Genomic DNA, 51443 nt, shown 5'->3' with positions numbered 1-51443 from the left:
CATCTCCCGGATGTTTCCGGTCGACGGGGTATCAACATATCTGGCGTTGACTTTTGGCACGCTGTTGAGTTCTCAAGGAACGGACGCTTCCTTTGGATTCCCTCTCGGGTTTCCTCCGGGCGCTTCCCTTCGGTGTTTCACACTCTATCAGGCCTTTTCCGGCTTTCGAACCGCTTCCTTTCTGCAGGCATGCAGAAAGCGCAATTCTTGAGTCGCAATCAAGACGCTAGGAGTGCCGCCCACCTCAACCGGACGCAGTTGATTGCGTCCTGGCTGTCCGGGGCAGGTGTCAGACAGTACAGCTCCGGTGTGGGCGAGGCAAATCGATTCAGCGGGACTCGCGGACGGCAACCGGTGTCTCTCATGCGGAACCGTCAGTTCTTATGACTTACGCTTCTGAACGGTGCGCCGTCCAGGACAGGTAGTGACGGCGGCCTGATGAATCTCCACCCCTGGGAGGCTTCCCATGACCACCGTGACGTCCCCTCTTGCCGGACGCGCCATCGGACTCGCGGCCGTGCCCGACCCGGTGTTCTCCGGAGCGATGGTGGGTCCCGGTACCGCCATCGACCCCGTCCGCGAGCCGTCCGCCGCGGTTTCTCCCGTGGACGGTGTCCTCGTGTCGCTGCACCCGCACGCGTTCGTCGTCGTCGACTCCGAGGGGCACGGTGTGCTCACCCATCTCGGGATCGACACCGTTCAGCTCAATGGCGAGGGTTTCGAGCTGCTCGTCAACAAGGGCGACACCGTGACCCGCGGTCAGGAGATCGTGCGCTGGAACCCGGCGGCCGTGGAGCAGGCCGGGAAGTCGCCGGTGTGTCCGGTCGTCGCGCTGGAGGCCACCGCGGACTCGCTCGGCGAGGTGCGTGAGGACGGCGACGTCAAGGCGGGCGACCAGCTCTTCTCCTGGCAGTAGCCGGGCCTCCCCCACAGCAGGTACGACATCCATCGCGGCGGCCCCGGCCGTCGCATCAAGCGGAGACGGGTGCAATGGAGACAACGCTGCGAGGCGTCGGCGTCAGCCACGGAGTGGCGATCGGCGAGGTGCGGCACATGGGCACGGCGGTTCTCGAGCCGCCGGCCAAGCAGATTCCGGCGGACGAGGCGGAGCGCGAGCAGGGGCGTGCCCGTCAGGCCGTGGAGGCCGTGGCTGCCGACCTGATGGCGCGGGGCAACCTGGCGGGTGGTGAGGCGCAGGCCGTGCTGGAGGCACAGGCACTGATGGCGCAGGACCCCGAGCTGATGGCGGACGTCGAGCGGCGGATCGCCGTGGGCAGCACCGCGGAGCGCGGTGTGTACGACGCGTTCGCCGCCTACCGGGCGCTGCTGGCCGGAGCCGGTGAGTACCTCGCGGGCCGGGTGGCCGACCTCGATGACGTGCGGAACCGGATCGTCGCCCGGCTGCTGGGGGTGCCGATGCCGGGTGTGCCGGACAGTGATGAGCCGTATGTGCTGATCGCGCGGGATCTTGCGCCGGCCGACACGGCGCTGCTCGACCCGACGCTGGTGCTCGGGTTCGTGACCGAGGAGGGCGGGCCGACCAGCCACAGCGCGATTCTCGCGCGGGCGCTGGGGGTGCCGGCCATCGTGGCGCTGCCCGGTGCCGGGGAACTCGTCGAGGGCACGGTCATCGCCGTGGACGGCAGCACCGGTGAGGTGTTCGTGGAGCCGAGCTCCGAGAAGCGGACTGCGCTGGAGCGGGCCGCGGCGGAGCGGAAGGCGGCGCTGGCGGCGTCGTCCGGTCCGGGTGCCACGTCCGACGGGCACAAGGTGCCGCTGCTGGCGAATGTCGGCGGGCCCGGTGATGTGGACGCGGCGGTCGAGGCCGGGGCGGAGGGGGTCGGTCTCTTCCGTACGGAGTTCCTCTTCCTGGACGACAGCAAGAACGCACCGTCCGAGGAGAAGCAGGTCGATGCGTACCGCAAGGTGCTGGAGGCCTTTCCCGAGGGGCGGGTCGTGGTGCGGGTGCTCGACGCCGGTGCCGACAAGCCGCTGGACTTCCTGACTCCGGCCGATGAGCCGAACCCCGCGCTGGGTGTGCGGGGACTGCGGACGCTGCTCGACCACCCCGAGGTGCTGCGTACGCAGCTGACGGCGCTGGCGAAGGCGGCCGAGGGGCTGCCGGTCTACCTTGAGGTCATGGCACCGATGGTGGCGGACCGGATCGACGCCAAGGCGTTCGCGGACGCCTGCCGGGAGGCGGGGCTGCAGGCGAAGTTCGGGGCGATGGTGGAGATTCCGTCGGCGGCGCTGCGGGCGCGGTCGATTCTGCAGGAGGTGGAGTTCCTTTCGCTGGGGACCAATGACCTGGCGCAGTACACCTTCGCGGCGGACCGTCAGGTCGGTGCCGTCTCGCGGCTGCAGGATCCCTGGCAGCCGGCGCTGCTGGATCTCGTGGCGGCGTCGGCCGAGGCCGCGAAGGCCGAGGGCAAGAGCTGTGGCGTTTGCGGTGAGGCGGCCTCCGATCCGCTGTTGGCGTGTGTGCTGACGGGGCTCGGTGTCACCAGCCTGTCGATGGGTGCGGCATCGATTCCGTATGTGCGGTCGACGCTGTCCAAGCACACGCTGGCGCAGTGTGAGCGGGCGGCGGCTGCGGCCCGTGCCGCGGACACCGCGGACGATGCGCGGGCCGCCGCGCAGGCGGTGCTCTCCGGGGAGTGATCGCGCGCGGCGCGGTGCGTCGCAGGAGGCTTGATGGCCGTCCCGCCCTTCGTGGCGGGGCGGCCTTGTCGTTTGTCGCGGTGTGGTCAGTCGTGCCGATGCGGGTCGGGTGGGGGCGTGAGGGGGAGGCCGGGGGCGTAGTCGACGCCGTGCTCGGGTGGGATCGGCTCGCCGGTTTCGGCGTCGGTGCAGTAGGCGGTGAAGACCTCGGCGGCGCTGAGGGCGTGGGGCCAGGAGTCGCGGAGGGACCAGCCGCGGACCGTGTCGTGGGCGGTGTCAGGGGTGGGGTCGCCGGTGGTGTCGTGGTCGGCGGGGCCGGTGGTGGTGCGGGAGACGATGCCGCCGGGGGTGCGCAGGGCGAAGCCGGCGGCGAGGACCGTGCAGAAGACGAGGGTGTCCGATTCGGCGAGTTGGAGGCGGGCGCCCTCTGGAGCGGTGGCGTGCAGCACCGCCAGGAGGGACGGGTCGCCGGCCGCGACGGAGCAGACGAGGTGGTGGGTGCCGCTGCCGAGGGCGGTGAGGAGTTGCTGGAGAGCTCGGGTGGCGCGGGCGAAGGCGGCGTGGGCGAGGTCTTCGCCGCACTCGGCGCAGTTACCGGCGCGGGCCAGGACGGCGGAGGCGTGGTCCCAGGTGGCCTGACGGCCCGCTTCTTCGACGAGCAGGGGGAGCAGCCGGCTGAGGGATTCGCCCTGGTAGGTCAACGTCGCGCCGGTGCGGGCGACTTCGGCGGTGTAGCGGCTGCGGCTGTCGGGGCGGTCGGGGTCCAGTGAGAGGTCGCCGCAGTATTTCTCGTAGGCGGCCGGGTCGAAGAGGCTGAGGGTGGTGAGGACGCCTTCTGAGGCGAGGGTACGCAGCAGGTGCTCCATTTGCCGGAGGTAGCTGCGGTGGTCGTCGAACGGGAAGGTGCGATAGCGGCTCATGGCGCGGAAGTCCTGCTCGTCGGCCAGGACGGCGGCGGCGCTGGGGACTTCGCGGCGGAGTTTGCGGCGGGCGGCGGACTGGTCGGTGTACCTGGATGTGGATGTCATGGCTCCCCCTGGTGCGATGTGTCCGGTGCGGAGTGCGGGCCGGACATCACTTGTCACTGAGAGTAATCGGGGGGTCTGACAATGCGGCCGGGCGCCGGACCGGAGGCCGTGCGGGCCTTCGGCGGTCCGGCGCCGGAGACGCCCTACTCCGTACGGTCGGTGGCGCGGTCGCGGGCCACTTGCTCGTAGAAGCTGAGGAGTTCGAGGTTGTCGACGGAGCCCGGGTTGACGGCCTTGTCGAGGGGGGTGCCCTGGAGGAGTCGCTTGACGGGGACCTCGATGCGCTTGCCGGTGAGGGTGTGCGGGACTCCGGGGGCTTCGATGATGTCGTCGGGGACGTGGCGCGGGGAGAGCTGTTCGCGGATGGTGCGCTTGATGCGGTCGCGGAGGGTGTCGTCGAGGGTGGCGCCCGGGGCCAGGTGGACGAAGAGCGGCATCCAGTACCCGCCGTCGGGGAGTTCCAGGCCGATGACGAGGGATTCGCGGATCTCGGGGAGCCGTTCGACGGCTTCGTAGATGTCGGCGGAGCCCATCCGGACGCCCTGGCGGTTGAGGGTGGAGTCGGAGCGGCCGTGGATGACGACGCTGCCGCGGGGGGTGACGGTGATCCAGTCGCCGTGCCGCCAGACGCCGGGGTACATGTCGAAGTAGCTGTCGTGGTAGCGGGTGCCGTCGGGATCGTTCCAGAAGCGGGTGGGCATGGACGGCATGGGGTTGGTGACGACGAGTTCGCCGACCTCGTCGATGACCGGTTGGCCCTGGGGGTCCCAGGCCTGGAGGTCGGTTCCCAGACAGGCGGCCTGGAGTTCGCCGATGTGGACGGGGAGGGTGGGGACGGCGCCGGCGAAGCAGCTGCAGACGTCGGTGCCGCCACTGACGGAGGCGGTCCACAGGTCGGTGCCGCCCTCCGTGAAGCTGTCGTGCAGCCAGCGGAAGCCGTCCGGCGGGAGCGGGGAGCCGGTGGTGGCGACGCAGGTGATGGCGGAGAGGTCGAGGTCGCGGGCCGGGTGGATGCCGGCCTTGCGGCAGGCCATGACGTAGGCGGCCGAGGTGCCGAAGACGGTGGCGCGGGTGGCTTCGGCGACCCGCCACTGGGCGGAGATGTCGGGGTGGCCGGGGCTGCCGTCGTAGAGCACGATCGTGGAGCCCACAAGGAGGCCGGCGACGAGGAAGTTCCACATCATCCAGCCGGTGGAGGTGTACCAGAAGAACCGGTCGTCCGGGCCGAGGTCGCAGTGCAGGCCGGTCTGCTTGAGGTGTTCGAGCAGGATGCCGCCCTGGGACTGGACGATGGCCTTGGGCAGGCCGGTGGTGCCGGAGGAGTACAGGACCCACAGCGGATGGCCGAACGGGACCTGGTCGAAGACCGGTTCGGTGTCATTCGAGGTCAGGTCCGACCAGTTCACCGCGCCTTCGGGGGCAGGGGTGCCGAGCAACGGGATGTGGACGACGGCGCGCAGAGTGGGAAGTTCGTTGCGGAGTTCGGCGACGGTGTCGCGGCGGTCGTGTTCCTTGCCGCCGTAGCGGTAGCCGTCGACGGTGAACAGGAGGACGGGTTCGATCTGCTGGAAGCGGTCCAGCACGCTGCGGGCGCCGAAGTCGGGGGCGCAGGAGGTCCAGACGGCGCCGACCGCGGCGGTGGCGAGGAGCGCGACGACGGCCTGCGGGATGTTGGGGACATAGGCGCTGACGCGGTCGCCGGGGCGGACGCCGAGGCGACGGAGTTCGGCGGCCAGCGAGCCGACCTGGGCGCGCAGCTCCGTCCAGGTGACCGGGGTGGGCTCATGGGTCTCGTCGACGTACAGCAGCGCGGGCGCGCCGGCGCGGGCCGGGTCCTCCGCGGCGCGCAGGGCGTGCTCGGCGTAGTTGAGGGTGGCGCCGGGGAACCAGCGGGCGCCGGGCATCGTCCGGTCCGCGAGGACGGTCTCGTACGGGGTGGTGAAGCGGACGTCGAACCATTCCGCGGTGGCCTGCCAGAAGGCGGGCAGGTCGCGGACGGACCAGTCGTGCAGGGCGGCGTAGCTGGTCGCGGGGTCGCCGGGGGTCGGGTCGGGTGCGCCGTGGTGGGCGGCGGCCCAGGTGTGGAAGCGAGTGACCTGTGCGCCGGCGATGCGGTCCGGACCGGGCTGCCAGAGTGGTTCCGGCTGGTGGGCGGACTGCGGTGCGGTGGTCATCATGCGGCTCCCGGGCGATACGCGTCGTGGGCGTCGGGCGCGCACGGTGGTGGGGGTCCCCCGGCCCAGTGGGTGGGCGTGTGCGCGCGACACGGCTTTCCTGGACGATGCCATGTGATCGACTTGTGCACCAGGGTCGGCTGCCCACATTCGGGGGGGATGTGGTGCCGCCCTGTGGCGCGGTGTGGGGGGCCGGGGCCCGTGGCGGGATTCGGCCCATGCGGGGTGGCCCTCGGGCCTGAAGGTGGCCGAGCGTGACCCCGCGCAGGTGAACGGCAGTTGAACGGTGCCCGCGCAGCCGCCCGTCAATGGGAGGCTGACCGGCATGGACGGGCGGGATCTGGTGCGGTCGGTACGGGTGATCAGGGCGGTCGGGCCGGCGCAGGGGCTGCGGTCCGTGCGCGCTGCGTGGCGGGCGTGGAGAGCGGATGCGCGGGCGCTGCCGCGGCCCGGCGCGGAACGGGCGCGGGTGCCGGGGCCGGCGCGGCGTGCGGAGCCGCAGCCGGGCGGCGGGCTGATCCATTTCGCCCGGTCCTCGCTGCGGGTGCGGGTGGCCGCGGGCGGTGCGGTGTTCTGCGGCTGGGACGGTGCCGAGCCGGAGCCGTCGTACGCGCTGGCCGGGGCGTGTCCCGAAGTGGATGCGCGGGCGGTGCTGGAGCCCGATACGGAGGGCGGCTGGCGGGTGGTCTCCGAACGAGTGCTCGTGGTGGTGTCCCGGCACGGCGCGGTGGAGGTGCGGACGCCCGGCGGGGCGGTGCTGCGGCGGGAGTTGCCGCCGCGCTGGTGGGACCGGGCGGGTGACGAGCGCGCCGGGCGGCCGGAGGGCGCTGGGGTCTCGCGCTGGGTGCAGCGCTCGGAGGTGGCGGCCGACGGCCGGTTCTTCGGGCTGGGCGGCCGGGCGCACGGGCCACGGCTGCGGGAGGGCACGTACCGGCTGTGGAACACCGATCCGGGCGGGGCCTTCGGGCCGGGCGACGATCCGCTGTCGGTGACGATGCCGGTGCAGCTGGTGGTGGCGGACGCCGGTACGCATCTGGTCTTCCACGACAATTCCTGGGACGGCCGGGTCACGCTGCGCGAGGGCGCCGAGGGCGCCGGCTCGGGGCATGACCGGCCGGGCGCCTGTGAGCTGCGGATGGACGGCGGGCCGCTGCGCTACTGGGTGCTGGCCGGGACCCCGGCCCGGGTGCTGCAGGTCTGGACGGCCCTGACCGGTGCGCCCGCGCTGCCGCCGCAGTGGGCGCTGGGGTATCAGCACGCCCGTTGGGGCTTCGGCGGGGAGGCCGAGGTGCGCCGGGTGGTGGCCGGCTACCAGGAGCGGGACCTTCCGCTGTCCGCCGTCCACTTGGACATCGACCACTACGACCGGAACCGCGTGTTCACGGTCGACCGGCAGCGCTATCCGGATCTTCCCGGGCTGGCACGGGAGTTGCGCGCGGACGGGGTGCGGCTGGTGTCGATCGTGGACCCGGCGGTGAGGGCCGACCCGGGGAACCCGGTGTACGAGGGCGGAGCGGCGGCGGACGCCTTCGTACGGGACGCGCGGGGGCGCGAGGTGCGCGGGGTGGTGTGGCCGGGCGAGTCGGTGTACCCGGATTTCACCGATGCGCGGGCGCGCAAGTGGTGGGGTGCGCTGTACGCGGAGCGGCTGGCGCAGGGCTTCTCGGGGGTCTGGCACGACATGAACGAGCCGGTGTCCTTCGCCGCGTTCGGGGAGCGGACCCTGCCGCGCTCGGCCCGGCACGCGCTGGAGGGGCGGGGCGGCGACCACCGGGAGGCGCACAACGTCTACGGCCTGGCCATGGCGCGGGCCGGTTTCGAGGGGCTCTGCGAACTGCGGCCGGGCGAGCGGCCGTTCCTCTTCTCGCGTTCGGGCTGGGCCGGGATGCAGCGCTACGGCGGCAGCTGGTCGGGCGACGTGACGACGGGCTGGCCGGGGTTGCGGGCGTCGCTGTCGCTGGTACTGGGGCTGGGGCTGTGCGGGGTCCCGTACAGCGGTCCCGATATCGGCGGGTTCAACGGGGTGCCGTGTCCGGAGCTGTATCTGCGGTGGTTCCAACTGGGCTCCCTCATGCCGCTGTTCCGTACCCATTCGGCCCTTGGGGCGGGACGGCGGGAGCCCTGGGAATACGGGAGCGAGGTGCTCGGCCATGCCCGTACGGCGCTGTGTGAGCGGCAGCGGCTGCTGCCGTACTTCGGGACGCTGGGGCAGTTGGCACGGCTGACCGGGGCTCCGTATGTCCGGCCGCTGTGGTGGAGCACCCCACGGGACCGGGCGCTGCGGGACTGCGAGGACGCCTTTCTGCTGGGGGACGCGCTGCTGGTGGCGCCGGCGCTGGCGGCGGGGGTGACCCGGCGGCCGGTGCGGCTGCCGCGCGGCCGGTGGTACGACACCGCGACCGGGCAGGCATACGACGGTCCCGGGCAGGTGTGGGTGGAGGCGCCGCTGTCGCGGATTCCGGTGCTGGCGCGGGCCGGTGCCGTGCTGCCGGTGGCGGGCGCGGACGGCGGCACGGAGCTGGAGGTGTGGGAGCCGGCCGCCGGGCGCGGGGGCAGCGGGCTGGTGGTGCCGGACACCGGGGACGGCTGGCAGCGGCCGACGGTGGAGCGCTTCACCTCGCGGTGGTCGGGCGGCCGGGTGGTCGTGGAGCGGCGGGACGGGGGCGCGGTGGGGTATCCGGTGCGGGTGCGGGGGACGGACGGCGTGGTGGAGGGGTGAGTTTGGGCGGGGCGCGGGGCGGGCGTGGCGCCCCGCGACCGGGGCAGCGGGAGGCCATGCGGGGCCGGAAGGGACCGGCGGGCCCCGGTGGCCGGACACCCGGCGGTGGCAGGGCGGCTTGGCCCGCAGCTGTCCGGCAGGCCTTCCGCTCCGGCTGCCCGGCCTGGTAGACGAGGGCCATGCCGAGACTTGCTGCCGCGCTGCGCGGCCTTGCCACCGCTGCCGCCGCGTTGATCGCCGTCCCCGCACTCGCTCCGGGCGCCGCGGCGGACACCGCCGTCCGTCCGGCGCCGTCGTCGCCGTCCGCCCATGGCCCAGGGATGCCGAGGGAGTTCGTCGCGCTCCGCAGCGTGGACCCCACCATCATCCAGGAGATGCGCTATGTCACCCCGCACAACTTCATGGGGGTGCCGGTGACCGGCTACCGGGCCCCGAGGTGCCTGCTGACCCGGGACGCGGCGCGGGCGCTGCACCGGGCGCAGCGCTCGTTCCTGCGCCGCGGCTACTCCCTCAAGGTCTATGACTGCTACCGCCCGCAGCGCGCCGTGAACCACTTCGTGTCCTGGGCCAAGGACCTCGGCGACCAGCGGATGAAGGGCGAGTTCTATCCGCGGGCCGACAAGTCGACGCTCTTCCGGGACGGCTACATCGCGGAGAAGTCCGGTCACAGCCGGGGCAGCACCGTCGATCTGACGCTGGTGCGGCTGCCCGCGCTGCCGACCCGGCCGTACGTCCCCGGGGAGCCGCCGGCGCCCTGTTACGGCCCGAAGGCGGACCGCTTCCCGGACAACTCACTGGACATGGGGACCGGTTTCGACTGCTTCGACACCCTCGCGCACACCCTTGACCCACGGATCACGGGCCGTCAGCGGGCCCACCGTCTGCTGCTGAAGGACGGCCTGGAGCGCGCCGGATTCGTCAACTACCCGAGCGAATGGTGGCACTACACCTTCACACCGGAGACGTTCCCGGACACCTACTTCGACTTCCCGATAGAGCGGTGGTCGCCCGGCCGGTACTGAGGGGCGAGGCCGCCGGGTCGCCCAACGGGCCGGCCTTGTCCGCCGCGGTCGGCCCGCAGGAGGTCAGGAGCACCGGCGCGGACAGGGCGGCGGAGAGGGCGTCGGTCCAGACGTGCGGGTCGCGGCCGGGGCTCTGCCAACGGTCCGGGCGGGCGGTCAACATCCGTCCGGTGAGCGCCTGTTGGTGGTGGAGATTGCCGGGTTCCGCGAGCGGGATGCGGTCCAGGGGGCCGTCGGGGGTGCGGTAGCCGTGGGCGAGGCGCAGGGCGCCGTGGCGGACCGGGGCGTCGAGGTGGGTGACGGCGAGGGCGTCCACTCCCCCGCAGGCCGCCACGGCGTAGGCGTGCGCCGGGACGTCGAAGTGGCCGGCCCGGAAGGCGCCTTGCCAGCGGCCGTGGCCGTTGTGCGGCTCGGGCAGGGCGGCGGTCAGGACCGGGTCCTCGGTGACGAGCGGGCCGCGACCGTGCCGGGTCGTGTAGGTGCGGACGACACCCAGACGCAGCGCGGAGCGGGGCCGGCCGGCCTCGGCGAGGAGGCCTTCGGCGCCCTCGAAGGTGGTGGTGGACCAGGTGGTGTACGGGTGGAAGCCGTGCCCTTCGTCGAGCAGGACGCCCTGAGCGCCCTCGAAGACGGCCGGGCCGCGGCGCAGCAGACGGGGCAGATGGTCCTCGCCGACGAGGGTGACCCGGTCGGCGAAGGCGGTGAAGGCGTCCAGGCAGGCGTCGACGGGTGGTGCGTCGAGCGGGCCCAGCTCGGCGGTGAGGCGGTCGCGGAGCAGGGTGAGTCTGCGGCGCAGCACGGGCCGTGCGGTGCAGTCGCCGGCCGTGGGGGCATCGGCGGGGTGGGCGAGGGCATAGGCGGCGGTTTCGCCGATGCCCATACCGCAGGAGCCGTGCCGGGCGGTTCCGCGAGCCCGTTCGCGGGCGCGGTTGGCGGCCGCGTGGTAAGGCGTGGTGAGCCGGGCGCGACGGTCCACGGTCAGCAGCGCGAGCGGGTCGGGGACGCCGAGCGCGGCGAGGTGGCGGGCCTCGGTGGCGAGCGCCAGAGGGTCCACCATCATCAGCCGGGAGAGATGGGTCGGGACGCCGCTGAAGGTGCCGGAGCCGAACTGGGCGAAGGTGTGGTGGCGGCCGTCGGTGGTGACGACGTTGTGGGCGGCCTGGGCACCGCCGTTGAAGCGGATCACCGCCGTGACCGGCGCCGCGCCCGGACGAGGCGCGCAGAGCCGGTCGACGACGGTGCCCTTGCCGGCGTCGCCGTAGCCGAGATCGACCACGAGGGTGTGCACGGGGGATCGTCTTCCTCTGGGGTTCCTGAGGGATGGGGTGCCGCTCCTACGGGTCAGAGCCGGGTGGTGCCTGTAGCGCCGCTCGTCCCGATGCCGCCGGTGGTGTCGAGCAGCGGTGCCGAGGAGTGTGCGACGGTGCCGCGCCCGCGTCCGAGGGGGGCCAGGGCCTTGCCGACGGCGCCGCCCGCTTCGGAGCCGATGTCGGCGAGGTCGTCGAGTCCGGCGGCGAGGTCGATGGCCTCCTCGCCGAGGCCCACGGTCAGGGCGAGGGTTTCGCAGACCGCGCCGAGGTCGTCGAGCTCGATGACGTTCTGGCCGAGCAGCTTGCGCCAGGTGGCCAGGACGGAGCGGTTGCCGACGTGGGCGGCGCCGGCCGGGACGATGAAGTAGACGTCGAACTTCCGCTGCACTTCGGCCAGGACCGTGGGGAGGGGGATGTCCTCGGCGAGGTCGTCGCCGAAGACCGCGCGGACCTCGCGGGCCTTGACCTTGCCGTACGGCAGCTCGTCGCCGATGAGGAAGAGGTAGCCGCGGCGGCCGCGCTTCTCGTGGCAGTCGAGGGCGGTGTGCCGGGCCATGGCGTAGAGGGCGAGTTCGTAGGACTCGGTCATCTGACCGCCTCCGCCGCCCTCCAGAAGGATGTTGCCGAGGTCGTCGTCCATGCGGTTGTCGGACTCGAACTGGCCCAGCTGGAGCGGCACCCGGTCGCAGGTGGCGTCGCCGACGGCGCCGAAGAGGATCTGCGGGTGCGCCACATACCCCTTGCGCAGCAGCAGCCCGAACAGCTCGGGCAGCTTGGTCTGCAGGGTCCGGGGCACCGCGCGCATCGATCCGGTCACGTCGAAGAGGACGGATATCGCCAGCGAGGCGGGGTGTTCGTCGGAGTCGCGGCTCTCGCGGGTGGTCAGGCCCTTCGGGTCGAGCGACGGGTGCGCCGTCCAGGTGTGGCGCGGGGACGCGGTGGTGACGCGGTCGCTGTAGTCGAAGGCGCTGGTGCCGGAGGCGGCGCGGTAGTGCGCCGCGGCGCCGTAGACGTCGGTGGACCAGGTTCCGGAGCCCATGGTGAATCCCCCTGAGGTGATGGGTGGCTGAGTGGTGGCGAGGTGGGCGGGGCGGGCCGCGTACGGGCGGGTGCCCCGCCGGTTCACGGTCGTTGCCGGGGCATCGTGAACGGGCGGAAGGTGCGGGGCCCGTAGAGGCGGTCGAGGAGTGCGTCGAGCTCGGCCAGCAGCTGCCAGGCGTCGTGCGGGCGGCGGGACTCGGACGGCAGCGTGCAGCCGCGCAGGAACGCCCTCATCGGCCTCGGGGCGCGCTCCCCCATGAGGGCGGCGATGGTGTGGGAGGCGAGGTGGATGTCGGTGGCCTCGGTCGCCGGGCGGCGGCCGGTGACCTCGGGCGGATAGGCGGCACGGTGGCGTTCGACGAGCGCCGGGACGCGGTCGCCGACGGCGGTGCTGTAGCACCAGTCGACGAGGACCAGGCCGTGCAGACCGGGGTGGATGAGGACGTGTTCGGGCAGTACGGCGCCGTGCACCCGGCCGGCCCGGTGCGCCCAGCCGAGGGCGACCAGGAGCCTGCGCCACATCCAGGCGGCGTCGCGCGGGTCGAGGCCGTCCGGGTGGGCGTCGCGGACCTCGGCGAGGGTGTGGAAGGCGCCCGTGGGCACCCGGTCGTCGAGCGGGACCAGGGCGTTGACGCGGCGTTCGGCGCCGGTGTCCGGATCGCGGTGGCGGAAGGACTCCAGCAGGCGCGGCGCATAGGCACGGTGCCGCCGCTCGCCGTGTCGCGCCAGCCGCTCCAGCGACCGGGCCTCCCGCTCCATGAGGTCGTTGTCGGTGACCGTACGCGGGATCTTCAGCAGTGCCCGGTGCCGGCTGCCGTTCTGCTCGTACGAGGCTTCGCGGAGCACCGCGAGGTCACCGGCGGCCAGGGTCGCGCCGAGGGTGTACGTACGGCGGCGGGTGGTCAGGGTCGGGCGGGCGGCGGCGGTGTACTGCTGCCAGAGGGCGCCCAGACGGGCGAACTCGGCCTCGGCGCGCCGCCGTTCGGCGAGGGGCGCGGTGTCGGGGTGCAGCAGCCGGGCGAAGGTGCGGTGGGTCCGGGCGGCTTCGGTGGCGTCGGCGGGGAAGAGGTCGGTGGGCCGGCGGGCCGCGGCCAGCGCGGTGCGGGCGGCGGCGCGGGTGCCCGGGGCGTCCACTGCCGTGGCGGTCATCGCACGCTCTCCTCCCGGTCGGGGCGCAGCAGCGCCGGGTGCAGCAGCCGGGCGTCGCCGGCGCGGTAGAGCCGGGCGCGCGGGCCGCCCCGGGCGCCGCCGCGGGCCGCCGTCGTGCCGGTGGATTCGACGAATCCGGGGACGGAGAGCACCTTGCGGTGGAAGTTCCCGGCGTGCAGCGGGCTGCCCCAGATGGATTCGTAGACGCCGCGGAGTTCGGCGATGGTGAATTCCTCATCGAGGAACGCGGTGGCCAGCGGGGTGTACTCGATCTTCGCGCGGGCCCGGTCGAGTCCGTCCGCGACGATCCGGGCGTGGTCGAAGGCGAGCGGCAGGAGGGCTCGCGGACCGGGCTGCGCCTCCCGCGCCGGGTCGTCCGCGGGCCGGGGCACGGCATCACCCCCGTCGATCCCGTGCCCCGGACCCTGTTCTGGGGGACGCCGCTCAGCCGCGTCCGGTTCGACGAAATCCTGCCCGGTCCTCCGTCCGGGCGGCATTTCCGCCCCGCGGGCGCCGTCCCGGCCGCCGAGATCCAGGTCGGCGACCGGGACCCAGGCCGCGGACGAGGCGTCGCCGCCGCCCCGGGCCTCGGGGAGGTCGGGGGCGAAGGCGAGGTAGGCGACGGTGACGACGGGCATCCGCGGGTCGCGCCCGGGATCGCCGTACGAACCGAGCTGTTCGAGGTGGACCCGCTCCAGCTGGCCGGCCTCCAGGCCGGTCTCCTCGGCGAGTTCGCGGGCGGCGGCCGCGTCGAGCGACTCCCGGCCGGCCCGGACGAAGCCGCCGGGCAGCGCCCAGGCGCCCTGGAAGGGCCGGCCGCCGCGCTCGACGAGCAGGGCGTGCAGGACGCCAGCGCGCAGCGTCAGGGCGACGATGTCGACGGTCACGGCGATGGCGGGGAACTCCCGCGGGTCGTAGGCCGCGAGGAACTCGCGCTCGCCGCCGTCCTGCGCGGCACTGCTCGCGTCGCCCTGCCGGTCCGTGTGCACGACCCGCCACCCCCACCATCATTCTCACTTTGAGTCTTTCTCGGAACGAGAAGAACATAGCACCGGGTATGGACGGCGTCCAGACGAAAGGGGATGCGGGTCAGGCAGGCGGGGACATGGGGCGCGACGGGCGGGAATGCGGTCGGCGTGGGCCGGGTGCGGGTTGATCGCCCGGCGGCCGTACCGGGGTTCCGCCCTCGGCGGCCGCGTGCCACACTCCTGACGTTCCGTCAGTTCTGTGATGTGGCTGTGGCGTGGCTGTTGGTGGGTCTGCGGTGGAGGAGGGGCTGTGGCACGTACGCGGAAGCCGGTGGTGCCGGGGTGGTTCGACCAGGACGCGACGGATTTCCGGCTGCTGGGGACCCGCTGCCGGGCCTGCGGGGCGGTGTTCTTCCCCCGTGAGGACACCTTCTGCCGCAACCCGGCGTGCGGGAGCGGGGAACTGGCGGAGGTGCCGCTGTCCCGGCGCGGCACGGTCTGGTCGTACACCGACGCCCGCTATCGCCCGCCCGCCCCCTACGTCTCCGACCCGGACGCCGCGTGGCAGCCGTACCTCCTGGTCGCGGTGGAACTGGCGGAGGAACGGATGGTGGTCCTCGGTCAGGCCGCGCCCGGCGTCCGCGCCGCGGATCTCACCGTGGGCGCGGAGGTCGAGCTGGTGCCGGGTGTGCTCCACGAGGACGAGGAGCACACCTGGACGACGTGGCAGTGGGCATTGGCGGCGGCGAGTGGGAGCGGGGGCGGGGGCAGGGATGGGGGCAGGGGTGGCGGCGGGGGTGAGAGCGGGGGGCGGGTGGAAACCTCGTCACTACACCCGCCCACCCCCCGAAGGGGGGTGGGCGGCGGGGAAAAAAATAGGGCCACGGATGGACGGCAGCTACACAGGAGCCCCAAAACCCCCGCACACGGCGACGTGGCGGTCCTCGGCGCCGGCATGCACCCCTGGGGCAAATGGGGGCGCAGCTTCGTCGAGTACGGGACGAAGGCGGCCAGGGCGGCGCTCGCAGACGCCGGGCTCGACTGGCGCGCCGTGCAGAGTGTGGTCGGCGCGGACACGGTGCGCGGGGGCTACCCCGGCTATGTGGCGGGCGCGACCTTCGCCAAGGCGCTGGGCTGGCAGGGCGCCCGGGTGACCAGCGTCTACGCAGCCTGTGCGTCGGGCGCCCAGGCCATCGGGACCGCGCGGGCGCAGATCCTTTCGGGGCTGGCGGATGTGGCCCTGGTGGTGGGCGCCGACGCCGCGCCCAAGGGGTTCTTCGCCCCGGCGGGCGGTGAGCGGCCCGATGACCCGGACTGGCTGCGGTTCCGGGTGCTGGGGGCCACCAACCCGGCGTACTTCGGGCTGTACGCGCGCCGCCGGATGGCCCGGTACGGCGACACGGCCGACGACTTCGCACGGGTCAAGGTCAAGAACTCGGCGGCGGGCGCGGCCAATCCGTACGCCCGCTACCGCAAACAGGTCACCGCGCAGGAGGTCGCGGCGTCCGCCGTTGTTGCCGATCCGTTGCGGCTGCTGGACATCTGCGCCACCTCGGACGGCGCCGCCGCCCTCGTCCTGACCAGCATGGACTTCGCGCGCCGGCACGGCGCCACGGACCCGGTCCGGATCCGCGCGGTCTCCACGGCCACGCCGCACTATCCGCGCACGGTCCTGGACCTGCCGGACATCGCCACCGACTCGGCCGCGGCCGTGCCGGAACCGGAGACCGGCTTCCGGGCGTCGATCGCGCACACCGCCTACGAGGAGGCCGGGGTCGGCCCCGAGGACCTCTCGCTGGCCGAGGTCTACGACCTGTCCACCGCCCTGGAGTTGGAGTGGTACGAGGATCTGGGGCTGTGCGGCGCCGGTGAGGGGGCGAAGCTGCTGCGGGACGGTGCGACGGCGCTGGGCGGGCGGCTGCCGGTGAACGCCAGCGGCGGTCTGGCCTCCTTCGGCGAGGCGGTGCCGGCCCAGGCCATCGCTCAGGTCTGCGAACTGACCTGGCAGTTGCGGGGCCAGGCGGGCACGCGTCAGGTGCCGGGCGCCCGGGTCGGGGTGACCGCCAACCAGGGGCTGTTCGGGCACGGATCGGCCGTGATCGCGGTGCGGTGAGGACGGGAGCCTGCCGGGAAGGCGCGGCGGCGGCTCGACCCAGGACACCCGTCCAAGCCTCCGCCGACGGCCTCTCCCTCGAAACCCCTCCGGCAGATGGCGGCCCGCCCCCCCAACACCCTCTCCCGCACGCGACCTTGACGCCCCCTCACCACCGGTGAACACTTCCGGATGCCAGTCGGCATCGCCGTACTCAGGCACCCCGGCCGGGTGGCAGCGGCTGTCCGCTGCCCGCCGGTGGCACGCACCCTGCACGGAGGACCGGGGGACGTCCCCGGGCGAGGGCCAAGGAGCCGCCATGTATTCCAATGGGGACATCGTCGTCGGTGAAGTGATAGGCACCGCGATACTCATTCTCTTCGGTGCCGGCGTGTGCGCCGCCGTCACCCTGCACCACTCCAAGGCGAAGGGCGCCGGCTGGGTCGTGATCGCCTTCGGCTGGGGCATGGCTGTACTGGCCGGTGCCTACACCGCGGCGCCACTGTCCGGCGGGCATCTCAACCCCGCGGTGACGCTGGGCTCGGCGGTCGCGGGCGGCACCGAGTGGGCGAAGGTGCCGGTGTACGTCCTGGCGCAGATGGCCGGCGCGGTGATCGGGGCCGTGCTGGCCTGGGCGCTGTATTACGCGCAGTTCGCCGCCAACGCCGAACAGGGCAAGGCCCAGCCGACGCTGGGGATCTTCGCCACCGGTCCGGAGATCCGCAAACCGGCCGCCAACCTGGTGACCGAGATCATCGCCACCGTCGGGCTGGTGCTGCCGCTGCTGTTCTTCGGCCAGAACAAGGGAATCGGCATCGGCCAGGTCCCCGGCGCGCACGCGGGGATCTACGGCTCCGGGATCAATGTGCTGCTCGTCGCGCTGCTGGTGGTCGGCATCGGGCTGTCGCTGGGCGGGCCCACCGGCTACGCCATCAACCCCGCCCGTGACCTCGGGCCGCGACTGGCGCACGCCGTGCTGCCGATCCCCAACAAGGGTTCGTCCGACTGGGGTTACTCCTGGATTCCGGTGGCCGGTCCGCTGATCGGCGCGGTGCTGTCGGGGCTGGTCCACAACGCGGCGTTCTGACCCGGCCGGACCGCCGGGGCGAGGGCCACCGGGCTCACCCCGCGCCCCCACCCCGCACCCACTCACCAGGACTTCAGGAGGCGTGACGGCATGACGGAGCGAACCGGGAAGACCGAGAAGTACGTCGCCGCGATCGACCAGGGCACCACGTCGAGCCGCTGCATCATCTTCGACCACGGCGGCGCGATCGTCGCCGTCGACCAGCGCGAGCACCGGCAGATCTTCCCCAAGCCGGGCTGGGTGGAGCACGACGCCACCGAGATCTGGTCGAAGGTGCAGGCGGTGGTGGCGGGCGCGCTGACGAAGGCGGGGCTGCGCGCGGACCAGCTCAGTGCGCTGGGCATCACCAACCAGCGGGAGACCACGGTCCTGTGGGACCGGGCCACCGGCCGGCCGGTGCACCATGCGATCGTCTGGCAGGACACCCGTACCTCCCAGCTGTGCGCGGAGTTGGGCGGCGCGGACGGCCAGGACCGCTTCCGGGAGGCCACCGGACTGCCGCTGGCCAGCTACTTCTCCGGGCCCAAGGCTGCCTGGCTGCTGGACGAGGTGCCGGGACTGCGGGCCCGTGCCGAGCGCGGTGAGATCGCCTTCGGCACCATCGACTCCTGGCTGATCTGGAATCTGACCGGCGGCATCGACGGCGGGGTGCATGTCACGGACGTGACCAACGCGGGCCGCACGATGCTGATGAACCTCTCCACACTCCAGTGGGATCCGGCCATCCTGGCGGCGATGAGTGTGCCGGCCGCGATCCTGCCGGAGATCAAGTCGTCGGCCGAGGTGTACGGCACGGCCGTGGGGCAGCTGCACGGCGTGCCGGTGGCGTCCGCGCTCGGCGACCAGCAGGCGGCCGTCTTCGGCCAGACCTGCTACGGCGTCGGCGAGGCCAAGAACACCTACGGCACCGGCTCGTTCCTGCTGCTGAACACCGGCAACCGCCCGGTCCCGTCCAAGAGCGGGCTGCTGACGACGATGGGCTACCAGCTCGGCGGGGAGGCGCCGGTCTACTGCCTGGAGGGGTCGATCGCCATCACCGGCGCCCTGGTGCAGTGGTTCCGCGACCAGCTGGGGATCATCTCCTCGGCCGACGAGATCGAGGCGCTGGCGGCGAGCGTCCCGGACAACGGCGGGGCGTATGTCGTGCCGGCCTTCTCCGGTCTGTTCGCGCCGTATTGGCGCTCCGACGCCCGCGGTGTCATCACGGGGCTGACCGGCTTCGTCACCAAGGCGCATCTGGCCCGCGCCGTACTGGAGGCGACCAGCTGGCAGACCCGGGAGGTGGTGGACGCCATGTACCAGGACTCGGGGGTGCGGATCACCCAGCTGAAGGTCGACGGCGGAATGACCGCCAACCGGCTGCTGATGCAGCATCAGGCCGATGTGCTGGGGGTGCCGGTGATCCGCCCGGTGATCTCGGAGACCACCTGCCTGGGGGCGGCGTACGCGGCCGGTCTGGCGACCGGTGTCTGGGATGACCTGGACGAGCTGCGCGGCCACTGGCAGCGTGACACGGAGTGGACACCGCGGATGGACGGGCCGACCCGCGACCGCGAGTTCGCCAACTGGCGCAAGGCGGTGGAGCGGAGCTTCGGCTGGCTGGCCGAGGACGGTTCGGCGGGCGCGTAGCGCAGCGGCCGCGCGGACCGGCGGCCTCGTGGCTCAGCGGGGCGCGGACCGGGCGGCCGGTACCCCGGACGGCGGGGTACCGGCCGCCCTCCCCCACCCCGTCAGGGCAGCGCGGGCTCCCGCCGGCGGGCACCGGTCCGCATCGCGTGCTCGACCACCGAGATCAGTACATCCCGCGCGGAGTCCTTGACGCGGGCGTCGCACAGCACCACCGGCACCTGGGGGTCCAGGTCCAGGGCGTCCCGTACGGCCTGCGGCGGATAGCGGTCGGCGCCGTCGAAGCAGTTGACGGCGACGGTGAAGGGCAGTCCGCGGCGCTCGAAGTAGTCGATCGCGGAGAAGCTGTCCGCGAGCCGGCGGGTGTCGGCCAGCACCACCGCGCCGAGCGCTCCGCGCGCCAGCTCGTCCCACAGGAACCAGAAGCGGTCCTGCCCCGGGGTGCCGAAGAGATAGAGGACCAGCCCCTCGTTGACGGTGATCCGTCCGAAGTCCATCGCGACGGTGGTGGTCGTCTTGGCCTCCACCCCATCGAGGTGGTCGACCGGACGGCCCGCCTCGGTGAGCCGTTCCTCGGTACGCAGCGGTTTGATCTCACTGACGGCCCCGACCAGGGTGGTCTTGCCTACCCCGAAGCCGCCCGCGACCAGGATCTTGAGCGTCACCGGTTCGACGGCGGCGGACCGTCGGCGGCGATCGGAACGCCCGAAGGCCATGGGATTCTTCTCCTGAATTGCCGTGTATGCGGGTGGAGCTCACGCTTGGTACCCGAGCCTCGCGGCGCACGGGGCAGCAGGTGCAAGGGAACGGTACAACGTGCTCAGCACGGCGCCCACTTGAGATGTGTCACGCCGGGGAGCCGCCGCGGGGCAGAGGTCGCCAACCGGCCCAAATGGGCCGCGGGGGCGGCCGTTGACGGCGCTGCACCGGCTCCTCGTACGGTCCCGGTCCGGCTCGCCCGAGCGGTCAGCGCGGGTTGAGGACCCCCGGCCGGTCCAGCAGCCCCAGCAGGCTCACGAAGCTGGATTCGACGAAGGCGCAGAGTTCGTCGCGGGCGCCGGGCTCCTCGGCGGGCCAGTTGATGACCGCTTCCTCGGCGAACGCCATCCAGGCGCGGGAGGCCAGTTCGAGCCGTGGGGCGTCCGGCATGCCGAGCCGCCGCTGGCCGTCGCGCACCCGGCGGGCGAGGGTCTCGCGGGTCGCGCCGACGATCTCGGTGACGGCGGGGTGGCTGCCGGCGGCGCCCCGTACCAGGGCGAGATAGGCCTGACGGTGTTCCAGGACGTAGGCCACGAACCCGGCGATGAAGGCCCGCATCCAGGCGACCGGCTCCAGCGAGCCGTCCGGTTCCGTCGCGGCGGCGAAGCGGTCGCACGCGGCGCGGACCACCGCGCGGTAGAAGTCGCGCTTGGAGTCGAAGTAGTGGAAGAGCAGCCCGCGGGAGATGCCGGCCCGGCGGGCGACCTCGTCGGTGGACAGCTCGTCCAGGGAGCGGTCGGCGAGCATCTCCAGACCGATCCCGACCAGTTGCTCCCTGCGCTGGTCGGGGGTGAGGCGGGTGGTTCGCTTGCCGGACATGCCCGCAGTTTACGGTGGCGGCGGCCGGGACGGCCGCGGTGTCCCCGCCCGGCCCGCCGCGGTGTCAGACGTACTGTCCGAGGTGCTCCAGGACCGGCGGGGTGACGAGGGCGGGGACCTCTTCGGGAAGCCAGTGGCTGGCCCCTTCGAGCGCTTCGAAGCGGTACGGGCCGTCCACCCACTCGCCGGTCGACTCGGCCGCGCCGCGGCCCAGGGCGACGTCCTCGCTGCCCCACAGGAAGAGGGTGGGGACGGCGATCCGGCCGGCCGGTACGGAGATGACCGACTCGGGGGCGCGGTACCAGTTCAGCGTGGCGGTGAGCGCGCCCGGCGCGGAGAGCCGGCGGACGTTGTCGTCCGCCAGGGCCGCGGGGACCTTGCCGCCGTACGCGGCGCGCAGCCGGGCGGCGCCGTCGGCGAGCAGGGCGGCCTCCGCGGCACCGTCGTCGCGGCGGAAGAAGCGGACGTAGTCGAGCATGTGGTGCTGGACGGTGTCCTCGGCGGCGGCGCGGTTGAGTGCGTCCGGGTGCGGAGTGGCCAGTACGGTCAGGGACTTCAGCCGCTCGGGGTGGGCGCCGGCCACCGCCCAGGCGACCATGCCGCCCCAGTCGTGCGAGACCAGGTGGAAGCGGTCCGCGCCCTGGGAGTCGGCGAAGGCGAGGGCGTCGGCGACGAGTTCGGGCACCGCGTAGTCGGCGATCCGGGGCGGGCGGGCGCGCGGCGAGTAGCCTCGCTGGTCGACGGCGACGGCGCGGTAGCCGGCCGCGCCCAGGGCGGTGAGCACCGCGCTCCAGGAGTCGGCGAATTCGGGCCAGCCGTGCAGCAGCAGCACGAACTCCCCGTCGGCGGGCCCGCAGGCCAGGGCGTCGTAGGTGTGCGGGCCGACCTGGATCTCCAGGCGGTCGAAGGGTGCCGGGGTCGTGTCCGGGGCCATGGCGGCGGATCTCCTTCCGTTGACAAATGCTCAGCAGGCACCGTAGCGCGCCTGTTAAGCGTCGCTCAACAAGTCCGTTCCCCCATGGCCGGAGGCCGGGCGCCGCTCCCCCCGGCCCGCGGCCCGACCGCCAAGACCCCACCCGTCGGCGGTAATCTGAAACCCAGCAGGGAGTCGCCGTACCCGGGGGGCCGATCCGGAGCGGAAGTGCTGGATGGATCAACGCCACACCACCCCGACCCCGCCACCTGACGAGCTGCTGCGCCGCCTGGGCCACCTCACCGGCCAGGTGATGGCACGGATCAAGCTGCAGCAGGCACGGGTGGCGCTGGCCGTCGAACTGCAGCGGCACATGCTCCCGCCCGAGCTGCCGGGGTTGCCCGGACTGCAGACCGCGGCCCGCTACGTACCGGCCCAGACAGGCCTGGACATCGGGGGCGACTGGTACGACGCCTTTCCGCTGCCGGACGGCTCGCTCGGCTTCGCCATCGGGGACGTCCAGGGGCATGACGTCGAGGCCGCCGCCTTCATGGGCATGGTCCGCACCGGACTGCGCGCCATCGCGGGCGCCACCACGGACCCCGGCGACGTGCTGAGCAGGGTCAACGACCTGCTGGTGTCGATGAGCTCCGATCTGCTGACGACCTGCACCTTTCTGCGCTTCGACCCGGCCGCCGGGGAGCTGGCCGACGCCCGCGCCGGGCACGTCCCGGCGATCTGGGGCACCGCCGAGGGCGCGCAGGTGCTCCAGGACCCGGGAGGACTGCCGCTGGGCCTGTTTCCTGACGGGCTGTACCCGGTCACCCGCCGCCGGCTGTCCCGGGCGGGCGCCTTCGTCCTGATCACCGACGGGGTGGTGGAAGGGCCGACGTATCCGATCGAGAAGGGGCTGGCGCGGGTGGCCGCACTGGTCGGCGCGGCGTACGACGCGGACGCCGACGAGCTGGCCGCCGAGGTGATCGGGGTGGCCGATCTGACCGGGCACCGCGATGACGCCGCCGTGCTCGTCCTCCGCCACAGCGGCGGCCCCTACACCTAGGAACCTGCCGCCGGACGGAGCCGGCCCGGCGGCACGGCAACGAGTGGAGGCTCTGGTGAGGCGCACGGAGTGGCTCAGGCGCCATGGGCCCACCGCCGGGTGGATTTTCGGCGTCGCCGCCGTCTACTACGGCAGCGCCGAGCTCGGGCTGCTCCAGGAACTGGTCCGCGGACAGGTCACCCCGCTGTGGCCGCCGACCGGTATCGCACTGACCGCGCTGCTGCTGTTGGGGCCGCGCATCTGGCCGGGGATCACCCTGGGCGCGTTCCTGGTCAATGTGTCGCTGGGGCCGTCGGCGGCCGTGGTGCTCGCGATCGTCGCGGGCAACACCCTCGGTCCGCTGCTCTCCTACCGGCTGCTCCGCCGTGCCGGGTTCCGCGTGGAATTGGACCGGCTGCGGGACGCCGTCGCGCTGGTGTTCCTCGGCGCGCTGACCGGGATGCTGGTGAGCGCGACCATCGGCAGCGGCGCCCTGGTGCTCTCGGGGGCGCTGCCGGCGGGAGAGTTCTGGCCGACGTGGGCGGTGTGGTGGACCGGCGACGCGATGGGCGTGCTGGTGATCACGCCGGTGCTGCTGCTCCTCAGCGCGGCCCGTCGGCCGGAGCGGGCCCGGATCCGTCCGCTCCGGTGGCTGGAGGCGACGCTGCTGGTGGCCTGTACCTGCGCGATCACGCTGCTGGCCGTGAGCAGCCCGGTGAACCTGCTCTACCTCGTCTCACCGTGTCTGATCTGGGCCGCTTTCCGCTTCCAGCGGGCGGGCGCCGCTCCGTGTGCGCTGCTCGTCTCCACCATCGCGATCATCGCGACCGCCGAGGGATGGGGACCGTTCGCCGGGCACGAACTGCTCACGAACATGGCCACCCTGCAGGCCTTCAACGGGATCACCGCGCTGACCGCGCTGCTGCTCGCGGCGGTCGTCACCGAGCGGCGCAACACCCATGAGGAGATCCGCCGGGTCTGCGCACAGCTGGCGGAGGCGATCTCCCGGCTGGATCCGGGCGCCGCCGTCGAGCAGTGGCCGCCGCCGCGGAAGCAGAAACCGGACGGCGGCGGCTGAGCGCGGCGGATCACAGCGCGCGCAGGCCGTCGATCACCTCACGCAGCACCTTCTCGTCGGGCAGCTCGGCCGGCGGCACCGGCCTGCTGACATGGACCAGTCCGGCGTCGAGCAGATCCCCGATCAGGACCCGTACGACGCCGACCGGCAGGTCGAGTTCGGTCGCCAGCTCGGCGACGGACAGCGGCTCCTCCCGGCACAGCGCGACGATGTCGACATGTTCCGGCGAGAGCATCTGGTCGTCGACCGAGTCGTCCGCGCGGCTCTCGGCGATCACCAGCGCGATCAGGTCGAGGCGCCCCTCCGCCGCCGTACGGGTGCGCCCGCGCGTCATCGCGTACGGCCGGACGACCGGGCCCGCGTCGTCGTCGTACCAGCGGCCCGCTTCCCGTCGCCGCGCCGGCCGGCCGTCCTGCTCGCTCATGCCGCGACCTCGCTGCGCCCGGCCCCGCACGCGCGGGGCGCGCACCGCTGCACCACGCGCTCGCCGCCCTCGCTCATGGCATCACCCTCGTCGTGCTCAGGGGGTCAGGCCGGACCGGGGCGCGGTGCCCAGGTGCGCGCCCACGCGCTTGACCAGCAGCGTCATCTCGTAGGCGATCAGCCCGACATCGGAGTCCGCATCGGCCAGCACCGCCAGGCAGCTGCCGTCGCCGGCCGCGCTGACGAAGAGGAACGCGTCGTCCAGCTCGACCATGGTCTGCCGGACCTGGCCCGCGTCGAAGTGCCGGCCGACGCCCTTGGCCAGGCTGTGGAAGCCGGAGGCGACCGCGGCCAGGTGCTCGCCGTCCTCGCGGGTCAGGTCCTTCGAGGCGCCGGTGGCCAGCCCGTCGCTGGAGAGGACGAGTGCCTTGCGGATGGAGCCGACCCGCTCGACCAGTTCGTCCAGGAGCCAGTTCAGCTCACCGGATCCCTTCGCCGAGACCGATGCGGTGGAAGCTGCTGCCTGCGGTGCGGTCATGGACCGTCCCCTCCCGATGTGGTTCCTGGTGCTGTGCTGCCCGTGGCGTTGCCGTCCTGTGCGGCGCTGTCACGGGTGTCCGGGCCTGTGGCGTCCGGGCCTGTGGGGTCCGCGGCCGGGTCCTCGCCCCGCGGTGGCGCGCCGTTCTCGCGCGGGTCCTCGCCGTTGTCGCGCCGGCCGCGCTGCCAGCCGCGCTGGAGCGAGGCCATCCGGGCGCGTACCGCCTCGGCGTCCCGGTCGTCCGCGGCCGGCGCCGAGGGGGTCCGCCGCGCCTCGGCCGGCTCGGCGGGGTCGGGCCTGAGCTGCGGCGCCAGGCTGGCCTGCCGCACCCGGCGGGGCAGTCCGGTGGCCGTGGTCGCCGCGGGCGGGTCCGTCGTGCCGGCGGGCTGCGGAGCGTCCGGCGCCCGGTCCTGCGGTGCGTCGGACGAGGACGGACGGTCGGCGGGACGGCCGGAGCCGGAGCCCCCGGAGCCGGCCTCCGCGGAGCCGGAACCCTCGGCGGCGGAGCCCTCGGTGCCGGGACGCCCGGTGCTGCGCTTGCGCGGTGCCTCGCGGTCGTCGACCGTCCGGCCGTGGTCGGAGACCAGCACCGGCGGGCGGCGGCGGCGCGGCAGCGGTGCCGGCCCGCCGGGCGCCTGGTCCCGGGTCTGCTGGTGCTGCTCGTCCGCCGGCACGGGGGCGATGCTGCGCGGCGCGGAGGCCGGACCGGCGGGCCCGCTCGCGTCGCGGCCGCGTTCCCGCTTGCGGAAGAGCGCGTCCTCGTCGTCGGTGCCCAGCTCGTCCGGGCCGAGCGGCGCCTCCAGTTCGACCGGGCCGTCGATGACGGCCGGCTCCCGCTCCCGCTCGGGCCGCGGCACCGGCAGCTGCGCCAGCGCGGCCAACTTGCCCGCCGCGTGCTCCAGTTCGTTGCCCACGGAGGCGCCGGGGCCCGGTTCGTCGTCCTCCCGGGCGCCGTCGGCGGTCTCGGTGAGGAGCGTGCCGGGGACGAAGACCACGGCGGTGGTGCCGCCGTACGGCGAGGGCTGGAGGGAGACCCGTACGTCCTGCCGCTGGGCGAGCCGGCTGACCACGAACAGGCCGAGCCGGTCGGTGTCGGACAGCTCGAACTCGGGGGTCTCGGCGAGCCGGAGGTTGGCCTCCAGCAGCAGGTCCGGCGCCATGCCCAGACCGCGGTCGTGGATCTCCAGGGTGTAGCCGTTGGCGACCCGCTCGCCGAGCACCTGGACGGCGGTGTGCGGCGGGGAGAAGACCGTGGCGTTCTCCAGGAGTTCGGCGATCAGATGGGTGAGGTCGGACACCGCGGGTCCGTCCACCGCGAGCCGCGGCATCCGGCGTACCTCGATCCGCTCGTAGTCCTCGACCTCGGCGACCGCCGCGCGCACCACGTCCATCAGCTGGATCGGTTTGCGCCACTGCCGGGAGGGGGCCGCGCCGGAGAGGATGACCAGGCCCTCGGCGTGCCGCCGCATACGGGTGGTCAGATGGTCGATGCGGAAGAGGTCGGCGAGTTCGTCGGTGTTCTCGGTGCGCCGTTCCATGGCGTCCAGCAGGGTCAGCTGACGGTGCAGCAGGACCTGGCTGCGACGGGCGAGGTTGACGAACACATCGGCGACGCCACGGCGCATTTCGGCCTGCTTGACGGCGGCCTCGATCGCGGCCCGCTGAAGGGTGTTGAGCGCCTGGCCGACCTGGCCGGTCTCGTCCTGGCCGAAGACCAGCCGGGGCGCCTCGGTCTCCACGTCGATCTGCTCGCCCGCCGCCAGCCGGCGCATGACGCTCGGCAGCCGGACGCCGGAGACGTCATGGGCGGCCTTGCGCAGCCGGACCAGGTCGCGCACATGGCGGCGGCCGATCCGGAACGAGACGATGATCGAGACCAGCAGCGCGATGAAGCCGAGGACACCGGCGATGGCGGCCTTGAGCAGGATGTTCGTGGCGACCGGGGCGACCCGCTCCTGGTAGCGGTCGGCGGCGGCCTTGCCCATCCGCTGGAGGTCGCCGAGGACCTTCTTCGCCGCGGTGTTCCAGCGCTCGGCGTTGACCCTCCGCGGCCCGTCCTCGGCGCCGGCGGCGATCACCCGGTCCTCGTAGGAGGTCAGTTCGCGGGCCTTCGCGGAGTGCCAGTAGTCCTGGTAGAGGGCACGGTCCTTGGCGGGCAGCGCGGACAGGCCGGTTTCGTAGAGGACCCGGCGCTCGGCGACGTGGTCGGACAGCGTCCGCAGATCGCGTTTGCTCATGGTGCCGGAGACCAGCACCGCGGACATCAGCGCGTCCTCGCGGGCGACGGCCTCCCGGGCGCGGGTGATGATGACCAGCGCCCGGCCCTGCTTGTCCATCTCCACGTTCTCCAGGGCGTGGAGCGCGGACAGGAAGTCATAACTGGGATCGACCAGGGAGTTGTAGCCCTCCATGGCCTCGTCACGGGAGAGGGTGTTGTCCTCGACCTGGGTGCGCAGCGAACCGAGTCCGGACAGGCCCTTGAGGATGCCGCGCATCCGGGTGCCGGCATCGCCGGCCAGGCCCTCGCGGATGTCGCGGGTGCCGGCGTCGCTGCGGAGCCGGGTGACGGCCTCGTCGGTGTCCCGGGTCCGGGCGCGCAGCTCGCCGAGCGCGTCGGCGCCGCGCCGGTCGGCGAGGTAGAGCAGGCTCTGCCGGCGCTCGGCCTGCAGGGCCTGGACGACGCCCTCGACCGGATACCCCAGTTTCTGGACGACGTTGCCGACGTCCAGCAGCTGGTTGGCCTCGCGCCCGGTGAGGTAGGTCATGAACGCCCACATGGACGTCAGGGACACCAACGGTACGAGCAGCAACGCCACGATCTTCCGGCGGACCGACTTCCCGCGAAAGCGCATGGCCTCCCCAACGTCAACCCCGGCGCACGGGGGTGGTGTTCCGTCAACAAACGGCGCGAGCCTACTACTGTCGGGGGACCGAGCCGAAGGCCCGCCCGCAGGTCGGGGCAGGCGGCCGGGGAGGGATCGTCACGAGTTGTCCGTCGATTCCCGGACAACCCACCCGTGTTTCCCGGACCCTCACCTGCCCTCGGTGTCCGGAGGTAAGCCGGTCGGTTGGCCGGTTTTTGCTCTACCCCGGGTAACCCGGTGCGCGTCCGGTACGTGACCATGGGAAGGGACGGGGTGCGGCCCAGGGCGGGTACCGGTGAATTCCGGGCAGCCGCCGGGGAACCGGACACGTGGGGCGAGTGCGGGGAGAGTGACGCGGTCATGGACACCGGCAGAAGGCCGTTGTGGCGGGAGGAGCCGGCGGGCCGGCGCCGGATGGCGGAGCCGGTGCGCACCGCCGCCGTGCGCGCCGTGATCATCGTGGCGCTCACCCTGATCCAGGCGATGGTGGCGTTCCTGTGCACCCTGGCGGGCTCCTGGATGGCGTTTCCCGCGGTGCTGAGCACGGTCGCCAGCACGGTGGTCGCCACCTGGGGAGTGCTGGACGTCTGGGTGACCCGGCAGGTATGGGTGCAGCGCAACGGGGTGCAGTCGCAGCCGAGCAGTACGGCCCGGGAGCTGCGCCGCGAGCGGCGGCAGGCGCGGCGGCAGCAGCGCCGCGAGGAACGGGGCACGTCGGGGGCCGATCGCGCGGCCGCGTGACCGACCGGCCTTTTTACGCCACGGCCTCTTCCCGTACGGCGGGCCGCACATGAATGATGCCGTCCAGGACGTCGACCTGGTGTGCGCGCACCGGCCGGCGGGCGGGCAGACAGGCCGGGGCTCCGGTGCGCAGGTCGAACAGGGCCGCATGCAGCGGGCATTCGACGAAACAGCCCTCGACCCAGCCCTCGGAGAGCGAGGCGTCCTGGTGACTGCAGGTGTCGTCGACGGCGTAGTAGCCGCCCTCGGCATGGAAGACCGCGATGGCCGGCGTGGCGTCGTCGATCTCGATCCGGAGGGCCTCACCCTCGGGCAGGTCCTCGATACGGCAGACGGGAATCATCTGGTCCCCCTCGCGACTGATCGGTATCGTGTGTTCTGAATAACGCATCGGAAAGCGCGATGCGCAACAGAATCCAAGCCGGGGCAGCGGGCCGTCAAGGGCTTCCCGGCGGTTGTCCTCAGACGCGCCCCGCGGGGCCACCGGGTGGTGAGACGAAGACCCATGTCGAACACGAGCGATGCGGCGGACGACCGGTCCGAGGAACGGCGCGGCGGCGCGGGGTCCGTCCAGTCCGTGGACCGCGCGGTGAGCGTGCTGGAGATCCTGGCCAAGCTGGGCGAGGCCGGGGTGACCGAGATCTCCGAGGAGCTGGGCGTCCACAAGTCGACCGCGTTCCGCATCCTCGGGGTGCTGGAGAACCGCGGGCTGGTGGAGCAGGAGCGGGAGCGCGGGAAGTACTACCTGGGCGCCGGGGTGCTGCGGCTGGCGGGTGCCGCGGCGATCCGGCTGGACATCTCGCAGGAGGGCCAGCCGGTGTGCCGGGCGCTCGCCGAGGACACCGGGGAGACCGCCAACATCGCGGTACTGGACGGCGATGCGGCGGTCAACATCATGCAGGCCAGGGGCTCGGCCGCGGTCACCGCGTACAACTGGCTGGGCCGCCGGACCCCGCTGCACGCCACCGCCAGCGGCAAGGTCCTGCTGGCGCATCTGCCGGCCCCGCGCCGGGAGACCCTGGTGACCCGCAAGCTGCCGCGGTTCACCGAGCACACCCTGACCACGGCGGCCGGTCTGCGCGAGCAGCTTGCCGCCGCGCTGGACGACGGGTTCGCCTGCACCAGCGAGGAGTTGGAGATCGGGCTGAACGCGGTGGCGGCGCCGGTACGGGCCCATGACGGCGCGGTGATCGGCGCGATCGGCGTCTCCGGTCCGGCATACCGGATGGAGCGTCAGCTGCTGCCGGAGCTCGCGGAGCGGGCGGCGAAGGCGGCCGCCGATCTCTCCCGTCTGATGGGGTACGCGGGGTGAGCGGGGTAGCGAAAAATCCCCCCTTGACGTACGCCTGACGGACTTCCAGCATGTCTCCTATAGCGCAACCAAGCGCACTATAGGCAACACGGCGACAGCGGTGGCCCCTTCCTCCGCCGCTGCGCCTTCCCCGCACAGCGCACCACTCCACCCCCCACGGCATCCGTGCCACCTCACGCGTGCTACCCGCCCTGCCGCCGCCGCAGGCGCTGTTTTAGGAGTGAGACATGCCGCACGAAGCCCGCGCCGTCGTCGCCCTCAAGAAGGGCGCCCCCGTCGAGGTGCTGCCGATCCTCGTGCCCGATCCCGGTCCGGGCGAGGTGCTCGTGGCCGTCCAGGCCTGCGGGGTGTGCCACACCGACCTGCACTATCGCGACGGCGCGATCGGCGATGCCTACCCCTATCTGCTCGGCCACGAGGCCGCCGGTGTCATCGAGGCCGTCGGCCCCGGCGTCACCGAACTGGCGCCCGGCGACTACGTGGTGCTCGCCTGGCGTGCGCCCTGCGGACAGTGCCGCGCCTGCCGTCGCGCCCGGCCCTGGTACTGCTTCGACTCCCGCAACGCCGTCCAGCCGATGACCCTGGCTGGGGGCACCCGGACGGAGTCTGGGGGAGGAACCGAGCTGACCGCTGCCCTCGGTATCGGCGCCTTCGCCGAGAAGACACTGGTCGCCGCCGGACAGGCGGTCAAGGTCGATCCGTCGGCGCGCCCGGAGGCCGCGGGGCTGATCGGCTGCGGGGTGATGGCCGGGTACGGCGCGGCGGTGCACACCGGCGGGGTGGGCAGCGGGGACACCGTCGCCGTCATCGGCTGCGGCGGGGTCGGCAACGCCGCCATCGCGGGCGCCTCCCGGGCCGGCGCGCGGCGCGTCATCGCGGTGGATCTGGACGACGGCAAGCTCGACGCCGCCGAGCGGTTCGGCGCCACCGACACCGTCAACTCCCGTGGTACGGACCCCGTCGAGGCGGTCCGGGCGCTGACCGGCGGGCACGGCGCGGATGTCGTGATCGACGCGGTGGGCCGCCCCGAGACCTACCGGCAGGCCTTCTACATGCGGGACCTGGCCGGCACGCTCGTCCAGGTCGGCGTCCCCGACCCCGACATGCGCATCGAGCTGCCGCTCCTCGACCTCTTCGCGCGCGGCGGCGCCCTGAAGTCCTCCTGGTACGGCGACTGCCTGCCCAGCCGCGACTTCCCCGTCCTGATCGATCTGTTCCTGAGCGGCAAGCTCGACCTGGAGCGGTTCATCAGCGAGACCATCGCGCTCGACGACATCGAACCGGCCTTCGCCAAGATGCAGCGCGGGGAGGTCCTGCGGTCGGTGGTGGTGGTCTGACCGCCCACAGCCCTCCCACGCCGCCGGTCAGCCGCCGGCCGGGTCCGCCGGCTCCTCAAGGGCCGACTCCTCAGGAGCCGGCTCCTCCGGGCGGCGGTACATCCGCGTCGCCGTGATCTGCCCGTGCACCGCCTCGCCGGACGGGTCCGGCTGCGGCAGCCCCGGCCGCAGATGCTCCTCGACGCTGATGTACTTCAGCCCGGCCCGCAGGTCCGCGTCATTGCGCAGCCGGATGACCAGCGGGAACTCCGCGAGCGCGGTGGTGTCGAACAGGCCGGTGGTGTACAGCAGCTGGACGCCCAGCGCATCGGCGACGGCGCGCTGCAGCTCCAGCAGATAGGTGGCGTTGGCGCGGCCGATGGGGTTGTCCAGGAAGAGCGTGCCCGCGTGCCGCTGCTTGTCGCGGCCCCGGTCGTTGCTGCGCAGCGCGGCCATCGTGCAGTACAGCGCGATGGCCGCGGTCAGCAGCTGGCCGCCGGAGAACACATCGCCCATCTGCCCGACCGGCACCCGCTCGGCGCGCAGCACCGCGTCCGGCTTGAGGATCTCCACGGCCACGCCGCGCGGCAGCAGCGCCGCGCTGACCCCGCGCAGCAGCAGGGACATCCCGTCCCGCCGCAGATCGCTGTTCTTCTTCACGGCCGCGCGGGTCGCCTCGTCGATCACCTCGCCCAGCCGCTCGGTGAGCGTGGCCTGGTCGGGGTCCTCGAAGCGGATCCGCAGGAACTCCTGGCCGGACCACTCCCCCAGCCCCTCGGGCAGCCGCGACAGCCGCTGGGCGGAGCGCAGCGTGGTCAACGAGGACTCGACCAGGCCGCGGAGCCGGTCGACGATGGAGTCGCGGTTGCGCTCCAGCTGCTCCAGCTCGTCGGTGAGCACCCGCAGCCGGGGGGCGAAGGCCTCCGCCCACTTGGCGGCGTGGTCCGGGAGGGCCGCCGCGGGCAGTTCGCGGATCTGCTGCCGGGCGGGGGTGCGGACCTGTTCGTAGCGGGTGGAGTTGGCGTGCCGTACGAGGATGTCGCTCGCCTCGCGCACCGCGGACTCGGCGGTGGACAGATCGGCGGCGCAGCCGCGCAGCGAGCGGCGGGACTCGGCGGCGGCCTGCCGGGCGTCCGCCAGCCGGCCCGCGTACGGCTCGACCGGGCTGTCCGCCGCGTCCTCCGCGTCCTGGTTGTCCCGGAGCAGATCGCGCAGCAGGGCGGCGGTCTCGTCGAAGCCGCCGGCCGCGTCCTCTGCGGCGCGGTGGCCGCGCAGCAGCTCCTCGTGCCGGTCCCGGGCGTTGGTCAACGCCTCGGTGGCGGTGGTGAGTTCGCCCGCCGCGGCGCGCAGCAGCTCCTTGGCGCGGTCGGCGTCGGCGGGCACCAGGTCCTCGGGCAGCTCGGTGTGCGCCTCACCGTCCGTGGGGGCCAGTCGCTCGGCCTCACCGCGCAGCCGGCCGAGCTGTTCACTGGCGGCCGAGGCGCGGGTCTCCAGCATGTGCACCAGCGATTCGGCGCGGGCGGCGGCGGCCTGCCGGGAGGGGCCGTCGGCGGCGTCCGGGCTCTCCAGGAGGGCCTCCGCGCGGGTGCGGACCTTGTTGGTGAGGCGGTTCAACTCGGCCAGGGCGGCGCTCTCGTCGCCCTCGGCGCGAGCCTGCTCGGCGCGCAGATCGGCGCCGACACCGACCTTCTCGTACAGCTGGGAGGCGGCGCGGTAGGCCTCGCGCAGTGCGGGCAGGGACGTGCTCGCGCCCTCGGGGGCCTCCCCCAGGTCGTCCGGGACACCGGCGATCTCGGCCCGCTCGGCGCGCAGCGCACGGGCGGTGCGACGGGCGTCGTCGGCGGCGCGCTGCGCGGCCCGGCGGTCCTCGTCGGCGGCCCGCGCGCGGTCCACGCACTCCTCGGCGCGGGCCTCGAACTCGGCGCCCTCGTCGGCGAGTTCCCGCAGCCGGGACTGCCAGGAGGCGCGCTCGCGCAGCCGGTGGGCCAGTCCGGCCAGCAGGTCGGCGGCGCGGCGGGCGCGCTGTGCCGTCTCCTGGCGATCGTCGCGCTCCCGGGTGGCCTCGGCCGCGCTCTCGTCGAGCTCGGCGCGCGCCGCGCGGGCCTCGGCCAGCTCCGCGGCCGCCTCCTCCGCGGCGGTCCGGGTCTCCGCCGCGGCGGCGGCCAGCTCCGCGAGGCGACCGGCCGGGCAGCCGGTACGCCACGAGCCGAGCCGGGCGGCCAGCGCACGGTCCCCGGCGAGCCGGGCGGCCAGCGCCCGGATCTCCTCGTCCCGCTCTATGGCGCGCGCCCGCAGCGCCTGGCGCTCCTCGTCGGCGGCGGATTCGTCGTGCATCGCGGGGTTCGGCGGTACGAGGAAAACGCCGTAGGCGCCGGATTCCCGCTCGTCGGGAGCGGGGGTGGGGGCGAGCAGCGCGGCGGCGGTGCCGACCGCGACGGCCGAGCGGGGCAGCAGCGCGGCCTGGGCGAGCACCTCGCGGGCCCGCGCATGGGTGTCCGGGTCCGTGATGATCACGCCGTCGACCAGCTCGGGGCGGGCGGCGAGCACCCGGGTGTGGTCTGCGGGGTCGACGGACTGGGCGAGGTAGCGCCAGCCCGGCAGCGCGGGGACGCCGTGCTCGCCGAGGTACTCCACGGCGGCCAGCACATCGGGCCCCGGGGGCAGCAGACCGCCGTCGCCCAGCGCGCCGAGGATGCGGGAGTCGTCGGCGGCGGCCGTGCGCAGGTCGAACAGCTGCCGCTCGGCGCCGGCGACGCCCTCCTCCAGCAGCTCGCGCAGCCCGTCGGCGTTGCGGTCCAGCTCCTCGGCGGTGAGCGGGCCGGCGGCCGGACGGCGCGGAGTTCCCTGCTCCGTACCGGACACGGCCGTACGCGGACCGGGCACGCCGGGGGACGCGGCCTCGGACTGCGGCAGTCCGAGGAGGTCGGCGAGCCGCTGCTCGGCGCCGATGGACTCGGCGGCCCGGCGCTCGGCCTCGTAGGCGCGCCCGGCCGCCTCGGCGGCGTCCTCGGCGCGGGCCGCGGAGAGTTCGGCGGCGGAGTGCCGGGCGGTGGCCTCGCGGGCGCGGTCGGTGGCCTGCCGGGCCGCTTCCCGGGCCGAGTCCCAGGCCTCGACGGCGGTCTTCTCGGCGTCCGAGGCGGCGAGCGCGGCACGGGCCGGGTCGGCGTCGGGGGCACTGTCGTCCAGCCAGCCCGCCCGGACGGCCTCGGCGGTCTCCTCGGCGACCTCGGCGAGCCGCTGCTTGAGGTGTTCGGCCTCGCTGCGGGCGCGCTGGGCGTGGGTGGCGGCGGTGGTGGCGTCGCGGTGCGCCGATTCACCCGCCTCCTGGAGGGCGGCGGAGCGTTCCTCCTCCTCGTTGGCGACCCGCTCACCGGCCTCGGCCGCCGCGTGCAGTGCGCGGACGAGGTCGGCGGCGGCGGTGGCACGGGCGGCGAGCGCGGGCGCGGCGTCCCGCTCGGCCTCGCGGATGGCGGCGGCGACCCGGGCCGAGCGGTCCGCGGCGGCGCGGTGCCGCAGCGCGGTCTCGGCGGCCTGCCAGGCGCTGTGCAGTGTGCGGGCGTCGTTGAGTTCGCGGCGCTGGGCGGCGGCGCCCTTCTCGGCGGCGGCCAGCGCCAGCGAGGCGTGCCGGTAGGCGAGTTCGGCGGAGACCAGGGAGCGGCGGTCGCGGACCTGCTCGGCGTCGGTGACGCGGTGCGCCGCGGCGGCGACCTGCTCGGCCAGCTCGGCGGCGCGGCCGCGCTCCTCCGTGCCGCGGGCGTGCAGCCGCTGGGCGAGGGCGCGGGTGCGGCGCTCGGCTCCGGCGTGCACCTCGCGGGCGCGTTCACGCTGTTCGGCGGCGTCGGCGATGCGGGAGAGCAGGTCGAGGGAGCCGGCCGTGAAGTCCCGTTCGGCGGTGAGCTCGGCGCGCCGGCCGAGCTTGTGGGCGAAGCCGTGCACGAGGTCGGCGAGGCCGTCGGTGTCGCGGGTGTCCGTGACGGCGCGCAGCAGCAGGTCGGTGAAGTCCGAGTCGTTCTTCACCGCGAACAGGCCGGCCGCCTCGCCCTCGTCGGCGTTCATCTCCCGCTGGTAGCGGAAGAGTTCCGGGTCCAGGCCCAGTTCGCCGAGGTGTTCGTTCCAGCGCTCGTGGATCTCCTCCCAGACGACATCCAGGTTGGGGTAGTTCTTCCCCGCCTCGGTGAGGATGTCGCGGAAGCCCTTCATCGTGCGGCGCCGGCCCTGGGCGCCGGAGCTGCCCTCACCGTTCTCCTGGCGGGGGCGGACGACGGTGGCCTCGGCGACGGGGAGGGAGTCCAGGCTCATCCCGGGTCCGGGCCGGAAGCTGTACCAGGCCTCGGCGAACTTCCGCGGGTCGTTGGAGACCTGCCGCCCACGCCACTCGCTGACCTTGCCGACGACCACGCTCTCGCCGGTGACCACGTGCTGCCACTCCAGGGCGACATGGCCGCAGTCGTCGGCGAGCAGGAACTTGCGCAGCACGCCGGAGCTGGCGCCGCCGAGGGTGTTGCGGTGGCCGGGCAGCATCACCGAGAAGATCAGCTTGAGCAGGACGGACTTGCCGCCGCCGTTCTCCAGGAAGAGCACGCCCGCGGGCGCCGGGCGGCGCGGCGGGCCCACCGGTTCGTCCTCGAAGAAGTCCGCCTGGGCCGGGGCCGGTTGGGGTACGGGCGCACCGACTCCGCGCAGGTCCAGCACGGTGTCGGCATAGCGCGCACCGGCGGGCCCGATGGAGTAGAGGCGGACCCGGGACAGCTCGTACATGGCGGACTCTCGTTGTCGTGTCGGGAAGGGGTGGCGGCGGACGCCACCGGGTGGTCAGCGGTCGGGGGCGGTCAGCCCGAGTGGAAGGGCAGTCCGGCGTCCGCGACGAGGTCGAGGGCGTCGGTGTCCTCGCCCGGCAGCAGTGCGGCGCTGCCGTCGGCGACAGGGACGATGCCCAGCTCCAGCAGCTCGGCCATGGCGGCGCTGCCGGCCATGTCGCGGACCTGGAGCTGATAGCGGGCGGTGGTGCGGTAGGCGCCGCCGGCGTCGTCACCGGTGCGCTGGAGGAAGCCGGAGTCGACGAGGAAGGTGACGGCCTTGGCGATGATGCCGGTGGTCGAACCGGCCAGCCGGCGGGCGTCCTTGGTGGCGCCGGTCGCGCTGCGCCGCGCGTAGATGCGCCAGGCGGACTCCAGGCCGGGGGCGTCGGTGGCCGGGTCGGTGTTCTCGCCCTGCTCCTCGGCGCGCTCCTCCAGGCGGCGGCAGGCCTGCCGGACGAAGGAGTCGACGCCGTTGACCGTGATCCGGCCGATGTAGCCGTCGTCGGCGAGGTCCTCGGGGCGCGGGAAGGCCAGTGCGGCGACGGCGAGATGGGCCAGGCCGTGCAGGAAGCGGTCGGCGGAGTCGGCGGAGGCACGGCGGGCGTAGTCGCCCATGCGTACGGCGAAGACGGAGTCCTCGTCGGCGGTGACGGCCATCCCGGCGCGGGTGGACACCTCCAGGACGACCAGGCCGAGGCCGGTGGCGACGGCGTCGGCGAGCCGGGCGAAGGCGGGGTCGTCGCGATACCGGCGCAGGAGTTCGCTGTATTCGGCGTCGCGGGCGGGCAGCAGCTTGGGCTGCAGGCCGAAGGAGACCAGCCGGGCGGCGTCGGCGGCATCGGCGGGGCTGAGGGGTGGGGGTGCCGCCTGCTCGAGCGAAGCCGAGAGCTTGGGGGAGGCTCCCGCCGCGGCCGGCTCCGGGTCGGCGACGGGCACGCCCCAGCCCGGCTCACCGGCCCCGGACGCCAGGTCCGGCTGCGGCTCCTCGTCGTACTGGGTCACGGAACAAGCTCCTTGCGGGGGACGGTCGGGGACATCTCGGGCCGGGGCGCGGGCGGACGGCCGCCCGGCGCGTCATGGCTCCGCCGGGCGGCGCGCACCCCGCCGGGCACCGGCGGCGCACCCTGGGAGCGGGGCATCAGGCCACCTCCGAGCGGTCCGCGGCCATGCCGGCGGAGTCCAGCAGCGCCGTGCCGACGATGAGGTCGGCGCCGCCGAACTCGGGGTCCACCAGCTCCGTGCCGTCGTCGACGGCGAACAACAGCTGCTGTTCGCCCTGGCGGTAGGCCGTGCCGACCGGCGGGCTGGCGGCGTGCACGGCCAGCAGGGCGACGAGGTACGGGAGTTCGGGATCACCGCGGCGCGCCTCGGCGAGCAGGCCGGAGAGCCGGCGGGGCGCGTCGGCGGGCAGGTCGAGCAGCGCCATCGCGGCGTCGAGCTGGGCCTCGCTGAAGCGGCTGTCGTCAGGGGTGGCCACCAGGTCCGGCTCGGGCATCTCGGCGCCGAGGTGCTCGCGCTCCACGGGCGGGGTGAGCAGCATCTCGACGAGGTCCCCTATGCGCGCGGCCGACGGCGTCCGCAGCCCGGTGCCCTTGGCGAAGAAGGCGTCGGTGACGCGGATGGCCTGCTCGGCGGGGAGCGGCAGCACCGGGGCGACCAACTGGCCGTAGAGGTCGAGTCCGGAGCGGGCCGTGGGGGTGGCGAAGGCCTGCCGGTCCTGCTCGGCGCGGAACAGCGGCCCGGCCTCCAGCAGCCGGGACTGGAGCTGGGTGTGCCGGCGGATGCAGTCCTTGACGATGTCGACGAGCTCGGCGGCGCGGCGCTTGTGCTCGGGCTCCTCGGTCTCGTCGCGGGCCTTGCGGATGTTGGTGAGGATGGCGTTCTCGTGGCGGTAGCGGTCCGCGACGTGGTCCAGCGCCTCGTTGATCATGTCCGGGACGGTCTCCAGCCAGTCCACGGCGCGGACGTTGCGGCGGGTGGCGTCCAGGGTCCGGCGGAGGGTCTCGGCGTACTGCACGGTGCGGTAGCGGGCCTGTTCGGCGGCGAGCTGGGCGTCGGCCAGCCGGCCGCGGTTGATCAGCACCTCCAGCTTCACCTCGGCGGCGATCTGGGCGCTGGTGACGTCCGTGTCGAGCGCGCCGACCAGGACGTTCACGGCTTCGTCGGTGGCCCGGAGGTAGACGCTGCCGCCCGCGCCGGGCACCTCCTCGATGAGCTTGAAGTCGTAGTCGCGGCGGACGTACTCACCCTCGGTGGTGAACGTGCCGTACACGGCGCGGAAGCCGCGGTCCACGCTGCCGACGTTGATCAGGTTTTCCAGCACCCAGCGGGCCACCCGCTCGTGCTCGAGCGCGGGGCGGCGGGGTGCCTGGGCGGCGACCCGGGGGAGCACCTTCGCCACTATTTCCTCGTGGTCGGCTCCGGTGTCGAAGTCCATGTTGAGGGTGACGAGGTCGATGACGGCGAGCGCCACCTCAGCCATGGCGTAGACGCCGTATTCGCCCGCGAGGTTGGCCTTGCGCACATCGAGGTCGTGCAGCGGCGCGGTGCATGCGAGGGCACGCAGCCGACGGGCCAGGCCTTCGTCGGCGGCCGGGCCCGGCGCAGGCCGGTGAGGGCCGTTGAGCTGGGGCGCAGCGGCCCCCGGGGCGGGAAAAGTCACGTCGCACAGCGTAGGCGCTCGCACTGACAACGGACGAAACGGCGCGGATCCGCTCATGGGTGGAACCGCAGGTGAATCCGTTGACGGAGCGCTTTCGGACCGGCGCGACAGTCTACGCGGTGCCGGGCTGCGGGCGGCCGCCAGGTCCGGTGCGGGTGCCGGTCTCAGTGGGTGGCGCCTCCGGCGACGCGGAGGTCGGTGCGGGTGTGCGCGGCGGTGCGGGCGATCTCACGCAGGGCCCGCGCGACGGCGTCGGACGGCAGCGACGGCTCTGCGCGGTCGAGGACCTGCTCCGGTGCGTAGGGGACGTGCACGAAACCACCGCGTATACCGGGCAGTTCGGTGGCTATGAGGTGGGCGAGGCCGTAGAAGACGTGGTTGCAGACGAAGGTGCCCGCGGTGTTGGAGACGGAGGCGGGCAGTCCGGCGGCGCGGACGGCCGCCACGCACGCCTTGATCGGCAGGGTGGAGAAGTACGCGGCGGGGCCGCCGGGCACGATCGCCTCGTCGACGGGCTCGGCCCCCGAGGCGTCGGGTATGCGGGCGTCGTCGACATTGACCGCGAGGCGTTCGACGGTGATGCCGGGCCGGCCGCCCGCCTGGCCGACGCACACCACGATCTCGGGGCGGGTCTCCTCGATCGCGGCGCGCAGCACCGCGATCGACGCTCCGTAGACACAGGGGAGTTCGGCGGCGTACGCCTCGATGCCGGCCGGCGGTTCGGCCGCGGCGGCGCGGACCGCCTGCCAGGAGGGGTTGGTGGATTCGCCCGCGAAGGGCGCGAATCCGGTCAGCAGTACCCGGGTCATACGGTCATCCTCGGTGCGACGGGCGGAGTGGGGGGCGGGCGGAGCGGGCCGGGTCCCCGGGTACCGCCCGGCGCGAGCGGCGGTACCCGGAGACCTGCTCAGAAGGCGAAGAGCGCCATGATCACGATGTTGCAGCCGAGCAGCACACCCGCGGTGGGCAGCTGTGCCTTGATGGGCCCGTACTGGTCCTTCAGTTCCAGCAGCGCCGCCGGGACGATGTTGAAGTTGGCGGCCATGGGGGTCACGAGCGTGCCGCAGAACCCGGCGAGCATGCCGATGGCCAGTACGGCGGGGGCATTGCCGTCGAAGTGCCCGACCAGGACGGGCCAGCCGACGGCCGCGGTCATCACGGGGAACGCGGCGAAAGCGTTGCCCATGATCATGGTGAAGGCGAACATGCCCACGCAGTAGACGGCGATCGCGATGTAGAGCGAGTCCTTGGGCAGGACGGAGAGGGTCAGCTTGCCGACCTGGTCGCCGACGCCGGACACCTGGAAGATGGCGCCCAGTGTGGCCAGCATCTGCGGCAGCAGCATGGCCCAGCCCATCGTCTCCAGCATGGAACGGCCGGACTGCACGGGCACCGAGATCCGCTTCTCCCGGAGCGTGATCATGCCGACGGCGAGGGCGACGACGGCTCCGATACCGAGGCCCAGGATGGTCTCGCTGCCCTCCTCCAGGACCGGCTTGCCCCCGAAGGACAGGTGCTTGACGCCGATGGCGCAGGCCATGGCGACGACCGGGATGGTGAGGGCCGGGACGAACAGCCGGTTGCCGAGCCGGGCGGCGCTCGCGGTGCGTTCCTCGGGGGTGGTGGTGCGCGGCGTGCCGCGGCCGGTGAAGCCGAAGCCGGCCAGGCAGGCCATGACCAGTACGGCGACGCCCAGGGGCTCGGCGGGTGCCTGCTTGGTGACGACCCAGCTGCTGTAGATGAAGCCGGCGCCGATCAGGCCCCAGAAGGCGCCGGTGCCGAAGCGCTTGGGGTTGCTGCGGTCGGTGACCATCTGGGAGGCCATCACCAGGAAGCTGAGACCCACCAGCCAGTAGAACCACTCTGCCTTGATCACTTGGCGGCCTCCACAGCGGCGGTGTCGTGGACATGTGCGGTGAGCAGTTCGCGTTCCAACTGGCGGTCCAGGCGCAGCAGCCGCCAGCCGTGGACCACGAAGGCGCACACCGCGGTGGGGATCGCCCACAGCGCGAGCTGCAGCGGTTCGAGGTGGGTGCCGTAGGTGGTGTTGACGAAGCCGGTGATCAGCAGGATCGAGCCGACGGCGAGGAAGACGTCCTCCCCGAAGAAGAGGCCGACGTTGTCCGCACTGGCGGAGAACGACCGGACCTTCTCCCGGGTCCGGTCCGGCAGAGCGCCGTATTTGCGCTCGGCCGCGCCCTCGGCCATCGGGACGGCGAGCGGGCGGACGGTCTGGGCGTGGCCGAAGACCTGGGTCAGTCCGACCGCCGCACCGATCTGCCGCAGACCGAGGTAGAGCGCCAGGAAGCGGCCGGTGGTGAGCTTGGCGAACCGGGCGATGAGGTTACGGGCCTGCTCCTGGAGGCCGTAGCGCTCCAGGAGGCCAATGACCGGGAGGGTGATCGCGAAGATCGTCACCGCCCGGCTGCCGGCGAAGCCCTCGCCGAACGCGGCGAGCACCCGGCCCGGCGACAGCCCGCCCAGGAGGCCGGTGGCGATCCCGGCCACCCCTACGACCAGCAAGGGATTGCGTTTCGTGGCGAAGCCGATCACGACCACGAGCACGCCGAGGAGCACGATCATGGATCCGCCTTCCGCGTACGGGGACCCCGCAGGATCCGTGAGGGGATGAAGAGATTGCAGCGGAGGCTAGGCGATTGTTCAACGATCCGACAAGGGGTCTGTCAGCACGGATCTGCGGCACCCCTCGAACCCACCTCACGACCGCTCCCCAGCCCCTCACCCCTCCGCGATGCGCTGTGCGTACGCCCCCGACAACTGGCTGCGGGAGTCCTCCAGATAGGACAGCAGCAGCCGCTCGGCCTCGGCGGCATCGCCCGCCTGGAGCGCCTCGACGATCTGGCGGTTCCGGGTCAGATAGGGCGCGTGGAAGCGCCGGGGGTCGGCCATGACGTGGAAGACCAGCCGGAGTTCGGCGAGCACACCGCGCATCAGCTCGTCCGTGCGCGGGCTGCCCGCCAGGGCCACGACGCCCTGGTGGAAGCGGATATTGGCCGTGGACAGCGCCTGCCACTCCCGCTCCTCCGAGGCCGTCTCGCCGGCCCGCACGGCGGCCTCGATCGCGGCGACGGCCTCGTTCACCCCGGCGCCGTAGGGCCCCTGCCCCAGCCCCCGGACGGCCGCGCACTCCACGAGGATGCGCACCCGGTAGATGTCCTCCAGGTCCTCGACCGTCACCACCCGGACGAACACCCCGCGGTTGAGCTCGTGCACCAGCAGCCGCTCATGGGTCAGCAGCCGGAACGCCTCCCGCAGCGTGTTGCGCGAGACGCCCAGCGCGCCCCCGATGCTCTCCTCGGACAGCCGGGCGCCGGGCGGGAAGTAGCCCTCGGTGATCCGGTCACGCAGGATGTCGGCGACCCGCTCGGCCGTACTGGAGCGGCCCAGCAGGGGGCGGTCCCGCTCCAGGCCCGCGACCTCGGTGAGCCGCCCCTGATCGTTCTTCGCCACTCCGCCGGCCATTCCGCTCCCCGCTCTCGCGCCGTACCCGGGCGGCGGATTCGAGCCGTCCGGTGCCATTGAGCGGAAGTCAATCCCAGACAGGAGGACAAAACAACGCACCCCTGAACGGTTCGCGGCCACCCCTTGTCGGATCGTTCAACAATCCCCTACGTTGTCCCCCATGCCGGTCGGCTCGAGTGCCCTCGGGGGAGAGCCACTACGGATACGAGCCGGCCGGACCCCGCCCGCCCCTGCCCGCACACGGGCCCCGCACGCCGCACCACCGCGCGCCGGCCGGCCCCGAGCCCTGGAACGGACCCACATGAGCGAGCGCAGCGAGCGAGTCGACGAGAGGTGCGCGCCCCGCGCATGCGGGGCCGAGCGAAGCGAGGCATCCGCATGAGCGAGCGCAGCACGGGCACCCCTCCCGTCGTCGATCTCAACGCCGACCTCGGCGAGGGCTTCGGCCGCTGGCAGCTCACCGACGACGAGGCCCTGCTCTCCGTCGTCACCAGCGCCAATGTCGCCTGCGGCTTCCACGCCGGAGACCCGGCCACGATGCGCCGGGTGTGCGAACTGGCCGCCGAGCGCGGTGTGGTCATCGGCGCCCAGGTCTCCTACCGCGATCTGGCCGGCTTCGGCCGCCGCGCGATGGACGTCCCGCCCGACGAGCTGGCCGCCGAGATCACCTACCAGATCGGTGCCCTGGAGGTCTTCGCGCGCGCCGCCGGTGCCCGCGTCGGCTATGTCAAGCCCCATGGCGCGCTCTACAACCGCTGTGTCCACGACGAGGAGCAGGCCCGCGCGGTCGTGGCCGGCATCCGCGCCGCGGGCGGCGGGCTGCCGGTCCTCGGGCTGCCCGGCTCCCGGCTGCACGAGGCCGCCGCGAGCGCCGAACTCCCGGTCATCGGCGAGGCGTTCGCCGACCGCGCCTACACCCCCGAGGGCACGCTGGTGCCGCGCCGGGAAGCGGGCGCGGTGATCCACGACCCCGACGAGGTCGTCAAGCGCGCCCTCGGCATGGCCCGGGACCACGCCGTCACCGCCCGCGACGGCCGGCGCGTGGCCCTCACGGCCCGTTCGCTGTGTCTGCACGGCGACACCCCGGGGGCCGCGGACCTCGCCCGGCGCGTGCGGTCCGAGCTGACCGCGGCCGGCATCCGCATCCGGAGCTTCGTATGAGGCCGCTGCCGGTCGGTGAACACGGGCTGCTCATCGAACTGGACAGCGCGGAGGAGGTCGAGGCGCTGCACGCCGAACTGCTGCGCTGGGCCGCCGACGGTGCCCTGCCGCCGCTGCGCGAGATCGTGCCGGCCGCCCGTACGGTGCTCCTCGACGGCCTCGCCGACCCGCGCGGACTCATCGCCGAACTGGCCACCTGGGACATCCCGCCGCTCACCGTCGGCGACCGGCCCACCGTGGAGATCCCGGTCCGCTACGACGGTCCCGATCTCGGCGATGTCGCCGCCCTGTGGGGAGTCACCCCCGACGAGGTGGTGCGGCTGCACTCCGCCACGGAGTTCCATGTCGCCTTCTGCGGCTTCGCGCCCGGCTTCGGCTATCTGACGGGGCTGCCCGGGCCGCTGCACGTACCGCGCCGGGACACGCCCCGCACCAAGGTGCCGGTCGGCTCGGTGGCCCTCGCCGGCCCGTACACCGGTGTCTATCCCCGCTCCTCCCCCGGCGGCTGGCAGCTGATCGGCACCACCGACACCGTGCTGTGGGACCCGCGCCGTGAACCGGCGGCGCTGCTCGCGCCCGGCACCCGCGTCCGCTTCGTCCCGCAGGAGAGCACCCGATGACCGACCGCGCCTTCTCGGTCGTCCGGGCCGGTGCGCTCACCACCGTCCAGGACCTCGGCCGGCCCGGACATGCCCACCTGGGGGTGCCGCGGGCCGGCGCTCTCGACGCGCCCGCGCACCGGCTCGCCAACCGCCTGGTGGGCAACCCCGCTTCCGCCGCCACCCTGGAGACGACGCTCACCGGCTGCGCCCTGCGGGTGCGTACGGCCACCACCGTCGCCGTCACGGGTGCCCCCTGCCCGGTGACCGTCGACGGCCGCCCCGCCCCCTGGGGCGCCCCGGTCCGGGTGCCGGCCGGCGCCGTCCTGGACGCGGGGCCCGCCACCCACGGTCTGCGCTCGTACCTGGCGTTCGCCGGCGGCGTCGACACCGAACCGGTGCTCGGCAGCCGGGCCGCCGATCTGCTCTCCGGCCTGGGCCCGGACCCGCTCACCGACGGCGCGGTCCTCCCGCTGGGCGCCCCGCAGGGCCCGCCGGCCTGCGCCGATGCCGTCCCGCACCCCGGCCCGGCGCCGGAACTCCTGCTGCCGTTCCTGCCCGGCCCGCGCGACGCCTGGTTCACCGAGGCCGGGCTGCACACCCTGGCCACCGGCCGCTTCCGGGTCTCCCCCGCCAGCAACCGCATCGGCCTGCGCACCGAAGGGCCGCCCCTGGAGCGCGCCCGTGACGGCGAACTCCCCAGCGAGGGCATGCCCCTGGGCGCCCTCCAGGTCCCGCCCAACGGCCTGCCGGTCCTCTTCCTGCACGACCACCCCACGACCGGCGGCTATCCGGTCATCGGTGTCGTCCCCGAACGCTTCCTGGCCCCCGCGGCTCAGGCCGTCCCCGGGACACCGGTCCGCTTCCTGCGCACGGGCTAGGGACCGGCCCCCGCCCGGTCAACCGCCGTCCGGCGTCCCGTATCCGCCACCGCCCGGTGTGCGTACGACCAGCACGTCGTCGACACCGACCTCCGTCACGTCACAGCCCGCCAGGTCCTCGTGCGCACCGTCCGCCCGCTCGACGGCGTTGACGCCCAGCGCTCCCGGGGTGCCACCGGCCATGCCGTACGGCGCGACCCGGCGGTGGTTGGTCAGCAGGGCGACGGTCATCGGCTCCAGGAAGCGCAGCCGGCGCTCGACGCCGGAGCCGCCGTGCCAGCGGCCGGAACCGCCGCTGCCGGAGCGGATGGTGAAGCTGTCGACCCGGACGGGGTAGCGCCACTCCAGTACCTCGGGGTCGGTCAGCCGGGAGTTGGTCATATGGGTCTGTACGGCGTCCGCGCCATCGAAGCCGTCGCCGGCGCCGGAACCGCTGGCGACGGTCTCGTAGTACTGCACCCGGTCGTTGCCGAACGTGAGGTTGTTCATCGTGCCCGAGCCCTCGGCCTGCACGCCGAGCGCGGCGTAGAGCGCGCCGGTGACCGCCTGGGAGGTCTCCACATTGCCCGCGACCGTGGCCGCCGGGAAGACGGGGGCGAGCATCGAGCCCTCCGGGATGCGGACCTCCACGGGCTTGAGGCAGCCGCTGTTGAGCGGGATGTCGTCGGCGACCAGGGTGCGGAAGACGTACAGCACGGCCGCCATCACCACCGAACTGGGCGCGTTGGCGTTGCCGGGCAACTGGGGTGAGGTGCCGGCGAAGTCGAGTACGGCGCTGCGGGCGGCGCGGTCGACGGTCAGCGCGACATGGATCTCGGCGCCGCTGTCGGTTTCGTAGCGGTAGCTGCCGTCCGACAGGTGGGCGATGATCCGCCGGACCGACTCCTCGGCGTTGTCCTGGACGTGCCCCATATAGGCCTGCACGACATCCAGGCCGAACTGCTCGGTCATCCGGCGGAGTTCCTGGATGCCCCGCTCGTTGGCGGCGATCTGGGCGCGCAGATCGGCGAGGTTGGCGTCCGGTGCGCGGGAGGGGTACGGGCCGGCGGCGAGCAGGTCGCGGGTCGCGCGCTCGCGCAGTTCGCCGTCGCGCACCAGCAGCCAGTTGTCGAAGAGGATGCCCTCCTCCTGGACGGTGCTGCTGAAGGCCGGCATCGAACCCGGGGTGATGCCGCCGATCTCGGCGTGGTGACCGCGGGAGGCCACCAGGAACAGCAGCGTGTCCCCGTCGGTGTCGAAGACGGGGGTGACGACGGTGACGTCGGGGAGGTGGGTGCCCCCGTGGTAGGGGTCGTTGATCGCATACACATCACCGGGCCGCATGTCCGCACCGCGGCGCCGGAGCACCTCCTTGATGGACTCCCCCATCGAGCCCAGGTGCACGGGAATGTGCGGGGCGTTGGCGATCAGATTGCCGTCGGCGTCGAAGAGCGCGCAGGAGAAGTCGAGGCGCTCCTTGATGTTGACGGAGTGCGCGGTGTTCTCCAGGCGGACGCCCATCTGCTCGGCGATGGCCATGAAGAGGCTGTTGAAGACCTCCAGCATCACCGGGTCGGCGGCGGTGCCGACCGCCACCCGGTCGGTGCGCGGCCGGGTCCGGGTCAGCGTGAGGTGTCCGCGGTCGCCCATGGCCGCCTGCCAGTCCGGGTCGAGGACCGTGGTCGCGTCCTCCTCGGCGATGACGGCCGGGCCGGTGAGCGTGTCGCCGGGGCGCAGGTCGGTGCGCCGGTAGAGGCCGGTGTCCTGCCAGCGGCCGCCGGTGTACATCCGGACCGTCGCGGCGGGAGCCAACTCCCCTTCCCTGTCGCCCGGTTGGGTCTCGTAGTCGCCCGCGCCGCCGGCCGCTCCCAGCGCCTCGACCGACACCGCCTCGGCCACCAGGGGCTTGTCCATGGTGAAGGCGTAGCGTTCACGGTGTGCCCGGACGAATTCCGCGGTCATGGTGTCGGCGTCGGCCAGCGGGACACCGATCGTGGAGTCGGTCCCGGCGTAGCGGATCAGCACCCGGGCGCGGGTGGTCACGGAGGCCTCCGGCACCCCGTCGTCGAGGAGTTCGCGCCGGGTTTGGTCAGCGAGACCGTCGCACACCTCCTGGACCCGGCCGAGGGCCGCGGGGTCCGTGAACTCCGCCTCGACGGCCTGCTCACGCATCGCGGTGGCGTCGGCGACCCCGATGCCGTACGCGGAGAGCACACCCGCCAGCGGCGGGACGAGCACCGTGTCGATGCCCAGCGCGTCGGCGACCGCGCAGGCGTGCTGCCCGCCGGCGCCGCCGAAGCTGGTGAGGGCGTAGCGGGTGATGTCGCGGCCGCGCTGGACGGAGATCTTCTTGACGGCATTGGCCATGTTGAGCACCGCGATGTCAAGGAAGCCGGCCGCGACCTCCTCCGGCCCCCGGTCGTCACCGGTCTCGGCGGCGGCCCGCTCGGCCAGTTCCGCGAAGCGGGTGCGGACCAGTTCATCGTCCAGCGGCCGGTCGCCGTCCGGCCCGAACACCGCGGGGAAGTGCGCGGGCTGGATGCGGCCGAGCATCACGTTGGCGTCGGTGACGGTGAGCGGGCCGCCGCGCCGGTAGCAGGCCGGCCCCGGGTCCGCGCCGGCCGAGTCGGGGCCGACCCGGTAGCGGCGGCCGTCGAAGTGGAGGACGGAGCCGCCGCCGGCCGCGACGGTGTGGATGTTCATCATCGGGGCGCGCATCCGTACGCCAGCGACCTCGTTGCCGAAGACCCGCTCGAACTCGCCGGCGTAGTGCGACACATCGGTGGAGGTGCCGCCCATGTCGAAGCCGATCACCCGGTCGTGACCGCCGCCCGCCTCGGCGGCCGTACGGACCATGCCGACCACGCCGCCCGCGGGCCCGGACAGCACCGCGTCCTTGCCGCGGAAGTGCGCGGCCTGCCGCAGCCCGCCGTTCGACTGCATGAACATCAGCCGGATTCCCGGGAGTTGGGCGGCGATCTCGTCGACATAGCGGCCCAGGATCGGGGAGAGATAGGCGTCGACGACGGTGGTGTCGCCGCGGGGCACCAGCTTCATCAGCGGACTGACCTCGTGCGAACAGCTGACCTGGGCGAAGCCGGCACGCCGGGCCAGGTCGGCGACCGCCTTCTCGTGGTCGGCGTGGCGGTAGCCGTGCAGCAGGACGACGGCGGCGCTGCGCAGGCCGTCCGCGCGGGCCCGGATCAGCGCGCGGCGGACCTCGTCCACGTCCAGCGGCCGGACGAGGCCGCCCTGGGCGCCGATCCGCTCCGGGACCTCGATCACCCGTTCGTAGAGCGCCTCGGGCAGCACGATCCGCCGGTCGAAGATCCGCGGCCGGTTCTGGTAGGCGATCCGCAGCGCGTCCCGGAAGCCTGCGGTGATCAGCAGCACCGTCGGTTCGCCCGTGCGCTCCAGCAGGGCATTGGTGGCGACGGTGGTGCCCATCTTGACGACGGACACCCGCTCGGCGGGCACCGGTTCGTCCGGGCCGAGCCCCAGCATCATCCGGATGCCGGCCACCGCGGCGTCCCGGTAGCGCTCCGGATGGTGCGAGAGCAGCTTGGCGGTGACCAGCCGCCCGTCCGGCCGTCTGCCGACGACATCCGTGAAGGTGCCGCCGCGGTCGATCCAGAACTCCCAGCGTCCGGTCGTCATCCTGCCATTGTCGCAGCGCCCTTCGCCGTCCCGCTGTCTTTGCCGGTCCCCGCGCCGTGCGGCCGGCCCAGTGCGGCGAGCGCGGAACGGGTGGCGCCTTCGGCCGCGGCGTCCAGCAGGCGCCCCGATCCGGTCAGGCCGTGCCGGCACTCCTGGAGCGCCAGCCCGAGCAGACCGGGCAGCAGGTCCGTGCACCGGTCGGCGACCCAGCGGGTCCCCCGGGTCGCCATCCACAGCGCGGCGCCGGCACGGGTCGGCGCGGGACCGTCGAGGGTGAGGGCGGGCGGCGGCCCGACGGGCCGGCCGGCGGCGGCGAGCACCGTGTGGAAGCCACGGGCCAGCAGTCGGTGGCCGCGCTCGCTGGGGTGCAGCCGGTCCACGCTCCAGGAGGCGCGGTCGGCGACCCAGGGGTGCTCGGCGAGGTGCAGATGCACGCCCCCGTAACGGGCGGACACCGCGTGGACGACGGTGTTCACGGCGCGCATCCGGCGACCCAGCGGGCGGGCCAGCGGCGCGGGCAGCCCCAGCATCCGGCCCGGATCGGGCAGACACGCCGTCAGCACCACGGCACCGTCGGCGCTCAGCGCACCGTGCGCCCGGTCCAGCGCGGCCGCCACCCGCTCGATGGCGAAGGCGGCGCGCAGGGTGTCGTTCGCCCCGACGAGCAGCGAGGCGAAGCGCGGCCGGAGCGCCCGCGCCGCGGGCAGCTGCCGTTCGGCGACATCGGCGGCCTGCGCCCCGCTCCGCGCCAGATTCACCAGCGGGACGCCGCCGGGCCGCTCGCCCAGCGCCTCGGCCAGCAGGGCGGCCCAGCCGCGCCGGCCGCCGCCCGGTACGGGGTCGCCGAGCCCCTCGGTCAGCGAATCGCCGAGCGCGGCGAAGCAGCCCGGGGCCGGGGCACACCCGCCGCCCGGAACCGCTACGGGTGTCAGCGTCCCCTCGGAGCCCACCGTCACCACCCGCCCAACGGGCCCGCCGGATGCGGCGCGGCCGCGGCGGCGACCGGCCGGTTCACCGGTGCGGGCGCGTCGTGCGCCGCCAGGAAGGCGTCGACGGCGGGCTGCCAGCCGTAGCCCTCGGCACGCCGGCGGGCGGCGGCGCGCCGGGCGGGCTCCGGCCGGGCCAGCACCCGCTGGACCGCGTCCGCGAAGGACGGCCCGTCGTCGAGCGCCGTGTCCCCACCGCCGCCGACCAGGCTCGCCAGCGCCGACACCGCACTGGCCACGACCGGGGTGCCGCAGGCGAGCGCCTCCAGGGCGGCCAGCCCGAAGGTCTCGGCCGGGCCGGGCGCCAGCGCGACATCCGCACCGGCCTGCACCGCGGCGAGCCGCGAGCGGTCGGCGAGGTGCCCGAGGAACGCCACCGGCAGCCGCTCCGCCCGCGCCCGGGCCTCCAGCCGCGCCCGCAGCGGCCCGTCACCGGCCACCACCAGCGCCGCGTCGACCCCGCGCCGCCGCAGCTCCGCCAGCGCGTCCAGGGCCCGGCCCGGCCGCTTCTCCTGGGACAGCCGGGAGCAGAGCAGCAGCAGGAACTCCGCCCGCCCCGCGCAGTGCCGACGCAGCCCGGCGCTGCGGCAGTCCGGGTGCCAGGCGTCGAGATCGACCCCGAGCGGCGCGCGCACCACATTGCGGGCACCGGCCCGTACGAACTCCGCCGCCGCCCACTCGGTCGTGCACACGACCCGGCTGTAGGCGTGCGCCGTACGGCGGTTGAGCCGGTCCGCGGCGGCGCGGGCCAGCGGCTGCGGCACGCCCCAGGTGCGCAGCACCCCGTCCACGCTCTCGTGGGAGACCATCACCGCGGGCACCCGCGCCCGGCGCGCCCACTCCCCCGTCCAGCGCAGCGTCGTACGGTCGGAGACCTCCAGCCGGTCGGGGGCCAGCGTGTGCAGCAGCCGCTGGAGCCGGCGGCGGTCGGTCAGCATGCGGTAGCCGCCGCTGCCCGGCAGCTCCGGCCCCGGCACGGTGATCACCCGCCCCTGCGCGGTCAGTTCGTCGCGCAGGCCGGCCGTCCCGTCCGCGCCCGGCGGGCCGGGGACGATCAGCACCGGCTCGTGCCCGGCGGCCCGGTAGCCCGCGCCGAGTTCGCGCAGGGCGGTGCGCAGCCCGCCGGAGGCCGGGGTGACGAAGTTGGCGATCCGGACGATCCGCAGGCCCGCCCCGCCGCGTCGCGCGGTCATGCCGCCACCGCCGTCCGGTCGCTGAGCACGTCCTCGTAGTGCCCCAGCAGCCGGTCGCCGACCGCCTCCCAGGTGCGGTCCGCGACGGCCCGCCGGCCCGCGGCCCCGTACCGGGCGCGCAGCCCGGCGCTCCCCGCGAGCAGTTGCACGGCGTCCCGGAAGGCCTCGCCGTCACCGGGCGGCACCAGCAGCCCCGTACGGCCGTGGTCCACCAGGTCCACCGGACCGCCCGCCCGCGGCGCCACCACGGGCACGCCCGAGGCCATCGCCTCCTGCACGGTCTGGCAGAACGTCTCGTACGGCCCGGTGTGCACGAAGACGTCCAGCGACGCGTAGAGCCGCGCCAGTTCGTCCCCGGTACGGCGGCCGAGGAAGCGGACCTCCGGGAGTGCGGTGCGCAGCCCGGAGGCGCTGGGGCCGTCGCCGATGACGACGGTGCGGACGCCCGGCAGCCGCGAGGTCTCGGCCAGCAGCCGGACGTCCTTCTCCGGCGCCAGCCGCCCCACGTACCCCACCAGCAGTTCCCGCCCCGCGGTCAGCGAACTGCGCAGCACCGGGTCGCGCCGCCCGGGGTGGAACCGCTCGGAGTCGACACCACGCGGCCACAGGTGGACCCGCGGCACCCCGTGCGCGGTCAGGTCCAGCAGCGCCGCGCCGGACGGCGCCAGGGTCCGGTCGGCGGCGGCGTGCACCGCACGGATACGCCGCCAGGCCGTGGCCGCGCCACCGCCGAGATAGGTACGGGCGTAGCGGCCCAGGTCGGTCTGGTAGACGGCGACAGCGGGCACCTGGCGCCGGGCGGCGGCCGCCATCCCGCGGGCCCCGAGGACGAAGGGACTGGCGAGGTGCACCAGGTCGGGTCGGTGCCCGTCGAGCGCCGCGGACAGCCGGCGCCCGGGGAGCGCGATCCGCACCTGCGGATAGCCGGGCAGCGGCATGGAGGGCACCCGGACGACGGGACAGGGACTCTCGTCCGTCCCGGCATCCGCCCCGGCACCGCCGAGCGGCGCGATGACGAGCGGATCATGACCACGCCGGACGAGGTGCCGCGCGGTTTGCAGGGCGCAGTGGGAGACGCCGTTGACATCGGGCGGGAAGGATTCGGTGACGAGGACGACACGCATACGGCTGTTGTCGGCGCGCCGTGCGTGGCGGGAGCCAAAGGGATCTTTCCTGTCGGAGAACGTCTTCCCACGTTTTCGGCTGCGCTTTGCTTGCAGCCCACGTTTTCGGCTTGCCCGCCGTGGTGGTTACGCGCCGTTGCGCCTGCGGCGGGCCGGTCCGCTGCGCGGGGCTGTCGGGTGCGGTGACGGGCCTGCGCGGGTGGGGTGTGCCGGACTGCTTCGCTTTACGTCCGGCACACC

39 protein-coding genes and 1 pseudogene are annotated in these 51443 nt (G+C 73.7%); 16 read left to right on the top strand and 24 right to left on the bottom strand.

Annotated features, from left to right (window positions below):
• The first annotated feature begins 466 nt into the window (after positions 1-466).
• Both ACFW5B_RS29700 and ptsP read left to right on the top strand, forming a co-directional pair.
• Complete coding sequence (locus ACFW5B_RS29700; protein ID WP_386446180.1) at positions 467-916, top strand: PTS glucose transporter subunit IIA; 450 nt, start codon at positions 467-469, stop codon at positions 914-916.
• Positions 917-990: 74 nt separating this feature from the next.
• Positions 991-2661, top strand: coding sequence for a phosphoenolpyruvate--protein phosphotransferase (ptsP, locus tag ACFW5B_RS29695; RefSeq protein WP_386446178.1), 1671 nt, complete (start codon positions 991-993; stop codon positions 2659-2661).
• A gap of 86 nt (positions 2662-2747) precedes the next feature.
• Here ptsP and ACFW5B_RS29690 read toward each other — a convergent pair whose 3' ends face one another.
• Positions 2748-3689: a hypothetical protein gene (locus ACFW5B_RS29690; protein WP_386446175.1), complete on the bottom strand. Its 942-nt coding sequence runs from the start codon at positions 3687-3689 to the stop codon at positions 2748-2750.
• A 143-nt stretch (positions 3690-3832) separates the two neighbouring features.
• The gene (locus tag ACFW5B_RS29685; protein ID WP_386446192.1) at positions 3833-5863 is read right to left on the bottom strand and encodes an acetoacetate--CoA ligase; all 2031 of its coding nucleotides are present in this window, start codon (positions 5861-5863) and stop codon (positions 3833-3835) included.
• Positions 5864-6188: 325 nt separating this feature from the next.
• Between ACFW5B_RS29685 and ACFW5B_RS29680 the strand changes: the two genes are divergently transcribed.
• Both ACFW5B_RS29680 and ACFW5B_RS29675 read left to right on the top strand, forming a co-directional pair.
• Positions 6189-8582, top strand: coding sequence for a TIM-barrel domain-containing protein (locus tag ACFW5B_RS29680; RefSeq protein ID WP_386446172.1), 2394 nt, complete (start codon positions 6189-6191; stop codon positions 8580-8582).
• Positions 8583-8761: 179 nt separating this feature from the next.
• Positions 8762-9604: a M15 family metallopeptidase gene (locus ACFW5B_RS29675; RefSeq protein ID WP_386446169.1), complete on the top strand. Its 843-nt coding sequence runs from the start codon at positions 8762-8764 to the stop codon at positions 9602-9604.
• Here ACFW5B_RS29675 and ACFW5B_RS29670 read toward each other — a convergent pair.
• The 4 genes from ACFW5B_RS29670 to ACFW5B_RS29655 form a co-directional block, all read right to left on the bottom strand.
• A complete protein-coding gene (locus ACFW5B_RS29670) occupies positions 9534-10892 on the bottom strand; it encodes an adenylosuccinate synthetase (RefSeq protein WP_386446166.1) in 1359 nt (452 codons plus the stop codon). The genes ACFW5B_RS29675 and ACFW5B_RS29670 overlap by 71 nt on opposite strands.
• Before the next feature lie 53 nt (positions 10893-10945).
• Positions 10946-11953 (bottom strand): hypothetical protein, encoded by a 1008-nt coding sequence (locus ACFW5B_RS29665; RefSeq protein WP_386446163.1) that lies wholly within the window; start codon positions 11951-11953, stop codon positions 10946-10948.
• Positions 11954-12036: 83 nt separating this feature from the next.
• On the bottom strand, positions 12037-13104 hold the full coding sequence (locus ACFW5B_RS29660) for a molecular chaperone DnaJ (protein ID WP_386446160.1): 1068 nt from the start codon (positions 13102-13104) through the stop codon (positions 12037-12039).
• The gene (locus tag ACFW5B_RS29655) at positions 13101-14093 is read right to left on the bottom strand and encodes an NUDIX domain-containing protein (protein ID WP_386446157.1); all 993 of its coding nucleotides are present in this window, start codon (positions 14091-14093) and stop codon (positions 13101-13103) included. The genes ACFW5B_RS29660 and ACFW5B_RS29655 overlap by 4 nt, the downstream gene beginning before the upstream one ends.
• A gap of 310 nt (positions 14094-14403) precedes the next feature.
• Between ACFW5B_RS29655 and ACFW5B_RS29650 the strand changes: the two are divergent.
• From ACFW5B_RS29650 to glpK, 4 genes and pseudogenes are all read left to right on the top strand, one after another.
• Positions 14404-14805, top strand: a pseudogene (locus ACFW5B_RS29650) (Zn-ribbon domain-containing OB-fold protein); the annotation flags it as partial.
• Positions 14806-15006: 201 nt separating this feature from the next.
• Entirely contained in the window at positions 15007-16185 is a 1179-nt protein-coding gene (locus ACFW5B_RS29645) for a lipid-transfer protein (RefSeq protein WP_386446189.1), read from the top strand.
• A 298-nt stretch (positions 16186-16483) separates the two neighbouring features.
• Positions 16484-17251: an MIP/aquaporin family protein gene (locus ACFW5B_RS29640; protein ID WP_386446154.1), complete on the top strand. Its 768-nt coding sequence runs from the start codon at positions 16484-16486 to the stop codon at positions 17249-17251.
• A gap of 90 nt (positions 17252-17341) precedes the next feature.
• On the top strand, positions 17342-18880 hold the full coding sequence (gene glpK / locus ACFW5B_RS29635) for a glycerol kinase GlpK (RefSeq protein WP_386446151.1): 1539 nt from the start codon (positions 17342-17344) through the stop codon (positions 18878-18880).
• Positions 18881-18981: 101 nt separating this feature from the next.
• Here glpK and ACFW5B_RS29630 read toward each other — a convergent pair whose 3' ends face one another.
• From ACFW5B_RS29630 to ACFW5B_RS29620, 3 genes are all read right to left on the bottom strand, one after another.
• On the bottom strand, positions 18982-19593 hold the full coding sequence (locus tag ACFW5B_RS29630; RefSeq protein ID WP_386446148.1) for an ATP/GTP-binding protein: 612 nt from the start codon (positions 19591-19593) through the stop codon (positions 18982-18984).
• A gap of 250 nt (positions 19594-19843) precedes the next feature.
• Entirely contained in the window at positions 19844-20455 is a 612-nt protein-coding gene (locus ACFW5B_RS29625) for a TetR/AcrR family transcriptional regulator (protein ID WP_386446146.1), read from the bottom strand.
• A 64-nt stretch (positions 20456-20519) separates the two neighbouring features.
• Positions 20520-21389, bottom strand: a complete 870-nt coding sequence (locus ACFW5B_RS29620; protein WP_386446143.1) for an alpha/beta fold hydrolase — start codon at positions 21387-21389, stop codon at positions 20520-20522.
• Positions 21390-21603: 214 nt separating this feature from the next.
• On the opposite strand from ACFW5B_RS29620, the gene ACFW5B_RS29615 reads away from it, so the two are divergent.
• Together ACFW5B_RS29615 and ACFW5B_RS29610 are read left to right on the top strand one after the other, a co-directional pair.
• Positions 21604-22428: a PP2C family protein-serine/threonine phosphatase gene (locus ACFW5B_RS29615; RefSeq protein WP_386446140.1), complete on the top strand. Its 825-nt coding sequence runs from the start codon at positions 21604-21606 to the stop codon at positions 22426-22428.
• A gap of 55 nt (positions 22429-22483) precedes the next feature.
• Positions 22484-23485, top strand: coding sequence for an MASE1 domain-containing protein (locus tag ACFW5B_RS29610; RefSeq protein WP_386446137.1), 1002 nt, complete (start codon positions 22484-22486; stop codon positions 23483-23485).
• A gap of 10 nt (positions 23486-23495) precedes the next feature.
• Here the strand turns inward: ACFW5B_RS29610 and ACFW5B_RS29605 are convergent, their stop codons facing one another.
• From ACFW5B_RS29605 to ACFW5B_RS29595, 3 genes are all read right to left on the bottom strand, one after another.
• Positions 23496-23909, bottom strand: a complete 414-nt coding sequence (locus tag ACFW5B_RS29605) for a DUF742 domain-containing protein (protein WP_386446134.1) — start codon at positions 23907-23909, stop codon at positions 23496-23498.
• 96 nt (positions 23910-24005) lie between these two features.
• Positions 24006-24446 (bottom strand): roadblock/LC7 domain-containing protein, encoded by a 441-nt coding sequence (locus ACFW5B_RS29600; RefSeq protein ID WP_386446132.1) that lies wholly within the window; start codon positions 24444-24446, stop codon positions 24006-24008.
• Positions 24443-27298 carry a nitrate- and nitrite sensing domain-containing protein gene (locus ACFW5B_RS29595; RefSeq protein WP_386446129.1) on the bottom strand — a complete coding sequence of 952 codons (2856 nt, stop codon included), beginning with the start codon at positions 27296-27298 and terminating at the stop codon, positions 24443-24445. The genes ACFW5B_RS29600 and ACFW5B_RS29595 overlap by 4 nt, the downstream gene beginning before the upstream one ends.
• A gap of 270 nt (positions 27299-27568) precedes the next feature.
• Between ACFW5B_RS29595 and ACFW5B_RS29590 the strand changes: the two genes are divergently transcribed.
• On the top strand, positions 27569-28051 hold the full coding sequence (locus ACFW5B_RS29590; protein ID WP_386446186.1) for a hypothetical protein: 483 nt from the start codon (positions 27569-27571) through the stop codon (positions 28049-28051).
• A 13-nt stretch (positions 28052-28064) separates the two neighbouring features.
• Here the strand turns inward: ACFW5B_RS29590 and ACFW5B_RS29585 are convergent, their stop codons facing one another.
• Positions 28065-28394, bottom strand: a complete 330-nt coding sequence (locus ACFW5B_RS29585) for a bifunctional 3-phenylpropionate/cinnamic acid dioxygenase ferredoxin subunit (RefSeq protein ID WP_386446126.1) — start codon at positions 28392-28394, stop codon at positions 28065-28067.
• A gap of 162 nt (positions 28395-28556) precedes the next feature.
• Here ACFW5B_RS29585 and ACFW5B_RS29580 point away from each other — a divergent pair, with 162 nt between their 5' ends.
• Together ACFW5B_RS29580 and ACFW5B_RS29575 are read left to right on the top strand one after the other, a co-directional pair.
• Positions 28557-29363 (top strand): IclR family transcriptional regulator, encoded by an 807-nt coding sequence (locus tag ACFW5B_RS29580; protein ID WP_386446123.1) that lies wholly within the window; start codon positions 28557-28559, stop codon positions 29361-29363.
• A 227-nt stretch (positions 29364-29590) separates the two neighbouring features.
• Positions 29591-30700 (top strand): S-(hydroxymethyl)mycothiol dehydrogenase, encoded by a 1110-nt coding sequence (locus ACFW5B_RS29575; RefSeq protein WP_386446121.1) that lies wholly within the window; start codon positions 29591-29593, stop codon positions 30698-30700.
• A 27-nt stretch (positions 30701-30727) separates the two neighbouring features.
• Here the strand turns inward: ACFW5B_RS29575 and ACFW5B_RS29570 are convergent, their stop codons facing one another.
• The 7 genes from ACFW5B_RS29570 to ACFW5B_RS29540 all read right to left on the bottom strand — a co-directional run bounded on the left by ACFW5B_RS29570 (position 30728) and on the right by ACFW5B_RS29540 (position 41623).
• On the bottom strand, positions 30728-35437 hold the full coding sequence (locus ACFW5B_RS29570) for a hypothetical protein (protein WP_386446118.1): 4710 nt from the start codon (positions 35435-35437) through the stop codon (positions 30728-30730).
• Between the two features lie 71 nt (positions 35438-35508).
• On the bottom strand, positions 35509-36480 hold the full coding sequence (locus tag ACFW5B_RS29565; RefSeq protein ID WP_386446116.1) for a hypothetical protein: 972 nt from the start codon (positions 36478-36480) through the stop codon (positions 35509-35511).
• Between the two features lie 136 nt (positions 36481-36616).
• Positions 36617-38140 (bottom strand): hypothetical protein, encoded by a 1524-nt coding sequence (locus ACFW5B_RS29560; RefSeq protein WP_386446113.1) that lies wholly within the window; start codon positions 38138-38140, stop codon positions 36617-36619.
• A gap of 164 nt (positions 38141-38304) precedes the next feature.
• A complete protein-coding gene (gene pcp / locus ACFW5B_RS29555) occupies positions 38305-38949 on the bottom strand; it encodes a pyroglutamyl-peptidase I (RefSeq protein WP_386446110.1) in 645 nt (214 codons plus the stop codon).
• A 98-nt stretch (positions 38950-39047) separates the two neighbouring features.
• Positions 39048-40016 carry a DUF979 domain-containing protein gene (locus ACFW5B_RS29550; RefSeq protein WP_386446107.1) on the bottom strand — a complete coding sequence of 323 codons (969 nt, stop codon included), beginning with the start codon at positions 40014-40016 and terminating at the stop codon, positions 39048-39050.
• Complete coding sequence (locus ACFW5B_RS29545; RefSeq protein WP_386446104.1) at positions 40013-40723, bottom strand: DUF969 domain-containing protein; 711 nt, start codon at positions 40721-40723, stop codon at positions 40013-40015. The genes ACFW5B_RS29550 and ACFW5B_RS29545 overlap by 4 nt, the downstream gene beginning before the upstream one ends.
• Before the next feature lie 156 nt (positions 40724-40879).
• A complete protein-coding gene (locus ACFW5B_RS29540; protein WP_386446101.1) occupies positions 40880-41623 on the bottom strand; it encodes a GntR family transcriptional regulator in 744 nt (247 codons plus the stop codon).
• 378 nt (positions 41624-42001) lie between these two features.
• Here ACFW5B_RS29540 and ACFW5B_RS29535 point away from each other — a divergent pair, with 378 nt between their 5' ends.
• From ACFW5B_RS29535 to ACFW5B_RS29525, 3 genes are read left to right on the top strand one after another with little or no spacing between them, the layout of a single operon-like run.
• Entirely contained in the window at positions 42002-42784 is a 783-nt protein-coding gene (locus ACFW5B_RS29535) for a LamB/YcsF family protein (RefSeq protein WP_386446098.1), read from the top strand.
• Complete coding sequence (pxpB, locus tag ACFW5B_RS29530) at positions 42781-43404, top strand: 5-oxoprolinase subunit PxpB (RefSeq protein WP_386446095.1); 624 nt, start codon at positions 42781-42783, stop codon at positions 43402-43404. Before ACFW5B_RS29535 ends, pxpB begins: the two co-directional genes overlap by 4 nt.
• Positions 43401-44264: a biotin-dependent carboxyltransferase family protein gene (locus ACFW5B_RS29525; protein WP_386446092.1), complete on the top strand. Its 864-nt coding sequence runs from the start codon at positions 43401-43403 to the stop codon at positions 44262-44264. The genes pxpB and ACFW5B_RS29525 overlap by 4 nt, the downstream gene beginning before the upstream one ends.
• An 18-nt stretch (positions 44265-44282) precedes the next feature.
• Here the strand turns inward: ACFW5B_RS29525 and ACFW5B_RS29520 are convergent, their stop codons facing one another.
• The 4 genes from ACFW5B_RS29520 to ACFW5B_RS29505 are packed head-to-tail and all read right to left on the bottom strand — an operon-like array spanning position 44283 to position 51203.
• The gene (locus ACFW5B_RS29520) at positions 44283-47900 is read right to left on the bottom strand and encodes a hydantoinase B/oxoprolinase family protein (RefSeq protein WP_386446089.1); all 3618 of its coding nucleotides are present in this window, start codon (positions 47898-47900) and stop codon (positions 44283-44285) included.
• Positions 47897-48832 carry an SGNH/GDSL hydrolase family protein gene (locus ACFW5B_RS29515; protein ID WP_386446183.1) on the bottom strand — a complete coding sequence of 312 codons (936 nt, stop codon included), beginning with the start codon at positions 48830-48832 and terminating at the stop codon, positions 47897-47899. Before ACFW5B_RS29515 ends, ACFW5B_RS29520 begins: the two co-directional genes overlap by 4 nt.
• Before the next feature lie 20 nt (positions 48833-48852).
• Positions 48853-50079 (bottom strand): glycosyltransferase, encoded by a 1227-nt coding sequence (locus ACFW5B_RS29510; protein WP_386446086.1) that lies wholly within the window; start codon positions 50077-50079, stop codon positions 48853-48855.
• Entirely contained in the window at positions 50076-51203 is a 1128-nt protein-coding gene (locus tag ACFW5B_RS29505) for a glycosyltransferase family 4 protein (protein WP_386446083.1), read from the bottom strand. Before ACFW5B_RS29505 ends, ACFW5B_RS29510 begins: the two co-directional genes overlap by 4 nt.
• Positions 51204-51443: the final 240 nt, after the last annotated feature.

It is taken from the genome of Streptomyces sp. NPDC058773, assembly GCF_042746015.1.
GTDB lineage: Bacteria > Actinomycetota > Actinomycetes > Streptomycetales > Streptomycetaceae > Streptomyces.
Note: the sequence above shows the minus strand (reverse complement) of the source record. Positions and strands in the feature narration are given on the sequence as shown.

What these genes read in the sequence shown, in the direction of transcription:
- ACFW5B_RS29700 (WP_386446180.1), top strand. Translation starts at nt 467, where the DNA reads ATGACCACCGTGACGTCCCCTCTTGCCGGACGCGCCATCGGACTCGCG.
- ptsP (WP_386446178.1), top strand. Translation starts at nt 991, where the DNA reads ATGGAGACAACGCTGCGAGGCGTCGGCGTCAGCCACGGAGTGGCGATC.
- ACFW5B_RS29690 (WP_386446175.1), bottom strand. Translation starts at nt 3,689, where the DNA reads ATGACATCCACATCCAGGTACACCGACCAGTCCGCCGCCCGCCGCAAA.
- ACFW5B_RS29685 (WP_386446192.1), bottom strand. Translation starts at nt 5,863, where the DNA reads ATGACCACCGCACCGCAGTCCGCCCACCAGCCGGAACCACTCTGGCAG.
- ACFW5B_RS29680 (WP_386446172.1), top strand. Translation starts at nt 6,189, where the DNA reads ATGGACGGGCGGGATCTGGTGCGGTCGGTACGGGTGATCAGGGCGGTC.
- ACFW5B_RS29675 (WP_386446169.1), top strand. Translation starts at nt 8,762, where the DNA reads ATGCCGAGACTTGCTGCCGCGCTGCGCGGCCTTGCCACCGCTGCCGCC.
- ACFW5B_RS29665 (WP_386446163.1), bottom strand. Translation starts at nt 11,953, where the DNA reads ATGGGCTCCGGAACCTGGTCCACCGACGTCTACGGCGCCGCGGCGCAC.
- ACFW5B_RS29660 (WP_386446160.1), bottom strand. Translation starts at nt 13,104, where the DNA reads ATGACCGCCACGGCAGTGGACGCCCCGGGCACCCGCGCCGCCGCCCGC.
- ACFW5B_RS29640 (WP_386446154.1), top strand. Translation starts at nt 16,484, where the DNA reads ATGTATTCCAATGGGGACATCGTCGTCGGTGAAGTGATAGGCACCGCG.
- glpK (WP_386446151.1), top strand. Translation starts at nt 17,342, where the DNA reads ATGACGGAGCGAACCGGGAAGACCGAGAAGTACGTCGCCGCGATCGAC.
- ACFW5B_RS29630 (WP_386446148.1), bottom strand. Translation starts at nt 19,593, where the DNA reads ATGGCCTTCGGGCGTTCCGATCGCCGCCGACGGTCCGCCGCCGTCGAA.
- ACFW5B_RS29625 (WP_386446146.1), bottom strand. Translation starts at nt 20,455, where the DNA reads ATGTCCGGCAAGCGAACCACCCGCCTCACCCCCGACCAGCGCAGGGAG.
- ACFW5B_RS29620 (WP_386446143.1), bottom strand. Translation starts at nt 21,389, where the DNA reads ATGGCCCCGGACACGACCCCGGCACCCTTCGACCGCCTGGAGATCCAG.
- ACFW5B_RS29615 (WP_386446140.1), top strand. Translation starts at nt 21,604, where the DNA reads ATGGATCAACGCCACACCACCCCGACCCCGCCACCTGACGAGCTGCTG.
- ACFW5B_RS29605 (WP_386446134.1), bottom strand. Translation starts at nt 23,909, where the DNA reads ATGAGCGAGCAGGACGGCCGGCCGGCGCGGCGACGGGAAGCGGGCCGC.
- ACFW5B_RS29600 (WP_386446132.1), bottom strand. Translation starts at nt 24,446, where the DNA reads ATGACCGCACCGCAGGCAGCAGCTTCCACCGCATCGGTCTCGGCGAAG.
- ACFW5B_RS29595 (WP_386446129.1), bottom strand. Translation starts at nt 27,298, where the DNA reads ATGCGCTTTCGCGGGAAGTCGGTCCGCCGGAAGATCGTGGCGTTGCTG.
- ACFW5B_RS29590 (WP_386446186.1), top strand. Translation starts at nt 27,569, where the DNA reads ATGGGAAGGGACGGGGTGCGGCCCAGGGCGGGTACCGGTGAATTCCGG.
- ACFW5B_RS29585 (WP_386446126.1), bottom strand. Translation starts at nt 28,394, where the DNA reads ATGATTCCCGTCTGCCGTATCGAGGACCTGCCCGAGGGTGAGGCCCTC.
- ACFW5B_RS29580 (WP_386446123.1), top strand. Translation starts at nt 28,557, where the DNA reads ATGTCGAACACGAGCGATGCGGCGGACGACCGGTCCGAGGAACGGCGC.
- ACFW5B_RS29575 (WP_386446121.1), top strand. Translation starts at nt 29,591, where the DNA reads ATGCCGCACGAAGCCCGCGCCGTCGTCGCCCTCAAGAAGGGCGCCCCC.
- ACFW5B_RS29570 (WP_386446118.1), bottom strand. Translation starts at nt 35,437, where the DNA reads ATGTACGAGCTGTCCCGGGTCCGCCTCTACTCCATCGGGCCCGCCGGT.
- pcp (WP_386446110.1), bottom strand. Translation starts at nt 38,949, where the DNA reads ATGACCCGGGTACTGCTGACCGGATTCGCGCCCTTCGCGGGCGAATCC.
- ACFW5B_RS29545 (WP_386446104.1), bottom strand. Translation starts at nt 40,723, where the DNA reads ATGATCGTGCTCCTCGGCGTGCTCGTGGTCGTGATCGGCTTCGCCACG.
- ACFW5B_RS29540 (WP_386446101.1), bottom strand. Translation starts at nt 41,623, where the DNA reads ATGGCCGGCGGAGTGGCGAAGAACGATCAGGGGCGGCTCACCGAGGTC.
- ACFW5B_RS29535 (WP_386446098.1), top strand. Translation starts at nt 42,002, where the DNA reads ATGAGCGAGCGCAGCACGGGCACCCCTCCCGTCGTCGATCTCAACGCC.
- pxpB (WP_386446095.1), top strand. Translation starts at nt 42,781, where the DNA reads ATGAGGCCGCTGCCGGTCGGTGAACACGGGCTGCTCATCGAACTGGAC.
- ACFW5B_RS29525 (WP_386446092.1), top strand. Translation starts at nt 43,401, where the DNA reads ATGACCGACCGCGCCTTCTCGGTCGTCCGGGCCGGTGCGCTCACCACC.
- ACFW5B_RS29520 (WP_386446089.1), bottom strand. Translation starts at nt 47,900, where the DNA reads ATGACGACCGGACGCTGGGAGTTCTGGATCGACCGCGGCGGCACCTTC.
- ACFW5B_RS29510 (WP_386446086.1), bottom strand. Translation starts at nt 50,079, where the DNA reads ATGACCGCGCGACGCGGCGGGGCGGGCCTGCGGATCGTCCGGATCGCC.
- ACFW5B_RS29505 (WP_386446083.1), bottom strand. Translation starts at nt 51,203, where the DNA reads ATGCGTGTCGTCCTCGTCACCGAATCCTTCCCGCCCGATGTCAACGGC.